At 73.0% G+C, this 56,924-nt stretch carries 51 protein-coding genes (2 of these 51 running past the window's edge); 31 read left to right on the top strand and 20 right to left on the bottom strand.

All coding sequences use genetic code 11. The features are described 5' to 3' along the window. From RF647_RS11730 to RF647_RS11775, 10 genes are all read left to right on the top strand, one after another. On the top strand, window positions 1-626 hold the 3' portion of the coding sequence (locus RF647_RS11730; RefSeq protein ID WP_368811841.1) for an urea amidolyase associated protein UAAP1. Its footprint begins 226 nt before the window's first position; 626 of the gene's 852 nt are visible here — the last part of the coding sequence; its start codon lies off the left edge, out of view; its stop codon occupies window positions 624-626. Between the two features lie 55 nt (window positions 627-681). Beyond that, a complete protein-coding gene (locus tag RF647_RS11735; protein WP_368811842.1) occupies window positions 682-1,389 on the top strand; it encodes an urea amidolyase associated protein UAAP2 in 708 nt (235 codons plus the stop codon). After that, window positions 1,386-5,045: an urea carboxylase gene (uca, locus tag RF647_RS11740; RefSeq protein WP_368811843.1), complete on the top strand. Its 3,660-nt coding sequence runs from the start codon at window positions 1,386-1,388 to the stop codon at window positions 5,043-5,045. Before RF647_RS11735 ends, uca begins: the two co-directional genes overlap by 4 nt. 38 nt (window positions 5,046-5,083) lie before the next feature. Then, on the top strand, window positions 5,084-6,436 hold the full coding sequence (gene atzF / locus RF647_RS11745; RefSeq protein ID WP_368811844.1) for an allophanate hydrolase: 1,353 nt from the start codon (window positions 5,084-5,086) through the stop codon (window positions 6,434-6,436). Further along, the gene (locus RF647_RS11750) at window positions 6,426-6,884 is read left to right on the top strand and encodes a hypothetical protein (RefSeq protein WP_368811845.1); all 459 of its coding nucleotides are present in this window, start codon (window positions 6,426-6,428) and stop codon (window positions 6,882-6,884) included. The genes atzF and RF647_RS11750 overlap by 11 nt, the downstream gene beginning before the upstream one ends. 161 nt (window positions 6,885-7,045) lie before the next feature. Continuing rightward, on the top strand, window positions 7,046-8,299 hold the full coding sequence (locus RF647_RS11755) for a M20 family metallo-hydrolase (RefSeq protein WP_368811846.1): 1,254 nt from the start codon (window positions 7,046-7,048) through the stop codon (window positions 8,297-8,299). Between the two features lie 82 nt (window positions 8,300-8,381). Then, entirely contained in the window at window positions 8,382-9,107 is a 726-nt protein-coding gene (locus RF647_RS11760) for a DUF5058 family protein (RefSeq protein ID WP_133409534.1), read from the top strand. A 27-nt stretch (window positions 9,108-9,134) separates the two neighbouring features. Further along, window positions 9,135-9,866 carry a hypothetical protein gene (locus RF647_RS11765; protein WP_368795674.1) on the top strand — a complete coding sequence of 244 codons (732 nt, stop codon included), beginning with the start codon at window positions 9,135-9,137 and terminating at the stop codon, window positions 9,864-9,866. Between the two features lie 58 nt (window positions 9,867-9,924). Continuing rightward, window positions 9,925-11,151 (top strand): amidohydrolase, encoded by a 1,227-nt coding sequence (locus tag RF647_RS11770; protein WP_368811847.1) that lies wholly within the window; start codon window positions 9,925-9,927, stop codon window positions 11,149-11,151. Beyond that, a complete protein-coding gene (locus RF647_RS11775; protein ID WP_368811848.1) occupies window positions 11,148-12,605 on the top strand; it encodes an amidase in 1,458 nt (485 codons plus the stop codon). The genes RF647_RS11770 and RF647_RS11775 overlap by 4 nt, the downstream gene beginning before the upstream one ends. Window positions 12,606-12,656: 51 nt before the next feature. Here RF647_RS11775 and RF647_RS11780 read toward each other — a convergent pair whose 3' ends face one another. From RF647_RS11780 to RF647_RS11805, 6 genes are all read right to left on the bottom strand, one after another. Continuing rightward, complete coding sequence (locus tag RF647_RS11780; protein ID WP_368811849.1) at window positions 12,657-13,286, bottom strand: methylated-DNA--[protein]-cysteine S-methyltransferase; 630 nt, start codon at window positions 13,284-13,286, stop codon at window positions 12,657-12,659. Next, complete coding sequence (locus tag RF647_RS11785; RefSeq protein ID WP_368811850.1) at window positions 13,283-13,831, bottom strand: RNA polymerase sigma factor; 549 nt, start codon at window positions 13,829-13,831, stop codon at window positions 13,283-13,285. The genes RF647_RS11780 and RF647_RS11785 overlap by 4 nt, the downstream gene beginning before the upstream one ends. Before the next feature lie 130 nt (window positions 13,832-13,961). Further along, window positions 13,962-15,524, bottom strand: a complete 1,563-nt coding sequence (locus RF647_RS11790) for a sodium:solute symporter family protein (RefSeq protein WP_368811851.1) — start codon at window positions 15,522-15,524, stop codon at window positions 13,962-13,964. A 173-nt stretch (window positions 15,525-15,697) separates the two neighbouring features. Continuing rightward, window positions 15,698-17,203 carry a tripartite tricarboxylate transporter permease gene (locus RF647_RS11795; protein WP_368811852.1) on the bottom strand — a complete coding sequence of 502 codons (1,506 nt, stop codon included), beginning with the start codon at window positions 17,201-17,203 and terminating at the stop codon, window positions 15,698-15,700. 2 nt (window positions 17,204-17,205) lie between these two features. Beyond that, a complete protein-coding gene (locus RF647_RS11800; protein ID WP_368811853.1) occupies window positions 17,206-17,781 on the bottom strand; it encodes a tripartite tricarboxylate transporter TctB family protein in 576 nt (191 codons plus the stop codon). Further along, on the bottom strand, window positions 17,778-18,800 hold the full coding sequence (locus RF647_RS11805; protein WP_368811854.1) for a tripartite tricarboxylate transporter substrate binding protein: 1,023 nt from the start codon (window positions 18,798-18,800) through the stop codon (window positions 17,778-17,780). The genes RF647_RS11800 and RF647_RS11805 overlap by 4 nt, the downstream gene beginning before the upstream one ends. A 251-nt stretch (window positions 18,801-19,051) precedes the next feature. Between RF647_RS11805 and RF647_RS11810 the strand changes: the two genes are divergently transcribed. The 3 genes from RF647_RS11810 (at window position 19,052) to RF647_RS11820 (ending at window position 22,078) form a co-directional block, all read left to right on the top strand. Then, a complete protein-coding gene (locus tag RF647_RS11810; RefSeq protein ID WP_017831800.1) occupies window positions 19,052-19,411 on the top strand; it encodes a universal stress protein in 360 nt (119 codons plus the stop codon). A 3-nt stretch (window positions 19,412-19,414) separates the two neighbouring features. Further along, complete coding sequence (locus RF647_RS11815) at window positions 19,415-20,680, top strand: MFS transporter (protein WP_368811855.1); 1,266 nt, start codon at window positions 19,415-19,417, stop codon at window positions 20,678-20,680. A gap of 153 nt (window positions 20,681-20,833) precedes the next feature. Continuing rightward, window positions 20,834-22,078: a heparan-alpha-glucosaminide N-acetyltransferase domain-containing protein gene (locus RF647_RS11820; RefSeq protein WP_368811856.1), complete on the top strand. Its 1,245-nt coding sequence runs from the start codon at window positions 20,834-20,836 to the stop codon at window positions 22,076-22,078. 34 nt (window positions 22,079-22,112) lie between these two features. Here the strand turns inward: RF647_RS11820 and RF647_RS11825 are convergent, their stop codons facing one another. Beyond that, window positions 22,113-23,336 carry a glycosyltransferase 87 family protein gene (locus RF647_RS11825; RefSeq protein ID WP_368811857.1) on the bottom strand — a complete coding sequence of 408 codons (1,224 nt, stop codon included), beginning with the start codon at window positions 23,334-23,336 and terminating at the stop codon, window positions 22,113-22,115. Between the two features lie 64 nt (window positions 23,337-23,400). Further along, window positions 23,401-24,741: a glycosyltransferase 87 family protein gene (locus RF647_RS11830; RefSeq protein ID WP_368811858.1), complete on the bottom strand. Its 1,341-nt coding sequence runs from the start codon at window positions 24,739-24,741 to the stop codon at window positions 23,401-23,403. A 251-nt stretch (window positions 24,742-24,992) separates the two neighbouring features. Between RF647_RS11830 and mptB the strand changes: the two genes are divergently transcribed. Beyond that, window positions 24,993-26,576, top strand: coding sequence for a polyprenol phosphomannose-dependent alpha 1,6 mannosyltransferase MptB (mptB, locus tag RF647_RS11835; protein WP_368811859.1), 1,584 nt, complete (start codon window positions 24,993-24,995; stop codon window positions 26,574-26,576). 18 nt (window positions 26,577-26,594) lie between these two features. Here mptB and RF647_RS11840 read toward each other — a convergent pair whose 3' ends face one another. Beyond that, a complete protein-coding gene (locus RF647_RS11840; protein WP_368811860.1) occupies window positions 26,595-28,136 on the bottom strand; it encodes a sensor histidine kinase in 1,542 nt (513 codons plus the stop codon). After that, on the bottom strand, window positions 28,136-28,885 hold the full coding sequence (locus RF647_RS11845) for a response regulator transcription factor (RefSeq protein ID WP_017831807.1): 750 nt from the start codon (window positions 28,883-28,885) through the stop codon (window positions 28,136-28,138). Before RF647_RS11845 ends, RF647_RS11840 begins: the two co-directional genes overlap by 1 nt. Window positions 28,886-29,089: 204 nt before the next feature. Between RF647_RS11845 and RF647_RS11850 the strand changes: the two genes are divergently transcribed. Both RF647_RS11850 and RF647_RS11855 read left to right on the top strand, forming a co-directional pair. Continuing rightward, window positions 29,090-29,518, top strand: a complete 429-nt coding sequence (locus RF647_RS11850; protein WP_368811861.1) for a hypothetical protein — start codon at window positions 29,090-29,092, stop codon at window positions 29,516-29,518. 182 nt (window positions 29,519-29,700) lie between these two features. Further along, entirely contained in the window at window positions 29,701-31,029 is a 1,329-nt protein-coding gene (locus tag RF647_RS11855; protein ID WP_368811862.1) for a heparan-alpha-glucosaminide N-acetyltransferase domain-containing protein, read from the top strand. Between the two features lie 100 nt (window positions 31,030-31,129). On the opposite strand, the gene RF647_RS11860 is transcribed toward RF647_RS11855, so the two are convergent. After that, window positions 31,130-32,347: an MFS transporter gene (locus tag RF647_RS11860; protein WP_368811863.1), complete on the bottom strand. Its 1,218-nt coding sequence runs from the start codon at window positions 32,345-32,347 to the stop codon at window positions 31,130-31,132. Window positions 32,348-32,502: 155 nt separating this feature from the next. Continuing rightward, a complete protein-coding gene (locus RF647_RS11865) occupies window positions 32,503-33,681 on the bottom strand; it encodes an acyl-CoA dehydrogenase family protein (RefSeq protein ID WP_368811864.1) in 1,179 nt (392 codons plus the stop codon). Between the two features lie 192 nt (window positions 33,682-33,873). Here RF647_RS11865 and RF647_RS11870 point away from each other — a divergent pair, with 192 nt between their 5' ends. The 9 genes from RF647_RS11870 to RF647_RS11910 all read left to right on the top strand — a co-directional run bounded on the left by RF647_RS11870 (window position 33,874) and on the right by RF647_RS11910 (window position 44,097). Continuing rightward, on the top strand, window positions 33,874-34,677 hold the full coding sequence (locus RF647_RS11870; RefSeq protein ID WP_368811865.1) for an enoyl-CoA hydratase/isomerase family protein: 804 nt from the start codon (window positions 33,874-33,876) through the stop codon (window positions 34,675-34,677). Window positions 34,678-34,706: 29 nt separating this feature from the next. Beyond that, window positions 34,707-35,864: a TAXI family TRAP transporter solute-binding subunit gene (locus RF647_RS11875; protein ID WP_368811866.1), complete on the top strand. Its 1,158-nt coding sequence runs from the start codon at window positions 34,707-34,709 to the stop codon at window positions 35,862-35,864. Continuing rightward, window positions 35,854-37,866: a TRAP transporter permease gene (locus RF647_RS11880; protein ID WP_368811867.1), complete on the top strand. Its 2,013-nt coding sequence runs from the start codon at window positions 35,854-35,856 to the stop codon at window positions 37,864-37,866. Before RF647_RS11875 ends, RF647_RS11880 begins: the two co-directional genes overlap by 11 nt. A 15-nt stretch (window positions 37,867-37,881) precedes the next feature. Then, window positions 37,882-38,769, top strand: coding sequence for an enoyl-CoA hydratase/isomerase family protein (locus RF647_RS11885; protein ID WP_368811868.1), 888 nt, complete (start codon window positions 37,882-37,884; stop codon window positions 38,767-38,769). A 68-nt stretch (window positions 38,770-38,837) separates the two neighbouring features. Beyond that, entirely contained in the window at window positions 38,838-39,719 is an 882-nt protein-coding gene (locus tag RF647_RS11890) for a 3-hydroxyacyl-CoA dehydrogenase family protein (protein ID WP_368811869.1), read from the top strand. Between the two features lie 34 nt (window positions 39,720-39,753). Beyond that, window positions 39,754-40,968, top strand: coding sequence for a CaiB/BaiF CoA transferase family protein (locus tag RF647_RS11895; RefSeq protein ID WP_368811870.1), 1,215 nt, complete (start codon window positions 39,754-39,756; stop codon window positions 40,966-40,968). Further along, window positions 40,965-41,411 (top strand): acyl-CoA thioesterase, encoded by a 447-nt coding sequence (locus tag RF647_RS11900; RefSeq protein ID WP_368811871.1) that lies wholly within the window; start codon window positions 40,965-40,967, stop codon window positions 41,409-41,411. The genes RF647_RS11895 and RF647_RS11900 overlap by 4 nt, the downstream gene beginning before the upstream one ends. Continuing rightward, the gene (locus tag RF647_RS11905) at window positions 41,408-42,865 is read left to right on the top strand and encodes an MFS transporter (RefSeq protein WP_368811872.1); all 1,458 of its coding nucleotides are present in this window, start codon (window positions 41,408-41,410) and stop codon (window positions 42,863-42,865) included. Before RF647_RS11900 ends, RF647_RS11905 begins: the two co-directional genes overlap by 4 nt. Further along, window positions 42,862-44,097, top strand: coding sequence for an acyl-CoA dehydrogenase family protein (locus RF647_RS11910; RefSeq protein WP_368811873.1), 1,236 nt, complete (start codon window positions 42,862-42,864; stop codon window positions 44,095-44,097). The genes RF647_RS11905 and RF647_RS11910 overlap by 4 nt, the downstream gene beginning before the upstream one ends. 28 nt (window positions 44,098-44,125) lie before the next feature. Here the strand turns inward: RF647_RS11910 and RF647_RS11915 are convergent, their stop codons facing one another. Beyond that, window positions 44,126-45,055 (bottom strand): LysR family transcriptional regulator, encoded by a 930-nt coding sequence (locus tag RF647_RS11915; protein WP_368811874.1) that lies wholly within the window; start codon window positions 45,053-45,055, stop codon window positions 44,126-44,128. Window positions 45,056-45,260: 205 nt separating this feature from the next. Between RF647_RS11915 and RF647_RS11920 the strand changes: the two genes are divergently transcribed. From RF647_RS11920 to RF647_RS11930, 3 genes are all read left to right on the top strand, one after another. Then, window positions 45,261-46,109 carry a hypothetical protein gene (locus RF647_RS11920; protein WP_368811875.1) on the top strand — a complete coding sequence of 283 codons (849 nt, stop codon included), beginning with the start codon at window positions 45,261-45,263 and terminating at the stop codon, window positions 46,107-46,109. Between the two features lie 331 nt (window positions 46,110-46,440). Next, entirely contained in the window at window positions 46,441-47,811 is a 1,371-nt protein-coding gene (locus RF647_RS11925; RefSeq protein ID WP_368811876.1) for an acetamidase/formamidase family protein, read from the top strand. Between the two features lie 44 nt (window positions 47,812-47,855). Continuing rightward, on the top strand, window positions 47,856-48,314 hold the full coding sequence (locus tag RF647_RS11930) for a hypothetical protein (protein ID WP_368811877.1): 459 nt from the start codon (window positions 47,856-47,858) through the stop codon (window positions 48,312-48,314). On the opposite strand, the gene RF647_RS11935 is transcribed toward RF647_RS11930, so the two are convergent. Beyond that, on the bottom strand, window positions 48,293-48,487 hold the full coding sequence (locus tag RF647_RS11935) for a hypothetical protein (protein ID WP_368811878.1): 195 nt from the start codon (window positions 48,485-48,487) through the stop codon (window positions 48,293-48,295). The genes RF647_RS11930 and RF647_RS11935 overlap by 22 nt on opposite strands. 198 nt (window positions 48,488-48,685) lie before the next feature. Continuing rightward, the gene (locus RF647_RS11940) at window positions 48,686-49,339 is read right to left on the bottom strand and encodes a hypothetical protein (RefSeq protein WP_368811879.1); all 654 of its coding nucleotides are present in this window, start codon (window positions 49,337-49,339) and stop codon (window positions 48,686-48,688) included. A gap of 148 nt (window positions 49,340-49,487) precedes the next feature. Here RF647_RS11940 and RF647_RS11945 point away from each other — a divergent pair, with 148 nt between their 5' ends. Both RF647_RS11945 and RF647_RS11950 read left to right on the top strand, forming a co-directional pair. Next, window positions 49,488-50,039, top strand: coding sequence for a MarR family winged helix-turn-helix transcriptional regulator (locus RF647_RS11945; RefSeq protein WP_368811880.1), 552 nt, complete (start codon window positions 49,488-49,490; stop codon window positions 50,037-50,039). 138 nt (window positions 50,040-50,177) lie between these two features. Next, complete coding sequence (locus tag RF647_RS11950) at window positions 50,178-50,372, top strand: CsbD family protein (RefSeq protein WP_368811881.1); 195 nt, start codon at window positions 50,178-50,180, stop codon at window positions 50,370-50,372. An 82-nt stretch (window positions 50,373-50,454) separates the two neighbouring features. On the opposite strand, the gene RF647_RS11955 is transcribed toward RF647_RS11950, so the two are convergent. From RF647_RS11955 to RF647_RS11965, 3 genes are all read right to left on the bottom strand, one after another. After that, a complete protein-coding gene (locus tag RF647_RS11955) occupies window positions 50,455-52,014 on the bottom strand; it encodes a CoA-acylating methylmalonate-semialdehyde dehydrogenase (RefSeq protein WP_368811882.1) in 1,560 nt (519 codons plus the stop codon). 35 nt (window positions 52,015-52,049) lie between these two features. Then, window positions 52,050-52,970 (bottom strand): 3-hydroxyisobutyrate dehydrogenase, encoded by a 921-nt coding sequence (mmsB, locus tag RF647_RS11960; RefSeq protein ID WP_309056665.1) that lies wholly within the window; start codon window positions 52,968-52,970, stop codon window positions 52,050-52,052. Window positions 52,971-53,091: 121 nt separating this feature from the next. Further along, entirely contained in the window at window positions 53,092-54,489 is a 1,398-nt protein-coding gene (locus tag RF647_RS11965) for an MFS transporter (RefSeq protein ID WP_368811883.1), read from the bottom strand. A gap of 178 nt (window positions 54,490-54,667) precedes the next feature. Here RF647_RS11965 and RF647_RS11970 point away from each other — a divergent pair, with 178 nt between their 5' ends. Continuing rightward, a complete protein-coding gene (locus RF647_RS11970) occupies window positions 54,668-55,582 on the top strand; it encodes a LysR family transcriptional regulator (RefSeq protein ID WP_368811884.1) in 915 nt (304 codons plus the stop codon). A gap of 136 nt (window positions 55,583-55,718) precedes the next feature. Here the strand turns inward: RF647_RS11970 and RF647_RS11975 are convergent, their stop codons facing one another. Then, window positions 55,719-56,600 carry an NAD(P)-dependent oxidoreductase gene (locus tag RF647_RS11975; protein ID WP_368811885.1) on the bottom strand — a complete coding sequence of 294 codons (882 nt, stop codon included), beginning with the start codon at window positions 56,598-56,600 and terminating at the stop codon, window positions 55,719-55,721. Further along, window positions 56,597-56,924 carry the end of a four-carbon acid sugar kinase family protein gene (locus tag RF647_RS11980; RefSeq protein WP_368811886.1) on the bottom strand. Its footprint extends 1,061 nt past the window's final position, so 328 of the gene's 1,389 nt are visible here — the last part of the coding sequence; its start codon lies off the right edge, out of view; it ends in the stop codon at window positions 56,597-56,599. Before RF647_RS11980 ends, RF647_RS11975 begins: the two co-directional genes overlap by 4 nt.

Below are 56,924 nucleotides of genomic sequence, written 5' to 3' on the forward strand. Positions count from 1 at the left end.
CCGACGTGCGGGGCGACGCCTGCGCCTCGGTCCTGCTCTACAACGCCTTCGAGCCCTTCGAGCGGCTCAACGTGGCCGACACCGTGAAGATCCAGTGGCAGGTCTACTCCGGCGCGGGACAGGTCCTGCTCTCCGACCAGGGCCGCGCGATGGCCACGGTGGTCGAGGACAGCTCGGGCCGCCACGACGCCCTCTACGGCACCAGCTCCCGGGCCCGCAACGAGGAGCGCTACGGGGACGGCCAGCCGCACGGCCCCAGCCCCGCCGGCCGCGAGCTGCTGGTCCTCGCGGGCGCCAAGCACGGGCTCGCCCGGCGGGACGTCCCGCCCTGCGTCTCCTTCTTCCAGGGCGTCGAGATCGCCCCCTCCGGGCACCCGGTGTTCACGGGCTCCGCCGGGGCGGGCGCGTCCCTGACCCTCGTCACCGAGATGCCGTGCGTGCTGCTGCTCGCCAACGCCGCCCACCCGCTGGACCCGCGCGAGGAGTACGTGAGCACCTCGCTCGACGTCGTCGCCTGGCGCGCCCGGGCCACCTCGCCCGAGGCCCCCGCCTGGAACTCGGCCCCCGAGCGCCGCCGCGCCTACCAGAACACCGCCGAGTACCTCCGCGCCCGCGGCCTGGCCTGAGCCCCGCGCGCAGAGAACAGCCACGAGACCAGCGACGAGAACGAGGAACCCCGCCATGACTGCTGCCACCACCACCGCCCGCACCACCACCCCGGCCGCCGGAGCCCTCGCGTCCCGGTTCGGCCCGGAGCTCCGCCGCGAGACCGTGGCGCCCCTCGCCCCCTGGTCCGCCGTCCTGACCGCCGGCCAGGTGCTGACCATCGTGGACGTGGACGGCAACCAGGCCGTCGACTTCCTGGTCTACGACGCCGTGGACACCGCCCGGGCCTACAGCGCGCAGGCCACCCTGCAGGGCCAGGACAGCGTCTACCTGACCGCCGGGTCCGTGCTGCGCAGCAACGAGCACGACCCGCTGCTGACCGTCGTCGGCACGGACGTGGAGCGCCACGACACCCTCGGCGGGGCCTGCTCCAAGGAGTCCAACACCCTGCGCTACGGCCACCACACCTGGTCCCAGCACGGGTGCGCCGACAACTTCCTCACCGAGCTCTCGAAGTACGGCCTGGGCAAGCGGGACCAGGTCTCCAACGTCAACTGGTTCATGAACGTCCCGGTGGACCCCGACGGCGCGCTCGGCATCGTGGACGGCATCTCCGCGCCGGGGCTGTCGGTGAGCCTGCGGGCGGAGCGCGACGTGCTCGTCGTCGTCTCCAACTGCCCGCAGATCAACAACCCGTGCAACGGCTTCGACCCGTCCCGCGCCGAGATGATCGTTTCCGCCGGCACCTCCGTCACCACGGCCGGGCAGGAGGCCCGGGCATGAGCGCCTTCGACACCGTCCTCGTGGCCAACCGCGGCGAGATCGCCGTGCGGATCATCCGCTCCGTCCAGGCCCTCGGGCTGCGGGCCGTGGCCGTGTACTCGGACGCCGACCGCGGCGCCCTGCACGTCGGTGCGGCCGACGAGGCCGTGCACCTCGGGGCCTCGCCCGCCGCGGAGAGCTATCTGGACATCGGGAAGATCATCGCCGCGGCCAGGCGCACCGGGGCCGGGGCGATCCACCCCGGCTACGGCTTCCTCTCCGAGAACACCGAGTTCGCCGAGGCCTGCGAGGCGGCCGGGATCGCCTTCGTCGGCCCCACCGGGGACCAGCTGCGGATCTTCGGGTCCAAGCACACGGCCCGGGACGCCGCCGTGGCCGCCGAGGTGCCCCTGCTCGCCGGCACCGGCCTGCTCGACTCGCTCGAGGACGCGCTCGCGCAGGCCGAGGGCATCGGCTGGCCCGTGATGCTCAAGGCCACCGCCGGCGGCGGCGGGATCGGCATGCAGGAGTGCCGCGACGCCGAGGATCTGCGCGGGGCGTGGGAGAGCGTCCGGCGCGTGGCCGGGGCGAACTTCTCCTCCGCCGGGGTCTTCCTGGAGCGGCTCGTGGAGCGGGCCCGGCACGTGGAGGTGCAGGTCTTCGGCGACGGCCGCGGCGACGTCCTCGTGGTCGGGGACCGGGACTGCACCCTCCAGCGCCGCCACCAGAAGGTGGTCGAGGAGGCCCCGGCCCCCGACCTGCCCGAGCACGTGCGCGCCGCGATCCACGACGCCGCCCGGCGGCTGTGCGCCTCCGTCGCCTACCGCTCCGCCGGCACGGTCGAGTTCGTCTACGACCCGGTCCGCCAGGAGGCGGCGTTTCTCGAGGTCAACACCCGCCTGCAGGTGGAGCACCCCGTGACCGAGGCCGTCTACGGCGTGGACCTCGTCGAGTGGATGCTCCGGCTGGCCGGCGGGGACCGCACCATGATGGATGCCGAGCCCACGGCCCGCGGCGCCGCCGTGGAGGCCCGGGTGTACGCGGAGAACACCGACCTGGACAACCTGCCCAGCGCGGGCACCGTCACCGGCCTCGTGGTCCCGGACGGCATCCGGGTGGACTCCTGGATCGAGGTCGGCACCGAGGTCAGCGCCTTCTACGACCCCCTGCTGAGCAAGTTCGTGGCCCACGGCGAGGACCGCGAGCAGGCGTGGGCGCGGCTGGAGGCGGCCCTCGAGCAGGCCCGCGTGCACGGCGTGGCCACCAACCTGGGCGTGCTGCGGGCCATCCCGCGGCTGCCCGCGGTGCGGGACGTGCAGCACTCCACCGCCACGCTGGAGGGCGTGCGCAGCGCCCAGCCGCGCCTCGAGGTGCTGCGGTCCGGGCTGCTGACCACCGTCCAGGACCGGCCCGGGCGGATCGGGTACTGGCCCGTGGGCATCCCGCCCTCGGGCCCCATGGACGAGCTGTCCTTCCGGCTGGGCAACGAGGCGCTGGGCAACCCCGAGCGCGCCGCCGGCCTCGAGGTGACGGCGGCCGGGCCGACCCTGCGCTTCCACACGCCCAGCCGGGTCATGGTGACCGGCGCCCCCGTCGAGGTCCTGGTCAACCGGGAGCCCGTGGCGCAGTGGACCGTGCTCGAGCTGGTCGCCGGGGACGTCCTCGCGATCGGCCGCGCCGAGCAGGGCATGCGCGCCTACCTGCTCCTGGAGGGCGGCCTGGACGTCCCGCTGGTGCTGGGCTCCGCCGCGACCTTCGTGCAGGGCGAGATCGGCGGCGCCGCCGGCCGCGCCCTGGCCCCCGGCGACGTCCTTGGGATCAGCACCCCGGCCGTGCCCCACGAGGTCGCCGACGTCCCGCTGGCCGAGCGCCCCCAGGTGGGCGCCTACTGGGAGGTCGGCGTCCTGGAGGGCCCCCACGCCGCCCCCGAGTTCTTCACCGTGGCCGACATGGAGGAGTTCTACGCCGCCGACTGGGAGGTCCACTTCAACTCCGACCGCACCGGCGTGCGCCTGGTGGGCCCCAAGCCCCAGTGGGCCCGCCGTGACGGCGGCGAGGCCGGCCTGCACCCCTCCAACATCCACGACACCCCGTACGCGGTGGGCGCGGTGGACTACACCGGGGACATGCCCATCCTGCTCGGCCCCGACGGCCCCAGCCTGGGCGGGTTCACGTGCCCGGCCACGGTGGCCGAGGGCCAGAAGTGGAAGCTGGGCCAGCTCCGCGCCGGGGACCGGGTGCGCTTCGTGCCCATCACCCAGGCCCAGGCCGCGGAGCTGCGCCGCGACCCGCGGGCCCGGGTGGCCCCGGGCCGGGACGCCGTGGTCGACGGCGGCGTGGTCACCTCCGTGCCCGCGACCGCGGACCGCCCCTCCCTGACCGTGCGGCGCAGCGGCGACTCCAACGTGTTGGTCGAGTACGGCGAGATGACCCTGGACATCGCCTCCCGGATGCGGATCGAGGCGCTGCGCCGGGCCCTGCAGCAGCAGGTCGACGACGGTGCGCTGACCGGCGTGCTCGAGATGACCCCGGGCATCCGCTCCCTGCAGATCCACCTCGACCCGGACCGGCTCGGCCTGGACGAGGTGCTCGAGCGCGTGCTGGTCCTCGACGCCGGGCTGCCCCCCACGCACGACCTGCGGCTGCCGAGCCGCACCGTGCACCTGCCGATGTCCTGGGACGACCCCGCCACCCGGGAGGCCATCCGGCGGTACGAGAAGGGCGTGCGCGACGACGCCCCGTGGTGCCCCTGGAACATCGAGTTCATCCGCCGGATCAACGGCCTGGACTCGGTCGAGGACGTCCGCTCGGTGCTCTTCGACGCCGAGTACCTGGTCCTGGGCCTGGGCGACGTCTACCTGGGCGCCCCCGTGGCCACCCCGGTGGACCCCCGGCACCGGCTGGTCACCACGAAGTACAACCCGGCCCGGACCTGGACCCCGCAGAACGCCGTGGGCATCGGCGGGGCGTACCTGTGCATCTACGGCATGGAGGGCCCCGGCGGCTACCAGTTCGTGGGCCGGACCACCCAGGTGTGGTCCACCCACCGGCAGCGCGGGCCCTACGAGGAGGGCACCCCGTGGTTGCTCCGGTTCTTCGACCGGATCAAGTGGTTCCCGGTGTCCTCCGAGGAGCTGGCGGAGATGCGCGCGGACATGGCCGTGGGCCGGCTGCCCCTGCGGATCGAGGAGGGCGAGTTCTCCATGGCCGAGTACCAGGCCTTCCTCGCCGAGCACCGGGAGGGCATCGACGCCTTCGAGGCCCGCCGGAAGGCGGCCTTCGACGACGAGCGCCAGGCGTGGGAGGAGGCCGGCGAGTTCGAGCGGGTCGCCGCCCTCGCGGAGGTCGTCCCGGAGGACGAGGTGGCCGTGGAGATCCCCGACGGGTGCGAGGGCGTCGAGGCGCAGTTCGCCGCCAACGTCTTCCGCGTGGACGTCCGGGTGGGCGAGACGGTGCGGGAGGGCCAGACCCTGATGGCGGTCGAGGCCATGAAGATGGAGGCCCCCGTGACGGCCCCCGCGGACGGCGTGGTGCACCGCATCGTCGTCGAGCCCGGGGCGCACGTGGGCCCGGGCGCCGTCCTGGCCGTGGTCCGCACGGCGGCCCCCGTGCCGGCGGGCACGGCACCGGCCGGCGCAGCACCGGCCGACCCCGCACCGGCCACCGAGACGGTCTGAGCAGCGGCCCGGACCCCACCAGCACGAGGAGAGCACCCATGACCACGACAGCAGAGACCGCAGCACCCCCGGCCCCGGCGGGATCCCCGGACCCCGGCGCGGCCGAGCGCACCGCCCACGAGCTCGTGGCACGGCGCTACCGCTTGATCGAGGAGGCGGACCGGCCGGAGGTGTGGATCGGCCTGCGCCCCCAGCGGGACGTGGCCGAGGACGTCGCCCGGGCGCTGGCCGCCCGGGCCGCCGGCGAGCACCTGCCGCTGGCCGGGACCCTGTTCGCGGTGAAGAACAACATCGACGTGGCCGGTCTGCCGACCACCGCGGCGTGCCCCGCGTTCGGCTACGAGCCGGAGCGCGACGCCGTGGTGGTCCGCCGGCTGAAGGAGGCGGGCGCGGTGGTGCTGGGCAGCACCAACCTCGACCAGTTCGCCACCGGGCTGGTCGGCACCCGCAGCCCGTACGGCGCGGTCCGGCACGCGGAGGACCCCGCCCGCATCTCCGGCGGGTCCTCCAGCGGCTCCGGGGTGGCCGTGGCCCTCGGTTTCGCGGACTTCGCCCTGGGCACCGACACCGCCGGATCCGGGCGGGTGCCCGCCGCCCTGCACGGGCTGTACGGGGTCAAGCCCACCAAGGGCGCCGTGCCCTCCACCGGGGTGGTGCCCGCATGCCGGAGCCAGGACGTGGTGACCACCATGGCCCGGGAGCTGCGCCTCGCCCGCCTCGCGGCGGACGTCATGGCCGGGGTCGACGACGGCGACGCCCGCTCCCGTCCACCCGCCGCGCCGCGGCCGGCCCGGCTGGACCGCGTCGTCGGGTTCGCCGAGCCGGAGCAGCTCGGGGAGCTCGCCCCCGGCTGGGCCGAGGCCTACGCCGCCGCCGTCCGGCGGCTCGGGGAGCGGGGCTTCCGGACCGTGCCGGTGGACATCGAGCCGTTCCTCGCGGCCGCGGCCCTGCTCTACGACGGCGCGTTCGTCGCCGAGCGCTGGACGGCCGTCGGCGCGTTCGTGGACGCCCACCCGGAGGACGTGGACCCCACGGTCGGGCGCATCGTCACCGGCGCCCGGGACATCCCCGCCCACCGGGTCTTCGCCGACCAGGAGTTCCTCGACGGCTGCGCCCGCCGGGCCAGGGAGGTGTTCGGCGCGCTCGACGCCCTCGTGCTGCCCACCACCACGTCCCACCCCACCCTCGCGGAGGTCGCGGCCGATCCCGTGGGCGCCAACAGCCGGATGGGCCGCTTCACCAACTTCGTGAACCTGCTCGACCTCTCCGCGCTCGCCGTCCCCGCCGGCCGGGTGGACGGCCTGCCCTTCGGCGTGCAGCTCGTGGGGGACACGTTCCAGGACGACCGGCTCGTGGACGTCGCCCGGGAGGGAGGCTTCGATGGCCGCTGATCCCGCGCCCGCGGTGTCCGCGTCCACCTCCGCCCCGTCCCCGACGGCGGCTCCCGGCGCCCCGGAGCTGCTGCTCGTGGTCGCGGGCGCCCACCTGCGCGGCCAGCCGCTCAACCCACAGCTGCTCGACCTGGCCGCCCGCTTCGTGGAGGCCACGACCACGGCCGCCGCGTACCGGATGTTCGCCCTGGACACCGTGCCCGCCAAACCCGGGGTGGTGCGCGTCCCGGGCCGCGGGGCGGCCCTGGCCGTGGAGGTCTGGGCGCTGGACGCCGCCGCGTTCGGCACGTTCGTCGCCGGGCTGCCCGCGCCGATGGCCATCGGCCGGGTCGAGCTCGCCGACGGCCGGGAGCTGCCCGGCTTCCTGGTGGAGCCCTGGGCGCTCGAGGACGCCGAGGACATCACGGTCCACGGCGGCTGGGCCGCCTACCGGGCGGCCGCCGGCTGAGCGGTCCGGACCGCTCAGCCCTGGTCGGACGGCGCCGGACTGGGTAACGTGCGGCATGACCGACAGGGCCGTCCGTCGCTCCCCGGCGTCGCTCCCCGGCGCCGCTGCCCGGCCGCGCGGGCAGCGCAGGACCCGACCGCTCGGCAGGAAGGACGTGCGCGATGCAGTTCGAGCTGGAGGAGACGACCCAGCGGGTCGAGGAGCAGGTCGCCGAGCTGGCCCGGCTGCGCCGGGACGACCGCCGGGGGTGGACGCGCCAGGTGTTCAGCGACCCCTACCGGGAGTCCCGCGCGTGGGTCGCGGCCCGGATGCGGGACGCCGGCCTGGAGGTCCACCGGGACGCCGCCGGGAACCTCGTCGGCCGGCTCGCCGGCTCCCGGCCCTCCGCGCCCGCACTGATGACCGGATCCCACACGGACACCGTCGACGGCGGCGGGCGCTTCGACGGCGTCGTCGGCGTGCTGGCGGCCGTCGAGGTCGCCCGGAGCATCCGCGCCTCGGGCACCCCGCTGTCCCGGGACCTCCTGGTCGTCGACTTCCTCGGCGAGGAGCCCAACGACTTCGGCCTCAGCTGCCTGGGCAGCCGGTCCATGGCCGGGGAGACGACGGCCGCCGACCTCGGCCGCCGCGACGGGGCCGGGCGGACCCTGGCCGCCGCCTACGAGGACTTCGGCCTCGACCCCTCCGCCGTGCTGCAGCCGTCCCGTCTCGATCCCGGTCCGCTGCACGCCTTCGTGGAGCTCCACATCGAGCAGGGGCCGGCGCTCGAGCAGGGCGGGGAGCAATTCGGCGTGGTGACCTCCGTCTGCGGCATCGAACGCTTCGTGGCCCACTTCGCCGGCCGGGAGGACCACGCCGGCACGAGGCCCGTCGCCGACCGGCAGGACGCCCTGGTGGCCGCCGCCGAGGCCGTCCTGGCCGTGCGCCGCGAGGGCTGCGGGGCGCCTGGCAACGGGGTGGCGACCGCCACGCACGCCGACAACCTCTCGCCGTCCCCCAACGTGGTCCCCAGCGCGGTCGACCTGCGGGGCGAGCTGCGCAGCATCGACCGGTCGTGGCTGTCCGGGGCCCGCCGGAGGCTGGGGGAGACCGTGCTCGCCGCCGCCCGCGGCTACGGTGTCGACGTCGAGTTCGACTGGACGACGGACAACCCCGTCGTCGACGCCCATCCGCGCGCCCACGACGTCGTTGCCGCGACGGCGGACCGGCTCGGGTACTCTTGGCGGCCGATCCCCAGCGGCGCCACGCACGACGCCGTGCACATGGCGGCCCTGGCGCCGATGGCGATGATCTTCGTCCCCTCCCGCGACGGCCGGAGCCACTGCCCCGAGGAGTGGACCGACCCCCTGGAGATCGGCCGGGGCGTCCACGTCCTCGGCGAGACCCTCCGGGCCCTCGACACCGCGCCGCTGTGACCTCCGGGCGCTGTGACCTCCGGCCGCCGGGACCTCCGGACGGCCACGACCCGAGCACGTCATCCCTGAACGGAGGCTCCGCATGAACACGCTGTCCGACTACGTCAACATGCCCTTCCTGTGGTTCTGCGCCCTGGCGGTCTTCGCCGTGATCATCCTGCAGACTGTCATCTACGTGCGCGCGGCCCGGCTCGTGGGCCCCGACGTCGGCTTCACCCGCCAGGACCTGCGCCAGTCCTTCCGCTCGGGCGGTGTCGCCGCGATCGGCCCGTCCCTCGCCGTGGTCGTCGTCGCGGTCGCCCTGCTCCCGCTGTTCGGGGCCCCGGCCGTCCTCGTGCGCATCGGACTGGTCGGCTCGGCCGCGACCGAGACCTCCTCGGCCAACCTCGCCGCCGGGACCCTGGACGCCGAACTGGGCGGGGCGGGCTGGACACCGGACGTCTTCACCGTGGCCTTCCTGGCCATGAGCCTCTCCGGCGGTCTGTGGATGCTGTCCACGCTGATCCTCACGCCCCTGCTGAAGCGGGGGGACGTCAAGCTCCGGTCGGTGAACCCCGCCCTGATGGCGATCGTCCCCTCGGCCGCGCTGCTGGCCGCCTTCGCCTCTCTGGGCATCGCCGAGCTCCCCAAGAGCTCCGTGCACATCCTGACGGTCGTGGTCTCCGCCATCGTGATGGCCGTGTGCCTGCTGCTCGCGCGGGCCCTCAGGGCGCCGTGGCTGCGGGAGTGGGGCCTCGGCTTCTCGATCATCATCGGCCTGGTCGTCGCCTACTTCGCCCACGGCGCCGGCATGGGCGCCACGGCCTGATCGCACCCAGAACCCGAAGGAGTCGTCATGGCCTCACCGACCGGCACGTCAGCCACCGCCTACGCCGTCTACGACCGCACCACGTCCCGCTGGGGACGGCTCACCATGATCCTGGGTCTGCTGTTCTCCTACGCCGGCCCGGTCTACCTGCTGCTCTTCTCCGGTCTGGAGATCCCGCTGTCCGACGTGGTGACCGCCTTCCTGGCGGTGGCGGCGGTCTTCGCGATCCTCGCCGTCGTCGAGCCCATCACCTACTACCCCGTGCTGGGGCCCGCCGCGATGTACCAGGCCTTCATGATCGGGAACATCGCGAACAAGCTGCTGCCCTCCGCGATCGTGGCCCAGGCGGCCATCGGCGCCAAGCCCGGGACCCGGCGCGCGGAGCTCGCGGCCGTCATGGCCATCTGCGGCGCGGCCGTCGTGCACATCGTCTCCCTGCTGCTCTTCGTCGGCATCCTCGGCACCTGGTTGGTCAGCGTGGTGCCCGAACCCGTCGTCGAGGTCGCCCGGCTCTACATCTTCCCGGCCATCATCGGCGCGGTGATCGTCCAGCTCGCCGCCTACGTGAAGCAGCCGCGGATCCTCCTCATCGCCCTCGCGGTGGGAGCGGTCGTCCAGCTGCTGCTCGTGCCGGTCCTGGGCACCACGTTCCGGAACTTCGCCACGGCCGTGGTGGTCCTGGCCACCATGGTCCTGGCGTGGGTGCTCCGCGACCGGAAGGCCGAGCACGCCGCGCCCGGGGACGAGAGCCTGCCGTGACCACACGAGCCGCCTTCCCCGAGACCCCCGCCCCGCACCCCGCCCACGAGAGGACGTCATGACCACGACCCTGCCCGAGATCCCCGCCGAGCTGCGCGAGGACCTGCACACCCTGTACCGCCACCTGCACGGCGCCCCCGAGCTGTCCATGCAGGAGCACACGACCGCCGAGCTGATCCGGGCGCGGATGGACGCCCTCGGCTGCGAGACCTTCGTCTGCGGCGGCACCGGGGTGGTGGCCGTGCTGCGCAACGGCGAGGGGCCGGTGGTCGGCTTCCGCGCGGACACCGACGCCCTTCCCGTGGCGGAGGACACCGGCCTGGACTACGCCTCGACCGCCCGGGGCGTGCTGCCCGACGGGACCGAGGTCCCCGTCATGCACGCGTGCGGGCACGACACCCACATCACGAGCGCCGTCGGCGCGGCCACCCTGCTGGCCGGGAACCGCGACGCCTGGGCCGGGACCGTGGTCTTCCTGTTCCAGCCGGGCGAGGAGACCGCCGAGGGCGCGATGGCCATGCTGCAGGACGGCCTGTGGGACCGCGCCCCCCGCCCCGAGATCGTCTACGGCCAGCACGTCTGGCCCGGGCGCGCCGGCCAGGTGGAGCTCACCAGCGGCCCGGCCATGGCCATGGCCGACGGCTGGAAGGTCACGGTCCACGGCCGGGGCGGCCACGGCTCCCGGCCCGAGGACACGATCGACCCCGTGGTGCTCGCGGCCCACATGGTGGTGCGGATCCAAAGCATCGTCTCCCGCGAGATCCCCGCGCAGCAGGCGGCGGTGATCACCATCGCCAGCTTCCACGCCGGGCTCAAGGAGAACATCATCCCGGCGGTCGCGGAGTTCACCGTCAACGTCCGCAACCTGGACGCCGACGTCCGGGAGCAGGTGCTGGCAGCGCTCCGGCGGGTCATCCGCGGGGAGGCCGTGACCTCCGGGGCGCCGGAGCCCCGGATCGACGAGATCTACACCTTTCCGCTGCTCGTCAACGACCCGGCGGAGACGGACTCCCTCCGCGCCGTGCTCGGTGCGGCCCTCGGCGCGGAGAACGTCCTGGACCGCCCCGCGCAGATGGGCAGCGAGGACTTCGGGCACCTGCCCGACGCTATCGGGGTGCCCGGTGTCTACTGGTTCTTCGGCGGGATGTCCGACGAGGCGGTCGACGGCGACGCGCCGGTGCCGACCAACCACTCGCCGTTCTTCGCCCCCGTCGTGGAGCCCACGCTGAGCACCGGCGTCACGGCCGCGGTCAGCGCGATCCTCTCCCGCGTGGGCACCCGATGAGGGGGGACACCGGGACCGCGGAGCTGCTCCGGCTCTCCGCGCGGGAGCTCGCCGCGGCCGTCCGGGCCCGCACGGTCTCCGCGCGGGAGGTGCTCGACGCCCACTTCGCCCGGATCGACGCCGTGAACCCCGCCGTGAACGCCGTGGTCACGCAGGTCCGCGAGCAGGCGTACGCGGCCGCCGCCCGCGCCGACGAGCTCACCGCCGCCACGCCCGCCGACGAGCTGCCGCCCCTGCACGGGGTGCCGATGACGCACAAGGACACCCACGCCACCGCCGGGATCCGCACCACGTCCGGCTCCCCGGTGTTCGCCGAGCACGTCCCGGAGCACGACGACCTGATCGTCGCCCGGTTCACGGCGGCCGGGGTGATCAGCACCGGGAAGAACAACGTGCCCGAGTTCGCCGCGGGCTCCCACAGCTTCAACGAGGTCTTCGGGACCACGCACAACCCCTGGGCGCTGGACCGCAGCGCGGGCGGGTCCAGCGGCGGGGCGGCCGCGGCGATCGCGTCCCGGATCCAGCCCCTGGGCGACGGCTCCGACATGGGCGGGTCCCTGCGCAACCCGGCCGCGTTCTGCGGCATCGCCGGCTTCCGGCCCTCCGCAGGGGTCGTGCCCTCGGCGCCCACCGGCAACGCCTGGGCGTGGCTGGGCCGCTCCGGTCCGCTGGCCCGCAGCGTGGACGACCTCGCCCTGGCCATGTCCGTGCTGGCCGGCCCCGACCCGCGGATCCCCCTGGACTGCCCGGCGCCGCGGACCGGGTTCCGGGCGCTCGCGGCGGAGGACCCGCCCGACCCGGGGGCCCGCCCCCTGGCCGGCGTGCGGATCGGGCTGAGCACGGACTTCGGCCTCGGCGTCCCGGTGGAGCCGGAGATCGTCGAGGTGCTGGTCGCCCAGGCGCGGGTGTTCGAGGAGCTGGGTGCCGTGGTCGAGGAGGCCGTCCCGGACCTGCGCGACGCCGACGAGGTGTTCGACGTGACCCGGGCCTTCGACATGGCCGTCGCCCTGCGCACCGTGGTCGCGGAGCACCGCGAGCTCGTGAAGCCGGAGATCGTGTGGAACGTCGAGAAGGGACTGGCACTGACCGCCGGGCAGCTCATGGACGCCGCCCTGGCGCGCACGCGCCTGCACGAGGCGGTGCGCGCGTTCTTCGACCGCTGGGACGTGCTGCTGACCCCCACCTCCCAGGTGCTGCCGTTCCCGTCGGCGGAGCGCTGGCCCCGCACGGTCGCGGGTATGCCGATGCAGACATATGTCGAGTGGATGCGCTCGGCGAGCCTGATCTCGGCCACCGGGTGCCCGGCCGTCTCGGTGCCGGGCGGCTTCAGCCCGGGAGGGCTGCCCGTGGGGCTGCAGCTCGTCGCCGCCCACGGGCGCGACGTCGAGCTGCTCCGGACCGCCCGCGCCTACGACCACGCCACCCGGCACGCGGACGCCGCGCCGCGCCTCTGAGGTGCGGCGCGGAGCCGGCACGCCGGGTCGTGCCGGGGCGGCCGGTCCTGCTCAGGCCGCGGTCTCCAGCTCGAGCAGCGCCGCCTTGGCCTCCAGGCCGCCGACGTACCCGCCCAGGCCACCGTCGCCGCGCAGCACGCGGTGGCACGGGACCACCACCGGCAGCGGGTTCGCGGCGCAGGCCGTGCCCACCGCCCGCACGGCCTGCGGGCGCCCGACCGACCGGGCCACCGCGCCGTAGCTCTCCGTGCGGCCGTAGCCGATCTCGGGCAGGTGCTCCTGGACCAGGCGCCGGAACCCGTGCGAGAGCGACCGGTCCAGCGGGAGGTCGAAGCCGGTGCGCGTCCCGGCGAAGTACTCCTCGAGCTGCCGGACGGCCGGTGCCAGGCGGGCCGGGGCGTGCAGCACCCGCGGGCTGATCCGGCGGGCCAGGTCCTGCAGGACCGCCTCATGGTCCTCCCGCGCGTAGGCCACCCGCACCAGCCCCTCCTCCGTGGCGGCCAGCAGCAGCACGCCCACCGGGGTGCTGACGGTCGTGTACGCGACGTCGAGCAGTCCCGCCCGGGCGGCCCCCTCCTCCAGGCGCCGGTGCAGGCCGCGCAGCACGGTCTCCGGCACGGGGTCGGCGCGGAGGCTCCGCAGGGGGGAGTGCGGGGTCGAGCCGAGGGTGTTCGTGGTCATCGGTCCTCTCCTGTCCGGTCGAGCTGGGTGCGGTTCCCGGTGCGGGTTCCGGTGCCGTTCGCGGGGGCGGTCGTGGTGAGGGCCCTGCGGAGGGCGGCCACGCCGTCCGAGGCGGCCCGGCGGGCGGCCTCCGGGGTGCCGCCGAGCAGCTCGGCGATCTGCCGGTAGGGCAGCCCGCCCAGATAGCGGTAGGCCACGGCGTGCCGCTGCTTGGGCGGCAGGGCGGCCACCGCCGCCCACAGCGGGGAGTCGTGCTCGTGCGGCGCGTCCCGGTGGGCCGGTGGCTCCGGGAGCGAGGCCACGGGCACCGCCGCCCGGGACCGGGCCCGGACGACGTCGACCGCCTTGCGGTGGGCGATCGTCACCAACCACGCCTGCACGTTCGCCGTGGCCGGCAGGTCCGGGTACGCCCGCAGTGCGGCCAGGAACGTCTCCGACCACGCGTCCTCGGCGTCCGCGGACGTGCTCAGCACGGCCCGGCAGACCCGCCACACCACGGGGCCGTGCCGGGTCACCTGCGTCTCGAAAGGCTCTTTCGTGTCCATCACCTCGTAGACGTCCGCACCGGACGAAACGTGAGATCGGCGCGGACGGATCTCCTCCATCCTGACGCACCCACCCGCACCCGCACCCGCACCCGCTGCCGCCCTTGGCGGGACCCGCCGGGCCGAGTCCTCAGACCCCGGCCGGGACCGGCGGGTCGGCCTGCTGCGCGGGGACCGGGGCCGTGCGGACCCGGGGCGTGAAGCCGGAGGGGGTCTGCTCGCGGTAGAGCCGGTACAGCTCGAGCCGCTGCGTGTCCGTCTCGACCTGGGCGCGAGCCGCGGTGAGGCCGACCAGGACGTAGGTGAGCCAGCCCAGGGCCCCGGCCACGAGGGTGGCCCAGCCGTCGAAGGCACTGGTGACGAGGGTGTTCTCGAGGTGGAAGAGGTCGTTCGGGGCGCCGTAGATCGTGGGCGTCAGCGCGAGGAACACCAGCCGGCTGGTCAGGCCCACGCACGCCGCGGCCAGGGCGGCCCGGGCGCCGGGGCGCCGCCAGAAGGTGCCCAGGATGAACGAGGCGGACAGGCTCGCGAGCATGAGGTCGAAGGCCAGGGTCAGCAGGATCCCGGTCTGGCTGACCCGCACGGCCAGCAGGATCCCGATGACCACCACCGGCAGCATGGCCAGGCGCGTCCAGCGCAGCAGCGGGTCGTGGGCGCCGGAGATCTCGGTGCGGCGGACGTTGAAGACGTTGCGCACGGTCACGGCGGAGGTGGCCAGGATGGCCCCGGAGGCCGTGGAGAAGGACGCGGCCACGATGCCCGAGAGCACGAGCACGGCCAGCAGCGGGGGAGCGTACTCGCCCAGCAACGTGTAGAGGATGGGGCCGTTCTCCGCGGAGAGCCCCAGCACGGAGGAGGCAGTGAGGGCCACGAGGGCGAAGATCGTGCCGATGACCGCGGTGGTGCCGGCGGCCACGAAGCACGAGCGCTGGGCCACCTTGGGGCTCTTGGCCCCGAAGATCCGCTGCATGAAGTCGATCGCCACGAGGTCGCCGATGCCGAGGGCGATGAGCGTGGCCCAGTTGATCGGGGCGCCGGCCTCCGAGCTCGTGAGCTGCTCGAGGTCGAACGGGCCCATCCCTTCAGGGATCACGATGCCGTAGGTCAGGGCGACCCACACGATCAGCGCCACGGCGGCCACCACGGTGATCACGGTCTGCAGCACCGCCGTGTAGGCGTCGGAGAACAGCCCGCCGGCCAGGGTGTAGCTGAGCACCAGGGCACTGGCCACGACCACGCCGATCGAGTACGGGACGTTCGCGAAGTACTCGAGCAGGAACCCGCACGCCACCAGGTTGCCCGCGAGCAGGAAGGTGAAGGCGAAGATCATGATCACGGAGGCGAGCGTCTCGGTGGTCCGGCCGTACCGGATCCGGAAGAAGTCCCCCAGGGTGAACAGCCGCAGCCGGTTCATGGGCTTGGCCAGGAACAGCCCGGCGAGCAGCAGGCACACCGCCAGGCCGAGGGCCAGGGAGGCGCCGGCCCAGAAGCCGTAGCCGGAGGTGAGGTCCGTGTTGCCCACGGTGGCGTTCGAGTCCACGGCCGCCGCGGTCAGGGACACCGCGACCAGCGGCATCCCCAGCTGCCGGCCGGCCACGAGATAGTTGGTGCTGTCGCCGTCCACCTTGCGCGCCATGAGCACGCCGATGATGAGCACCGCCAGCACGGTGATGCCGACCCCGAGAATGATCATGTGCTTCTCCCCGCCTGGGCTCCGCCGAGCGGAGTTCCTGTCATCTGACAGGTAAAGCATGTCCGGGGGGTGCGGCGCGGTGGTTTCTCCTCCGTAACGTCTGTGTTTAACCGCAGCGCCCCGCCCCGAGGACTTCCGGGGCGGGGCGCTGCGGCATGCGGAGGGGCCAGGGACTACACGTCCTGCCGGGCGCGGTTGACGATCTTGGACCGGACGGTCAGCGCCAGCACGATGAACAGCAGGCCGTAGAGCACCAGCGGGATGGGGCCGGTGACGAAGACCGAGTAGTCGCCGTTGGAGGACAGCAGGGCGTCGCGCATGCTGGTCTCGGCCAGCGGGCCCAGGACCATGCCGATCATCAGCGGGGCCAGAGGCACGCCGTGGCGGCGCATCGTGAAACCGATCAGGGCGATGCCCAGCAGCAGCAGCAGGTCGAAGACCGCCCCCGAGGTGGCGTAGACGCCGAGCCCGCAGAACACGGTGATCCCGGCATAGAGGTAGGGCTTGGGGATCAGCAGCAGCTTCGCCCAGTACTGGGCGAAGGGCAGGTTGATGATCAGCAGCACGATCATCGCGATGAAGAAGCTGGCCAGCAGCGCCCACACCAGATCCGGTGCGCGGTCGAACAGCAGCGGGCCGGGCTGCAGACCGTACTGCTGGAACGCGGCGAGCATGATCGCCGCGGTCGCCGAGACCGGCAGACCCAGGGCCAGCAGCGCGCCCATCGCTGTGCCGGTGGTGGCGTTGCCGGCGGCCTCGGGGGCGGCCAGGCCGCGGATGGCGCCCTTGCCGAACATGGGGTTCGGGCGGCGGCGGTCGATGCGGCGCTCGACGTCGTAGGAGATGAAGGTGGGGATCTCCGCGCCGCCGGCGGGGATGACGCCGAAGGGCAGGCCGATCGCGGTGCCGCGGGCCCAGGCCGGGGCGGCCTCCTTGAGCTCGGCGCGGGAGAGGTACGGGCGTCCCGCGGCGGAGATCTGCATGGCGGCGGGGTCGCGGCGGATCCGGGAGGCCACGAAGAACACCTCGCCCAGGGCGAGGATGGCCACGGTGACGGTGACCAGGGAGATGCCGTCGAACATCTGCGGGACCCCGAAGCTGAAGCGCTCGGTGCCGGAGATGGAGTCGATGCCCACGGTCGCGAAGCCCAGGCCCAGGACCAGGGCGGCCAGGCCCTTGACCGCGGAGTCGGAGACCACCGAGGAGGTGGCGATGAAGGCGAAGATCGCCAGGGCGAAGAACTCGGCCGGGCCGAAGTTGGCGGAGAAGTCCGCCAGCGCCGGGGCGAGGAAAACGACCAGGCAGGCGGCGATCATGCCGCCGATGAAGGCGCCGATCGCCGCGGTGGCCAGCGCCTGCGGGGCGCGGCCGTCCTTGGCCATCTTGTGGCCCTCGAAGGTGGAGGCGATCGCGGAGGCCTGTCCGGGGGTGTTCATCAGGATGGCCATGGTGGAGTCGCCGAACATGCCGCCGAAGTAGACGCCGGCGAACATGATGAAGGCGGCGGTGGGGTCCAGGGCGAAGGTCATGGGCAGCAGCAGGGCCACCGCCATGGAGGAGCCCAGGCCCGGGAGCACGCCCACGGCGGTGCCCAGGAGGCAGCCGATGAGGACCCACAGCAGGTTCATCGGGGTCAGTGCGCCGGCGAAGCCGCCGGCGAGCAGTTCGAGTGCTTCCATGATCAGAAACCGCCTCCCAGGATGCCGGACGGGAGGTTCAGGCCCAGGCCGGCGGAGAATGCCAGATAGATCGCGCTGGACAGGACCAGGGCGAGCGAGATGTCGAACAGGGCCCGGGTGCTGCCGAAGCCGCGGGCCACGGCCCAGAACAGCAGGGCGGCGGCCAGGATCCAGCCCAGGAACTCGATGGTCAGGGCGAAGACCAGGAACCCGGCCACGGACCAGATCACCGCGGACCAGTCCGAGTGCGTCCGATACGTGCTCTCCGAGAGCTCCTGGGGGTGCTCGGGGGAGCGCAGGTAGTGCAGCACCAGCAGGGCGGCCAGGAGGTAGCCCGCCACCATGAGGATGCCGGGGAAGAACTTCGGGCCTGGGAAATCGGTGCCCTCGGGCACCTCCATGGTGAGGATGCCGATCAGCAGGTACGTGCTGAAGCCTGCCAGGAGCAGCGGCACGACCAGCCCGCTGCGCCCGTGCATCCGTCCTCCGCGAGGCGGCACGTCACGGCCGGCGGGGACGCCGCCGTGGCCGTCGTCCGCGACCTCGGCGGACGGGGGCGTGGGAAAAGATGTGCTCACAGGTCCAACTCCTCGATGAGGGCCTCGATCTCGGCCCGGTCTTCCGCGATGAACTGCTCGAACTCCGGCCCGGTCAGGTAGACGTCCTGCCACTGGTTGCGCTCGAGGGCCTCGCGCCACTCCGGGGTCTCCACGGTCTCCGCGATGATCGCCTCCAGTTCGGCGAACTCCTCGTCGGTGATGCCAGGAGGCGCCACCATGCCGCGCCAGTTCGTCAGCTCGACGTCGTAGCCCTGCTCCTTGAAGGTCGGGGCGTCGAAGCCCTCGAGCCGCTCGGGCGCGGCGATCCCGAGGATCTTCAGGCGCCCGGCCTCGACCTGGTCGGCGAACTCGGTGAAGCCCGAGGTGGCCGCCTTGGCGGTGCCGGAGGAGATCGTCTGGATCGCCTCGCCGCCGGAGGTCTTGGGGATGTAGGTGAGGTCCGCGGGGTCGATCCCGGCCTGCAGGGCCAGGTCCGCGATGATGAGGTGGTCGATCGACCCTGCGGAGCCGCCCGTGAACGGGAAGGCCTTCGGGTTCTTCTTCCAGTCGGCGATCAGCTCGTCGAGGGTGTCGTACGGGGAATCGGCCGGCACCACGAGCGCGTCGTACTCTTCCGCCATGCGGGCGATCGGCCGGACGTCGTCGAGACCCACCGGGGAGTCGTTGAGCGCGACGCCGCCCAGCATGACCGTTCCGGTGGACATGATGGTGCTCGCCTGGCCCTCCATGGTGGTGAGCTGGCCCAGACCGATCGTTCCGCCCGCGCCCGGGATGTTGACCACCTGGGCGTTGTTGACGATGTTGTTGGTGCGCATCGCCTGCTGCTGCTCGCGCACGAACGTGTCCCAGCCGCCGCCGGCACCGGCCGGGGCGATCAGGGTCATGTTCGCGCGCAGGTCCGACCCACCGCTCGCGGCCTGGATCGAGGTGAACGAGGCCAAGCCGATCACGGCGGCGGCGACGACGCCGTAGACCGTCATGACGATCGGGTGCCGGCGTCGCGTGCCCTGCTGGGCCTGATCTGGTGGTGAACTCACGGGGATCCACTTTCCTGGGTCGGAGGGTGCGGGTGCATGGCTCGGTCCGAGCCTCTCCTGACGACGATAAGTGACCCGGGTCACGCGACGGCCGTTGATCCACCTTTCGTGCGTACTGATCGTTGTGCTGGTTCTGCGCATTCTGCTCACGCCGGAAGAGACGTCCCTCACACGTTCGGCCGTAGGGTGGACCTCGTTTTGTACGCCCCTTTCCCACCACCCGATTTCCCCACCCCACCGCGGAGGCTCCCATGACCGTCGTCGTTGCCCGAACCAGCACCCCCGAGGGCGAGGCCGCGCTCGCGGCCGCGGTCGAGGAGGCCGGACGCCGCCAGGAGGACCTGCTGGTCTTCAACCTCGAGGGTGCCCAGCTCGACCCCGAGGGGAGCGAGCTGAACGGCGTGCCCGTCACCTTCCGCACCCCCGACACCCGCAACCGGGACGCCGTGGGCGAGCTCCTCGACGCCGCAGAGCAGGTGAACGCCTCCGCCGTGGTGATCGGCGTGAAGCACCGCAGCCCCGTGGGCAAGCTGCTGCTCGGCAGCGCCGCCCAGCAGGTGCTCCTCGAGGCCAACGCCCCGGTGATCGCGGTCAAGCCCCGGCGCTCCTGAGGCATGGCCTCGACCGCTCCGGGGGCCCGGTCCGGGGCGTGGCTGTGGTTCCTTGTGGCCGGGGCCCTGCTCACGCAGACCGCCCTGAACCTGGTGCGCCCGGTCACCACCTACAAGCTGCTGTCCCTGGACGCCGACTCCGTGACGGTCGGCCTGGTCACCGCCGCCTACGCCGTGGTCCCGCTCGTCACGGCCATGTGGCTGGGCCGGATGACCGACCGGGTGCGGGACCTGCGGACCATGGTGGTCGTCGGCGCCCTGGTCCTGGCCCTCGGCGCGGGTGCGCTGGCCCTGGCGCCCAGCGTGGCGCTCGTCGCCGTGGCGAGCGCCCTGCTGGGCATGGGGCACCTGGTGTTCACCATCGCCGGGCAGTCGGCGGTCGCCCGCTTCTCCCCGCCGGACCAGCTGGACAAGGGCTTCGGCTGGTTCACCGCCGCCTTCTCCGCCGGGCAGCTGGTGGGTCCGCTGCTGGTCGGGGTGCTCCTGGGCACGGGCAGCGACGTCGCCTCGCCCGAGCGGGTCGCCGACATCACCCTGTCCCTGTGGATCGGGGCCGGGCTCTCGGTGCTCGTGGTGCCCGTCATGCTCCTGCGCCGGCCGGCGTCCGGGGCCGCCGGGGCGCCCGCCCGGAGCGACGACGACGCTGCCGCGGAACAGGCGGCTCCCGCCACCGGTGAGCTCGAGGTGGTCCCGGCAACGGCGCCGCGGGCGTCGATGCTGCGGATCCTCAAGGTCCCCGGCATCCCGTCCCACATGCTGGCGTCCCTGGCCCTGCTCGCGATGCTCGACATCCTCACGGCCTTCCTGCCGCTGGTGGGGGAGCGGGCCGGGGTCTCCCCGGCGTGGATCGGCGTCCTGCTGGCCGTGCGCGGCGGCGCCTCGATCGTCTCGCGCGTCCTGCTGCCGTGGCTCGCGCACCGGATGTCCCGCCGGGCGCTGCTGCTGGTCAGCCTCTACGGCGCCGGCATCACCCTGGCCGTCCCGCCGGCCGTCATCACGGTGCCGTGGCTCGCCGCGGTGCTCCTGTTCGTGGGCGGCTTCTGCCTGGGCCTGGGCCAGCCGATCACCATGACCCTGGTCTCCACCGCTGTGCCCTCCTCTTGGCGGGGCTCGGCGCTCGCCGTGCGGTTGGTCGGCAACCGGGCGGGGCAGGTCGCCATGCCGCTGCTGGCCGGCCTGGTGGCCGCGCCGCTCGGCCCGGCCGGGGCGATCTGGTCCACGTGCGCGGTGCTGCTGGTCAGCGGGCTGGAGAAGACCGTGCGGCGGTAGCCGGGCGCGGGGGACCACTTCGACAGCCCCGGCACAGGGACGCCACAACGGCGGCACAATCCCGGCTGGTCAGCTGGAGGACGAGAAGGACCGAGAGGTCCGGGCCGGCGGGCGGGAGCTCGTCGGCACGTCCGACAGAAGGAACCCGCCGCCATGGTCAACGTCCACCACCCTGCACCCGGTGCACGGTCAGCAGAGGAGGACCCGGTCCTGCCGCTGGTCCGCAGGCGCCGGCTCGTGGGGGTCGACGCCGCCCGGGGCCTCGCCCTGGTCGGGATGATGTCGATCCACATCCTGCCCGCCTGGAACCCCGAGACCTACGGGCCCACGCTGCAGTGGGAGCTGTTCGCGGGCCGCGCCGCGGCCCTCTTCGCCCTGCTGGCCGGGGTGGGCCTGGCCTTCTCCTCCGGCGGGCGCACCCCGCACCGGGGCCGGACGATGACCGCGGACCGCATGGGGCTGCTCGTCCGGGCCGTGGTGATCACCGGGCTGGGGCTGCTGATCAACCAGGTCATGCCGGCGGACCCGCCCGCCTACGACATCCTCGTCTACTACGGCATGTTCTTCCTGCTGGCGATCCCCTTCCTGCACCTGCCGGCGCGGACGCTGTTCGGTCTCGCCGCCGCGGCCGCCGTGGTGGGGCCGGTGCTGATGCAGGCGCTCCGGGGAGTGCTGCCCGCGCTGGAGGTGTACAACCCGACCTTCGCCGACGTGCTCGCCGAGCCGGGGACCGTCCTGGCCCAGGTGCTGTTCACCGGCACCTATCCCGCGGTCCCGTACCTGGCCTACGTGCTCGCCGGGATGGCCATCGGCCGGCTGAACCTGCGGGCCGTGCGCGTCCAGGGCCGGCTGCTGGGGGCGGGACTCGCCCTGGCCGTGGGAGCGTGGCTGGTGTACTGGGTGCTGGTCCTCCAGTCCGGGGGCTACGACCAGCTCATGAGCTCCACCCCGTGGCTGAGCGAGGACCTGATCGACGAGATCATCGTCTGGGGACCGGACCCGGTCCTGCCCGACACCTCCTGGTGGTGGCTGCTGATCCCCGGTCCGCACACCAACACCCCGGTGGCGATCCTCCAGGACCTCGGCTCCGGCGCCGCCGTGCTGGGTCTCCTCCTCCTCGTGGCCCGGCGGGCCGGTGCCTGGCTGCTGCCGCTGAGCGCCATGGGGTCGATGACCCTGACGCTCTACTCGGCGCACCTGCTGGCCCTCGCCGCCATGCTCCACTACGAGGTGCCGCTCCTGTGGTTCCTCATCCACGTGGCGGTCGCGGCGCTGTTCGCAGTGGCCTGGCAGCGCGCCTTCGGCCGGGGCCCGCTGGAGCGGCTCCTGGCCCGGGCCGCCGGCGCCGCCCGCGGTCTGGCCCTGGGCGCCGGTCCGCGCGCGGCGGTGGGCCGGTGACGTCGTCGTCCCGCCGCGGGGACGGGCCGCGGGCTCAGGTGGTGGCCAGCTCCGCGGGGCGGGCGGGGACCTGCTGCAGCCGGGCAACGCGCTGCACGGACCAGCACAGCAGGACGACGAGCAGCACGTTGCGGGTGGTCAGCACGGCCGCCATCGCCGGGTGCGCGTGGATGAGCGGGGTGTAGAACAGCGGGTAGATCACGAACGTGGTGACCGCGATGCCCATCAGCAGCGCCGCCGGCGTCCGCCACCGCTGCCAGTCGTGCACCAGCCCGGCCACGACGACCGGGGCGAGCCAGATCATGAACTGCGGGGACCCCACCTTGTTGAACACGATGAACACCGCGGTCATCATCAGCGCCCCCTCGTAGAAGAGCTCCTCCCGCTCGGCCCCGCGCCGCAGCGCACGGACCAGCAGGACGGCTCCGGCGAGGACGGCGAGCACGAGCAGCGGCTGCATCAGGAACGCGACGACCTCGGTGCCGGGCCCGTAGACCTCTGTCGAGTTGATGGCCACGTTGTCGGCCATCCGCGATCCGGCCACGTCGAAGACGCTCAACCACACCCACGGGGTGGAAAACGTGGCCTCCAGCTGCATGCCGCGCTCTCCCTGGTTGACCAGGAAGTCCGCGATTTGCGGCAGACCGCCCGTCAGGTAGGTGCCCAGCACCACCGCGGCGGTGACCCCCACCCCGGCGGCCACCACCTGGACGCGCTGCCGGCAGGCGATGAACAGGGCGAGCAGGACGGCGGCCGGCCACACCTTGATCCAGGTGGCGACGCTCAGCAGCACGGAGCCGAGCACGGGCCGCTCGGCGGCGTACAGCAGTCCGATCAGCACGATCGGGGCCGCGATGCCCTCCACCCGGGCGAAGCTCAGGTAGCCCAGGAACACGGTGAAGAACAGCCACCACCAGGCCGGGGCGATGCCCTGCCAGGCCCGCCGGCCCCGCGTGAGGCAGACCAGGGCGACGGCGTTGAGCACGGTGACGATCAGCGTCCAGACCAGCAGGTAGGGGCCGGGGCCGGCGATCCCCGCCAGGAGGATCGGGATCTGCGCCAGCACCGGGTACACCCACGGGCTGATCCCGTCCCCGGCATCGGTCGGGTCGTACCCGGCCATGGCCCACTGGCGGTACTGCTCGGTGTCGCTGAAGGCCTCGCCGTGGATGACGAAGGACATCATCCAGCCCAGGAAGTACAGGTGGACGACGGCGAAGCCCCACCACACGCCGGCCGGGCGGGCGAACCAGGCCACGGCGCGGGCGGGCAGGACGGCGTCGCGGACGCCGGTCAGCCGGTCGAAGAGGGCGGCGGAGATCTCAGGCCTCCTTCGCGGCGGGCGCCGGCGCCGCGGGGGCGGGCGCCGTGGCGGGCGCGGTGGCGGGACGCAGGGTGCCCAGCTGGTACAGGCGGCGCGCAGACCACCACAGGAGCACCACCAGCAGGGCGTTGCGCAGAGTCAGCACGAGAGCCATGGCCGGGTCGTTGTGGCTCAGCTCCCAGTAGAACATCGGGTAGACGAGGAACGTGGCCACGGCGATGGCGATGAGCATGGCCGCCGGCACCCGCCACGCCCTCCAGTGGTGGGTCAGCCCCACGGCCACGGCCGGCGCCAGCCACACCATGAACTGCGGGGAGCCGACCTTGTTGAACACGATGAAGGCGGTGACCATGGTCAGCGATCCGGCCAGCAGCAGCTCGGTCCGGTCGGTGTCGCCGGACCGCTCGCCGTTGCGCAGGCCCCGGGCGATCAGGAGGGCCACCGCGGCGGCGGCCACCAGCAGCAGCGGCTGCATCAGCACCGCCATCGTCGCCGTGCCGGGGCCGTCGACCTGCATGGAGTTGATCTCCGTGTTCATGTACATTCGGGACCCGCCCACACCCAGCACGGACGACCACAGCCACGGGGTGGTGAACGTGGCCTCCAGCTGCATGCCCCGATCCCCCTGCTGGGTGAGGAAGTCGAAGAGCCTCGGCAGCGCGCCCATGGCGGCGGCGACCCCGGCCGCGGCCGCGCTGACCAGCAGACCCGCGACGACGACCGCCACCCGCCGGCGCACCACGGTGACGAGGGCGAGCACGACCGCCGCCGGCCAGACCTTCATCCAGGTGGCGACACTGAGCAGGACCGAGGCGGCCACCGGGTGCGCCACGCCGTAGACCAGGGCGACGAGCACCAGGGGGGCCGTGAGCCCGTCGACGCGGGCGAAGCCCAGCCACCCCATGAGGAAGACGAAGCCCAGCCACCACCACGCGGCGGGAACGGCGTGCCGGGCGCGTCCCCAGTCCGTCAGCTTCCCCACGGCCCAGCCGTTGAGCACGGTGATCATCAGGACCCACAGGAAGAAGAACGGCCCCGGGCCGGCCGTGCCGGCCAGCGCGACGGGCACCAGCGCCAGCACCGGATAGACCCAGGGGGTGGGCTCCCCGTTCAGGTTCTGCTCGTCGAAGCCGGCCTCGGCCCACGCGCGGTAGATGTAGGTGTCGCTGAAGGCGGCGCCGGACAGGGACAGGGACAGGGCGAATCCCAGGAACACGAGGTGCACCAGGACGAAGCCGGCGAGCAGTCCCCGCGGAGATCTCGACCAGGCGTGCCACCGCTGGGTCGCGAGGCGGTTCCGGAACCGGGTGAGCATGCTGAAGGTCGTGTCCGTGGACATGGGTCAATCCTCGTCAAGGGGGTGGGGTCGCAGGACCACAGGGCCGCTGCCCCACCATGCTACGTGGCCGGGCGCGGACCGCCCGGAACCGGGCGTCATGATCCGTGCGCAGCGACCCCGGGCCGAAGGGCGCGGCGACGTCCCGGGACGCCGGGGCCACGAGGTGGCATCATGGCTGGAACACGCTCCTGGAGAGCGCTCAGCACACCTGTCCGCCCGGCAGCGACTCACGTAGGGGATCAGCGCACGTCATGACGGCAGGGGGTTCGCATCCGGAGGGGCAGCGGAGCCGCGGGGGCCGGGCCGTCAGCACCGTCCCCTTCCGCCAGGACACGCCCGGCGTCCAGCCGGACCCGCGAGCGCACATCGCCGTCCTGCAGGGGTTCGTCGGCTCCCTGATGATGCTCGTCGGCTCGGTCGGCACCGGGTGGATCGCCAACGGCTCACCCATGGTCCGCCACCCCCTGGTCATCGCGCTGCGGGTCGAGGGGTGGGGCGTCTACGCCTGCACCGTGCTGCTGACCGTCGGCGCCATGCTGCTGGTGCGCTCCTGGCTCCGGCTCGGGCAGCGGCTCCAAAGCGGGCCGGCGGGCGCCCAGCGCTCCGTGGTGCTGGCCGTGTGCGCCTGGTCGCTGCCGCTGTTCTTCGCCGTGCCCATCTTCTCCCGGGACGTGTACGCCTACGTCGGCCAGGGCCGTCTGATGCTGGCCGGGCAGAACCCGTACACGACCGGGATCTCCGCCCTGGAGAACTGGTTCATGCTGGGCACGGACCCGACCTGGGCCGAGGCCCGGACGCCGTACGGGCCGTACTTCCTGTGGCTGGCGCGCGCGGTCGTGGCCCTCACGGGCGCGCAGCCGGATCTCTCCGTCCTGCTCTTCCGGATCCTGGCCTGCGCCGGTGTCCTGCTCTGCGTCGTGTACGTGCCCAGGCTCGCGCGGCTGCACGGGGTCGACCCGGCCCGTGCGCTGTGGATCGCGGTGGCCAACCCGCTGTTCCTCATCAGCTTCGTGGCCAGCGCGCACAACGACGCGCTGATGCTCGGACTGGCCGTGGCGGGAACGTACTTCGCGGCCACGGGCCGTCCGGTGACCGGGGTCCTCCTGGTGACCGCCTCGATCGGGATCAAGCCGATCACCATCCTCCTGCTGCCGTTCATCGGCCTCCTGTGGGCGGGGCCGAGAGCGTCCTGGCGGCGGAAGTTCGCCCTGTGGGCGGCCACGGCGGCGATCAGCTTCGGGGTGCTGCTGCTGAGCGGGCTCCCCTACCAGCTGGGCACCGGGTGGGTCTGGGCGCTGGTCGACCCCACCCCGGGGTACACCGGGTACTCGCCCTCCGGGTTCCTGGGCCAGCAGGTCCGCGACCTCGCGAACGCGGTGGGCCTGCCGGGCGCGGCCATGGCCTCCGTGCTGCGCGACGTCCTGCAGTACGCCGCCATCGGCCTGGTCCTGCTCCTGATGTTCCGCGGCGACGACCATCAGGTGGTCCGCAGGCTCGGCCTGGCGTTCGCCGCCGTGGTGCTGCTCTCCCCGATCATCCAGCCCTGGTACATCCTGTGGTTCCTCCCCTTCCTCGCCGCGACCGGCATCAGGGACAACTGGCAGATCCGCTCCCTGTACATCGTGATCACCTTCTTCGTGATCTTCGGCGCCCAGGACCAGCTCTCCGTGTGGCCCTTCATCGAGCTGACGGTCGACGCCTCGACGATCGCGTTCGTCACCGCCCTGCTGTTCACCGCCTACCTGATGCTCCTGGACCCCCACACCCGGCACCTGCTCGTCCACGGCGGCCCGGCGGGCTGGCTCGGCCGCCACCGCCGTCGTCGTCGGAGCTGAGGCGCCCGCGGCCGTCGGTCACCGGGGCGCGGCGGGCACCGCTGCGCCGGTGCCCAGGGGGAGCCTGACGGTGAAGAGCGTGCGACCCGGGCGGGACTCCACGTCCACCGTGCCGCCGTGCGCCTGCACCACCGAGCGGACGATGGACAGGCCCAGCCCGGTGCTGCCCTCCCGGGTCTGCCGGGAGGTGTCCAGGCGGCTGAAGCGCTCGAAGAGCCTGGCCTGGAACTCCCGCGGGATGCCCGGGCCGGCGTCGAGCACGGAGGCCTCCGCCCAGCCGTCCCGGGTGGCCCGCACGGCGGCGGTGATCGCGGTGCCGGGCGGGGTGTGCTTGCGGGCGTTGGAGAGCAGGTTGGCCAGCACCTGGTGGAGCTGGGCGACGTCCGCCCGCACGGGCACCGGCTCCTCCGGCACGTCCAGGGCCCAGTCGTGGTCGGGGCCCGCGGCCGAGGCGTCGGTGAGGGCCTCGAGCACGAGCTCGCCGAGGTCGACGTCCCGCAGCTCGGGGGGGCGGCCCTCGTCCAGGCGGGCGAGCAGCAGCAGGTCCTCGACCAGGGCGGTCATCCGCAGCGTCTGCTGCTCCACCCGGGCCAGAGAGGCGCGGCCGGTGCCGGTCAGGGGCTCGGTGAGCTGCAGCATGTCCGTGTAGCCGCGCACGGCCGCCAGGGGGGTGCGCAGCTCGTGGGAGGCGTCGGCCACGAACTCGCGCAGCCGGGTCTCGGAGTGCTGGCGCGCGGCCAGGGCCGAGTCCACGTTCTCGAGCAGGGAGTTCAGGGCGTGGCCCACCTCCCCGACCTCCGTGCCGGGACGGGCCAGCCCGGCGGGCACGTGCTGGTCGGCCAGGGAGACCTCGCCCGAGGCCAGCGGCAGGCGGGCGACGCGCGACGCCGCCGCCGAGACCTGTTCCAGCGGCCGCAGGGCACGGCGCACGACGACGGTCCCGGCCACCGCCGTGGTCACCAGCGCGAGCAGGCTGCCCGCGGTCATGGTGGTGACGAGCTCCGCCACGGTGTCGTCGACCGACGCGGTGGGCAGTCCGGTCACCAGCACCTGGCTGCCGTTGCGGCCGTCCCGGGCGACCGACTCGACCCGGTACTCGCCCACGGACAGGTCCACGTCGGAGAGCCGCCCCTGCTCCGTGCCCGTGGAGCGCCGAGGGTCCCCGAAGCCGCGCTCGTCCGGGGTCTCGGCCGCGAAGGCGCCCGCCTCCCGCAGGGCGGCGACGTCCTCCTCGGGCAGCGGCGCGGGCTCCCCGGACTCGGTGCGGTAGGACGCCGTGACCACCTCGTCCTCCTGCGCCACGGCCACCAGGACGCCCACCGGCTGGCCGGGGGCGTCGAGGGGGTCCCGCTCCAGGGCGGGGTCTCCGCGGGTGAAGGTCAGCGCACGCCCGGTGGCCTGGCGCAGCGATCCGTCGAGCCGCTCGACGAGGTCCTGGCGGGTGAGTTCCACGATCGTGGCGCCCAGCACGAGGAGGACCACCGCCAGGAGGACGAGCACGCCGGCGATGAGCCGGGTGGCCAGGCGCAGGCGGCGCGGGGGGAGCGGGCCGTGCGGCATCAGGACGCGGGCTTGATGACGTACCCGGCGCCGCGCACGGTGTGGATCATGGGGGCGCGGCCGGCGTCGATCCGCTTGCGGAGGTAGGAGATGTAGAGCTCCACGATGTTGGCCTGGCCCGAGAAGTCGTAGTGCCACACGTTGTCCAGGATCTGGGCCTTGGACAGGACCCGGCGCGGGTTCTCCATCAGGTAGCGCAGCAGCTCGAACTGCGTGGTGGTCAGTTCGACCGGCTCCCCGGCGCGGGTGACCTCGCGACTGTCTATGTTGAGCACCAGGTCCCCGACCACCAGGGTGGCGCTGTCCTGCGCGGCGACCCCGGAGCGCTGCACGAGCCGGTGCAGCCGGATGAGCACCTCCTCGATCGAGAACGGCTTGGTCACGTAGTCGTCCCCGCCCGAGGCGAGTCCCTCGATCCGGTCCTGGACCGTGTCCTTGGCCGTGAGGAACAGCACCGGCACCTCGGGATAGGACTGGCGGATCCGGGCCAGGACCTCCAGCCCGTCCAGGCCGGGCAGCATCCGGTCCAGGACCAGCACGTCGGGGGCGAAATCCCGCGCCTGAGCGACGGCGTCGAACCCCTCGTGGGAGATCCGAGCGTCCCACCCGCACATGCCCGTGCCCATGGCCACGAGATCGGCGAGGGCCGGCTCGTCGTCCACCACGAGCACCCGGATCGGCGAGCCGTCAGGGTGGGTCAGGCGAGGCAGGACCTCGGTGAGGACGGAGAAGCTGGAGGAGTAGGACATGGGAGCTCCCGGTGCCGGGCGGACGTGACACTGCCACTGTTGCGCACCAGATTAGGCGCACGTCCTGTGGAAGCTGTGCGCAGCCTGTGCCGTGCCGCCGGGATTCTCAGACAGGCCGGGGCGGTCGGTACAGCTCCGGCACAGACTCCGGACGGACAGTGGAACCACTCGAGCCAGCCACCCACCGGACACCCAGGAGCGGACATGCGCACCATCACCATCACCATCACCGACGCCGTCGAGGCCGCTGCCCGCGCCCAGTACGAGCGGGCCGCCCACCCCGGAGCACCCCGGTGGGAGGACTGCGCCGAGTCCGACCGCGCCGTCTACCGCCACGCGGTGCGGCCCCACATCGAGGCGGCCGCCCCGTTCATCGCCGCGCGGTCCCTGCAGGACGCGGCCACCGCCTTCGCCACCACCCGGCCCAGCGAGTCCGCCCGGCGCAGCCTCGAGTACCCGGTGGTGGAGCTGCAGGCCATGGCCTACCGGCACACGGCGGCCCAGCGCCCCGTCGTGGTGCCGTCGTCGTCGGCCACGGCCACGGCCCCGGTCACCGTTCCCGCTGCGGCGCCGCGCCGGGTGCGCGCCGTCCTCGGCGCCCTCCGTTCGTCAAGGCGCCCCGAGGCCGTGTAGACCTCGGGAGGCCCTGCGGCCGGTCGCCCGCCGGCGGGCGCGTGTCCCGCGTCACAGCGGAAGCACAGCATCCCGAAAAGCCCATCACATGTGCGCCAGCAAAGGTGGGGTGTGCACCGGTCCTCCGACCGGTCCGGCGGGCAGGGGGCCCGCCGTCCTGCCGCGCTGAGGGGGCTGCTGTCATGACCGATTCCCGGGGCCGCCCGCCGAGGACCGTGCCGTGGGCGCCGGTCCCCGCGTGGCCGGCGAGCACTCCGCTCGCGGACCAGACCTCGACCGGCCGCGCGACGGCCGACCCGGCCACGGGCTCGTCCACGAGCTCGTCCGCGGCACCCGCCAAGCGCCGCCTCGTCGGGGTGGACGCCGCCCGCGGCCTGGCCCTGATCGGGATGATCGCGATCCACATCCTGCCCTCGTGGGACCCCGAGACCTTCGAGCCCACCGCCCAGTGGACCGTCTTCGCCGGCCGCTCCGCGGCGCTGTTCGCCCTCCTGGCGGGCGTGGGCCTGGCCTTCAGCACCGGTGGCCGGACACCGCACACCGGCCGGGCGATGACCGCCGACCGGGCGGGGGTGGCCGTCCGTGCGCTGCTGATCGCGGGCCTGGGGCTGGCGATCAACCACGTGCTGCCGGGGAGCACGATCGACGAGGTCCCGGCCGTCAACATCCTCGTCTACTACGGGGCCTTCTTCCTGCTGGCGATCCCGTTCCTGCGCCTGCCCGCCCGTGCCCTGTTCGTCTGGGCAGGGGTCTTCGCCCTGGCCGGTCCCGCGCTCGTGCACCTGCTGCGGGACGTCCTGCCGGTCGTCGAGCGCTACAACCCGGACTACCTCGACCTCGTCGGGGACCCCGGGGCCACCGCTGCCCGGCTGCTGCTGACCGGTACCTTCCCCGCTCTGCCGTACCTGGCCTACCTGCTGACCGGCCTGGCCATCGGCCGGCTCGACCTCGCCGGGATCCGGGTCCAGACCGGACTGGTGCTGGGTGGGGCGCTGCTGGCCGCCGGGGCCTCGCTGGCCTCCTGGCTGCTCTTCGACCGAGCCGGCGGCCTCGACCAGCTCGTGGCCCGCACCCCCGGCTTCGACGAGGAGCTCGTCACCGAGGTCATCGTGTTCGGCCCCGACCCGACGCTGCCGACGACCACGTGGTGGTGGCTGACGGTCGGCGGCCCGTACACGAACACCCCGCCGGCCCTGCTGCTGGGCCTGGGCTCCGCGGTGGCCGCCCTGGGCGTGTTCCTCCTGCTGGCCCGACGCTGGGCCTCCTGGCTGCTGCCGCTGAGCGCGATGGGTGCGATGACCCTCACCGTGTACTCGGCGCACCTGCTCGCGCTGGCCGCCGAGGTGCACTACGACCAGCCGCTGTGGTTCTGCATCCACGTGGCCGTGGCGATGGCCTTCGCCCTCCTCTGGCGCCAGGCCATGGGGCAGGGCCCTCTCGAACGGCTGGTGGCCGCCCTGGTGCGCGCCACCCGCCGGCGTGTGCTCGCCCGCGAGCAGCGCCCGGGCTGAGCATGCGGGCCGGGCAGCGCACGGCCGGGCAGCGCGGCTCGAGCAGCGCCCGGGCCGAGCAGTGCGGACCGAGCCCAGCGCTCCGCCCGGTGGGCGGGTGCTACCGGGTCTCGACCGCGGCGTGCCGGCGCCGCTGCGCCGCGTAGCCCAGGATGAGCAGGCCGGCCACGGCCAGGCCGACGCCCACCCAGGCGGGGGAGCGGTAGCCCCAGCCGGCGGAGATCACGATGCCGCCGAGGAAGGCGCCCATGGCGTTGGCCAGGTTGAACGCCGCGTGGTTCATGGCGGCGGTCAGGGACGGGGCGTCCTTGGCCTCGCGCAGCAGACGCACCTGGAGCGAGGTCGTGAAGATCGAGCCCATGATGCCGATCCACAGCGCGCCGAGCACCGCCGCCACGGGGACGTGGACGAACAGCGCGAAGAACGCCAGGGCCACGCCCGACACCGCACCGGCGCCGAGGGCGGTGCGCTCGATCGAGCGGTCGATGAGCGGACCGGCCAGCAGCGAGCCCACGGTCATGCCCACGCCGAACACGGCCAGCACCCACGGCACGGTGCCGATGTCGAGGCCGGTGAGCTCGGTCAGGGTCGGGGAGATGTAGGTGTAGACGGCGAACATGCCGCCGAAGCCCACGGATCCGGCGAGCAGCGTCAGGGCCACCTGGGGCCGGGCCAGGGCGCGGATCTCCTGGGCGGCCGAGGCCATGCCCTCGTTGCGGGTGCGCGGCACCCACAGGGCCAGGGACCCGAGGGTCAGGACGCCCAGGAGCACCACCAGGAGATAGGCGGAGCGCCAGCCGAGGGCCCCGCCCAGGGCCGCGGCGAAGGGCACGCCCACGATGTTCGCGATGGTGAGCCCCAGCATCACCCGGGCCACGGCCGTGCCGCGCCGCTCGCGGGCGACCAGGGAGGAGGCCACCACCGCGGCGACCCCGAAGTAGGCGCCGTGGGGCAGGCCGGCGAGGAACCGGGCCACGTAGAGCCACTCGAGGGAGGGCGCGGCGGCCGAGAGCCCGTTGCCCACCACGAACGTGAGCATCAGCGCCAGGAGCAGGGTCTTGCGCTCCACCCGGGCGGCGAGTGACGTGATGAGCGGCGCCCCGACCACCACGCCCAGGGCGTAGAGGGAGATGGACTGGCCGACGGCGGGGATCGAAGCGCCGAAGTCCTCGGCGATGAACGGCAGCAGGCCCATCGAGGCGAACTCGGTGGTGCCGACCCCGAAGCCGCCCATCGCCAGGGCGAAGATGGCGAGGCGGGTGCCGGCGGGACCGGGGGCATTGACCACCTGGAGCAGGGCGGTGCGGGGTGCGGACACGGCGGGTCCTTCCGGGGAGGGCGCAGGGACGGGGAACGAGCACGTCGTCGAGCCCGAACGAAAGGGGAGCGGTGGTTTTCGATGCTACGCGCGTTCGCCCCGGTCTCCCATGCCTCCCGGTGTGATCTTCATCAGCCCGCCCGGCAGGCGTGTGGTCAGCGGAAGGCGGAGTGCCCGGTCAGCTGCTGGCCCAGGATGAGGGTGTGCACCTCGTCGGTGCCCTCGTAGGTGCGCACGGACTCCAGGTTGTTGGCGTGGCGCAGCGGCGAGTGCTCGAGGGTGACCCCGTTGCCGCCGAGCATCGTGCGCGCCTCCCGGCACACCTCGATCGCGATCCGGCAGTTGTTGAGCTTGCCCACCGAGATCATGTGGTTCTCCAGGCGGCCCTCGTCCTTGAGCCGCCCGATGCGCAGCGCCAGCAGCTGCCCCTTCTGGATCTCCAGGGCCATGTTCACCAGCTTCGCCTGCGAGAGCTGGTAGGCCGCGAGCGGCTTGTCGAACTGGATGCGCTGCTGCGAGTAGGCCAGTGCGGCGTCGAAGCTGTCGCGGGCCGCGCCCAGGGCGCCCCACACGATCCCGTAGCGCGCCTCGTTGAGGCACGAGAACGGTCCCCGCAGACCCGGGTTGTGCGGCAGGAGGGCGTCGGCGGGCAGTCGGACGTCCTCGAGGACGATGTCGCACTGGATGGAGGCGCGCATGGACAGCTTCGGCTCGATCGGCGTGGCCGTGAACCCGGGGGTGTCCGTGGGCACGAGGAAGCCGCGGACGCGCTCCTGCCCGCTCTCGTCGACGGCCTTGGCCCAGATCACGGCCACCTGGGCGATCGAGGCGAGCCCGATCCAGCGCTTGGCGCCGTTGAGGACCCACTCGTCGCCCTCGCGCACCGCGGTGGTCGCCATGGTCGAGGGGTCCGAACCGGCGGTGGGTTCCGTGAGACCGAAGCAGCCGATGATCTCGCCGGCGGCCATGCCGGGCAGCCAGCGCTGCTTCTGCTCCTCGGAGCCGTGCTTGGCGATCGCCGACATCGCCAGCGAGCCCTGCACGGAGACGAACGTGCGCAGGCCGGAGTCCCCGGCCTCGAGCTCCTGCATCGCGATGCCGTACTGCACCGCGGACTTCCCGGCGCACCCGTAGCCCTGGATGTGCATGCCGAGCAGTCCGAGCTGCGCCATCTCGGGGACGATCTCCTGCGGGAAGACGGCGTCGGCGAACCACCCGGCGATGTTCGGCCGGATCCGCCGGTCCACGAACTCACGGACGGTGTCCCGGGTCTCGAGCTCCTCGGCGCTGAGGTCTGCTTCGACGTCGAGCAGGTCGGTCGCGGCGGCGTTCATGGGTCCTCCTGGGGATCATCGGGGTGCGGGGATGCCTCTGACGAGGATGACGCATGCGTGACCTGGGCAACACACCCCGTCATATATTTGAGCTTTAGGTATCACTGAACTGCGGATTAGGTATTTGAGATTTCACAGTGGGTCGTGGGAATGTGATCTGGACGACACCTACCCACCCCTCGGAGGACTCCTGTGACCCGACCGTCCCCCACCGCCGTCGACGGCCCGCCCCGGGTGCGCCTCGAGCGCACCGGTGCCGTGGCCGTGGTGACGCTCGACGACGAACGGCGCCGCAACGTGCTCGGTCCCGAGCTGCGCACCCGGCTGCGGGCCGCGCTGGCGGAGCTAGCCGCGGACCCCGGAATCGGCGCTCTGGTGCTCACCGGCGCGGGAGGCTGCTTCAGCGGCGGCGGCGACCTCGCCTCCATGCCACCCGCCGGTCCCGCCGAGTCCGCCGCCCGGATGGCCGAGGTGGCCGGGCTCGTACAGGAGCTCGCGCAGCTGGAGAAGCCGGTCGTGGCCGCGGTGACCGGGCCCGCCGCCGGTGTGGCCGTCGGCCTGGTGTGCTGCTGCGACGTGGTGGTGGCCGGCGAGAGCGCCCGGTTCCTGTTCCCGTTCACCCGCCTGGGCCTGGCCCCGGACGGCGGGCTGGTGCACTCCCTGGTCCAGCGCACGGGTGCGGCCCGCGCCCGGCGGATCCTGCTGGAGGCCGCCCCGGTGAACGCCCGCACCGCCCTGGACGCGGGGCTGGCCGACCACGTGGTGCCGGATCCGGACGTGCTCGGTGCCGCGGTCGCCCGCGCCGCAGAGCTCGCCGGCCGGGCGCCGCTCGCCGTCGCCGCCGTCAAGCGGGGGATCCGCGAGGCCTCCGGCTCCCTCGGGGAGGCCCTGGCCTTCGAGCGGGACCACCAGCCCGCGCTCTTCGGCACCGCCGACTTCCTGGAGGGCAAGCAGTCGTTCTTCGAGAAGCGGGTCCCCTCCTTCTCCGGGCGCTGAGCGCCACCACCGCACGTCGAAAGGTCATCATGAGGACAACGAAGTCACGGCTCGCCGCTCTGGGCGCCGTCGCGGTGCTGGGCCTGACCGGCTGCGCGAGCGCCGAGGGGGACGAGCCGGTGGGCCCCAACGGCCTGCCGCAGCAGCTGGTGTGGTCCACCTACAACGTGGGCACCGGCACCTACAACGACCTCGCCGCCATCGCGAACACCCTCACCAACGAGGAGGGGGTGCAGGTGCGGCTGATGACGGCCGACACCGGCATCGGCCGGCTGGCGCCGCTCGTGAACGGCACCGTGGACTACTCACGGGCCGGGGACGAGTACTACTACGCCTTCGAGGGCGACTACGAGTACGCCAGCGAGGAGTGGGGCCCCCAGGACATCCGCATGGTGTGGGCGCCGCTGGGCAACTACGGCCTGCTGGTGCGCGAGGGCAGCGGCATCGACTCCTTCGAGGACCTCGAGGGCAAGCGGTTCCCCGAGCTGACCGCCAACACGTCCATCAACAACAAGATGGAGGGCTTCCTCAACTACGGCGGCCTGACCGGGGACGACGTCCAGAAGGTCCCCATTTCCTACGGCGAGCAGATCGCGGGCCTCGAGGCGGGCCAGATCGACGCCCTGTACCAGAACGTGGTCGGCTCCAACATCGACGAGCTCGCGTCCTCCACGGACGTCAAGTGGCTGGGCTTCGACGACTCGGACCCGGCCCGCTACGAGACCTGGGAGGAGCTCATGCCCATGGTGTCGGTCGGCGAGGTCACGAACGCCGCCGGGATGGACGAGGGCGAGAGCGCCCGCGTCCTCGAGTACACGATCCCGCTGACCACGATGGGCTCCCGCGACGCGGACGAGGTCTACCACCTCGTGAAGTCGATGGTCGAGAACTACGAGCACTACGAGGGCACCACCCCGGACACGAAGCAGTTCGGCTTCGACGCCGTGCTCAAGGAACCGCTGGTGGTCCCCTTCCACGAGGGCACCGTCCGCTACTTCGAGGAGCGCGGCGTGTGGACCGAGGAGCTCGAGCGGAAGAACGACGAGCTGATCGAGCGCGGCGAGCGGATGCGCGAGGCCTGGCCCGGCGTCGTCGAGTCCTCCTCCTCCGCGGAGGAGCTCGAGCAGAACTGGACGGACTGGAAGACCGACGAGCTGGACGACGAGGAGACCGACGATGCGAACTGAGACCCGGGTGACACCGTTCTGGCGGACGGTGGTGATCGTGCTGACCGTCCTGGGCGTGCTGCTGGCCATGAACCAGGTCTTCTTCTGGAACGTGGGCGGGCTGTCCCTGCTGACCAACTCCTACCTGTACCTCGTCCTGGCGGTGTTCCTGCCGGTCGTGTTCATCGTCAACCCCCTGCGCAGGATCCCGCTCGCGCAGCAGGTGGAGGCCCAGCAGGAGCACGGATCCGGCGGCAGCACCGCCCCGGTCCGCGAGCGCCGGGTCCAGTGGTTCGACGTCCTGCTCATGGTCGTCGCGGCGGCCGTGTGCGGCTACTTCGCGGTCAACGGGACGCGGATCAAGGACTTCGGCTGGGAGTACATGGCGCCCACCACCGCCACGGTCGCCGCGTTCGTGCTGTGGCTCGTGGTGCTCGAGGCCCTGCGCCGCACCGGCGGGCTCACGGTGACGATCATCGCGCTGCTCTTCTCCCTGTACCCGCTGGTCGCCGAGAACCTGCCGATCGGCGTCCTGCAGGGCGTCACCTACGACCTGCCGACCCTGGCGCAGGTGCACATCATGGGCGCCGAGGGCGTGCTGGGCCTGCCCATCCAGACCGCGGCGACCATCCTGATCGGCTTCCTGGTCTTCGGGGTGGCCCTGCAGCACACCGGCGGCGCGGACTTCTTCCACAACCTCTCCATGTCGATCTTCGGCCGGTACCGCGGCGGCGCGGCGAAGGTGTCCGTGGCCAGCAGCGCCGCGATGGGCATGATGAGCGGCAGCGCCGTCTCCAACGTCCTGACCACCGGGCCCATGACCATCCCGGCCATGAAGCGCTCCGGGTTCAGCCCCACCTACGCGGGCGGCATCGAGGCCACGGCGTCCTCCGGCGGGTCCATCACCCCGCCGATCATGGGCACCGCGGCGTTCCTGATGGTCTCCTTCGTGGGCGTGCCCTACACGGAGATCCTGGTGGCCGCGACCATCCCCGCGGTCCTCTACTTCCTCGGCATCTACCTGCAGGTGGACGGCTACGCCGCCCGCAAGGGGCTCAAGGGCGTGCCCGTGGCCCAGCTGCCCCGGGCCCTCGCCACGCTCGTCCGGGGCTGGCCCTACGTCCTGGCCCTGGCCCTGCTGACCGGGCTGCTGTTCCTCACGAACTCCGAGACCCAGGTGCCGTACTGGGTGATCCTGGTGCTGCTGGTCGTGGCCGTGCTGCGCCCGGGCCAGAAGTTCGGGCTGCGGGAGTTCGCCGACTTCCTCGTGGAGTCCGGCCGGACGCTGGGCAACATCATCGGCATCATCGCCGGCGTGGGCCTGATCGTCGGCGGTCTCACCGCCACGGGCGTGAGCCTGTCCCTGGCCCGCGAGCTGGTCTCGCTGGTCGGTGACAACGTGGTCCTCATCCTCATCGCCGGCGCCGTCACCTGCTTCATCCTCGGCATGGGCATGACGATCTCCGCGGCCTACGTGTTCCTGGCGATCGTCATGGTCCCGGCGGTCATCGACCTCGGGGTCAACCCGCTCGCGGCGCACCTGTTCGTCATCTACTGGGCGTCCGTCTCCTACATCACCCCGCCGGTGGGCCTCGCCGCCTTCGCCGCGGCGGGCCTGGCCAAGGCCCCCGCCATGGCCACCAGCGTGGCGGCCATGAAGCTCGGCGCGGTGAAGTACATCGTCCCGTTCGGCTTCGCCCTCAACCCCGCGCTGGTCGCCCAGGACTCGCCCGGCCGGATCCTGCTGGCCTTCGCCCTGAGCATCGTGGGCGTCTACGCCCTGGCCTCCGCCATCGAAGGCTGGACGGTCGGCTTCGACCGCCGGATGCCCGCCCTGTTCCGGGTCGCGGCCGCGGTCGGCGGGTTCCTGCTGTTCCTGCCCACCCCGCTCAGCGCCGTCGCCGGCCTGGTCCTCGTGGCCGGGAGCGTGCTGCTGACCTTCCTCACCGTGCGGACCGGGCCCACGGACGACGACGACGCCGCTCCCGCCCCGGCCCCTGCGCCCGCCACCGCCACCGTCTGACCGGAAGGACCCGCCATGACCGACACCACCGGCACCACCACCGCCGCCACGAGCGGCAGCACCACCGGCGCTCCGACCGGCGCCACCACCGCCGCTCCGGCCGGCGCGGGCACCCGCCTCGACACCGGGACCGGCACCGTCACGGCCGAGCTGCGGGGCAGGGTCGCCGTCGTCACCGTGAACCGCCCCGAGGTGCGCAACGCCCTGAACGTCGGGGTGCTGGACGGGATCGAGGCGGCGCTCGACGCGCTGGAGCGGCGCGAGGACGCCGGCGCCGTCGTCTTCACCGGCGCGGGGGAGAAGGCCTTCGTGGCCGGGGCGGACATCTCCCAGCTGGTCGGCTACACGCTGCGGGACGGCCTGCGGGCCCGGATGCAGCGCCTCTGGGACCGGATCCAGGACCTCGAGCTGCCCACGATCGCCGCGGTCAACGGCTTCGCGCTGGGCGGGGGCAACGAGCTGGCGATGTCCTGCGACATCCGCGTGGCGGCCGCCGGCGCCCGGTTCGGACTGCCCGAGACCAACCTGGGCATCCTCCCCGGCGCCGGCGGCACCCAGCGGCTGTCCCGGCTCGTCGGGCTCGGCCGGGCCCAGGAGATGATCCTCACCGGCCGGATCGTCGACGCGGAGGAGGCCCTGCGCATCGGGCTGGTGACCAGCGTGGTCCCGGCGGACGAGCTGATGGACGCGGCGCTCGCCACCGCGGACATGATCCTCGCCAAGGGCCCCCTGGCGGTGCGGCTGGCCAAGCTCGTGGTGCGCAACGGCGCCGAGACGGACCAGCGCACCGGGCTGCTGCTCGAGCGGCTGGCCCAGTCCCTGCTCTACGCCTCTGACGAGAAGGCCGAGGGCGCGAGCGCCTTCCTGGAGAAGCGCCCCGCCCGCTTCCGCGACGACGACTGACCACCGGTCCCAGCCTCGAACCCCGCGGCCCCACCGACGGGCCCCACCACATCCTCCGAGGAGCAGACATGAACCCCCAGCCGAGCATCGACGCCGTCCGAGACGTCCTGGTCGTGGGATCCGGTGCCATGGGCACCCAGATCGGGGCGGTCTTCGCCCTCGCCGGCTACACCGTCACCACGAGCGACCTCGACCCCGCCGCCCTCGAGCGGTCCCGGGACGAGGTGCACCGCCGCCTCGGCCGGCTCGCCGAGAAGGGCAGCCGGAGCCGGGAGGAGGTCGACGCCGCTCTCGCCCGGATGGCGTACACGACCGACTCCCTCGAGGCGGCCCGCACCACCGACTTCGTGCTCGAGGCCGCCGTGGAGCGCCTCGACATCAAGCGGCAGCTGTTCGCGGACCTCGACGAGGCGGCGCCCGAGCACGCGATCCTGGCCACGAACTCCTCGACCATCCCCTCGTCCCTGCTCACGGACGCGACCGGCCGGCCGGACCGGGTGTGCAACATGCACTTCTTCAACCCGGCGCTGGTCATGGCCTGCGTCGAGGTGGTGCGCAACCCGCAGACCTCCGACGCCACCGTGGAGACCACCATGGAGCTCGCCCGCCGGCTCGGCAAGCAGCCCGTCCGGCTCCACCGCGAGGTCCCCGGCTTCGTGGCCAACCGCCTCCTCGGGGCCCTGCGGGACGAGGCGCTGCGCCTCGAGGCCGACGGCGTGGCGAGCTTCGAGGACATCGACGTGGCCGCGCGGACGGCCCTGGGTCACCCCATGGGGCCGTTCGAGCTCATGGACCTGGTCGGCATCGACGTGGCCTACCTGATCCGCCTGGCCCAGCACGAGCAGAGCGGGGACCCCGACGACCTCCCGCACCCCTCCGTGGAGAAGCTCTACGAGCAGGGCCGGTACGGCCGCAAGACCGGCCGCGGCTGGTACGAGTACGCCGGCTGAGCCCGGACGAGACGCGACGACGAAAAGAGAGAACATGAGCCACTTCGAGGACGCCCACGCCCTGCAGGAGATCTTCGGCCGCCCCGGCACGGGCCCGCTCGCCGGGGTGGTGGTGGCGGATCTCAGCCGCGTGCTCGCCGGCCCCTACTGCACCATGCTGCTGGCGGACATGGGCGCGACCGTCATCAAGATCGAGAGCACCGCCGGGGACGACGCCCGCGCGTGGGTCCCGCCCCACCGGGACGGCGAGAGCACGTTCTTCCTCTCGGTCAACCGCAACAAGCACTCCATCGCCCTGGACTTCTCGGACCCGGAGCAGCTCGCGGTCGTGGAGCGGATCATCGCCCGGGCGGACATCCTGGTGGAGAACTTCAAGCCCGGCGGACTGGTGCGCTACGGCCTCGACTACGAGAGCGTCAGCGCCTGGCGCCCGGACCTCGTCTACGCCTCGATCACCGGCTTCGGCACCGCCGGGGGCGCGGACCTGCCCGGCTACGACCTCCTGGCCCAGGCCCTCTCCGGGATGATGAGCCTCACCGGCAGCCAGCACGGCGAGCCGTACCGGGCCGGCGTGGCCCTCTTCGACGTCATCACGGGCCTGCACGCGTCCACCGGCATCCTGGGCGCGTTCCACGAGCGGCAGTCCTCCGGGACGGGCCAGCACGTGGAGCTGAACCTGCTGACCTCGGCACTGTCCGGGCTGGTCAACCAGTCCGCCGCCTACGTGGCCGGCGGCAGCGTCCCCACCCGGATGGGCAACGAGCACCCGAGCCTCTACCCCTACGAGCCCTTCCCCACCCGGGACAAGGACATGGTCATCGCGGTGGGCAACAACGGGCAGTTCGCGCGGCTGTGCCGGTGCCTCGGCGCGCCCGAGCTCGCCGAGGACGAGCGGTTCACCACGGTGTCCGCGCGCAACGCCAACCGGGTGGAGCTGCGCCGGCTGATGATCGAGCGGCTCGCCGCCCGGGACGCCGAGGACTGGTTCGAGCTGCTCAAGGCGGTCAAGGTGCCCTGCGCGCCGATCCTGGGGGTGGACGAGGGCGTCCGGTTCGCGGAGGGCCTCGGCCTGGACCCGGTGGTGCTCGCCGGGACGGGGGGCCGGGAGGTCCCCACGGTCCGCCACCCGGTCGACTTCAGCCGCACCCCGGTCGACTACACGCAGGCCCCGCCGCGGCTCGACGCCGACCGGGACCGTGTCCTGGCGTGGCTCGAGCGTGGCGAGCCCGCGGTCCGGCAGGCGTCGTGAGCGCCGTGCACACCACCGTGCTGCCCGTGCGCTGGTCCGACCAGGACCTGAACCGGCATGTCAACAACGCCCGCGTGGTCACCCTGATCGAGGAGGCGCGGCTCTCGGCGGTCGCCTCCTGGCTGGGGGAGGACGGCGTCCCGGACCCCACCCGGCCGCGCGTGGTGGTCTCCCTGACGCTCGACTACCTGCGCTCCATCGACCACGGCCCCGAGCTCACGGCCCGCGTCTGGGTCTGCCGCCTCGGCCGGTCGTCCTACACGGTGGCCTACGAGCTCGTCCAGCACGGGCAGGTCGCGGTCCGCGCCCGGACGGTGCTCGTGCAGACGGACCCGGCCACGGGCCGCTCCACCCCGCTGCCGGCGTCGGTGCGGGCCGCCCTGGAGGGCGTCGTCGTCCCGGAGCCGGAGCCGGAGCCGGACTCCGTGACCGTGCGTGCATGACCGCGTTCCGGAGGGGCCGTCCCGCCCTGCGGGCGCGGCGGATCGCCTATCCGACGCTGCTGGCCACCACGGCCATGGGCACGATGTCCTCGAACGTGATCAACGCGCCGCTGTACGTCATCCAGACGGACCTCGGTATGACGGCCCAGCAGTCGGTGCTGGCCGTGAGCGCCTTCACGGTGGCCATGGCCACCGCCGTCCCGCTCGCCGGCTGGCTCGGCGACCGGCTCGGGGTCAAGACCTTCCTGATCTCGGCGCTGGGCGTCATGGTCCTCGCGGAGCTCACGGCGGCCGCGGCGGCCGGCATGGAGTCGCTCGTGCTCGCCCGGATGGTGCAGGGCGCGGCGTGCAGCGCGATCCCGCCCTGCGTGCAGGCGGCCCTGGTCACCACCTGGCCGGAGCGGACCGCGCAGATTATGGGCGCGTGGGCCTCCGCCATCGGCGTGGGACAGGCCGTGGGCCCGCCCTTCGGCGGTGTCCTCACCGAGGCGCTGAGCTGGCGCTGGGTCTTCGTGGTGCACGCCGGGCTGGTGCTCGTGCTGATGGTCCTCCTGGTGGCGTTCATGCCCCGGATCGGGCGGCGGCGCCCGCCGATGCACGTGGCCGCGATGGTCTGGCTCGTCCTCGGCGGCGGCTCGACGGCCGCGGCCGTGGTGCTGGCCGGGCAGTCCGGCCCCTGGTCCTGGGCGGCGGCGAGCGCGGTCTGCGCGGTGCTCGGCTGGTGGCTGTTCGCCCACCTCTGCCGGCGCCGGGCCCGGCGGGCCGCGTCCGGGGCGCCGGCCCCGCGGCCCCTGCTGGACCCGGCCCTGCTGCGGGACCCCGCCTACCTCACGGCCGCGGCCGGAGCGGGGCTGGCGATGGGGTCCATGGCGGTGGCCATCGTGGCCGTGCCCCTGTTCCTCGCCTCGGACCTGGACCTCGGCCCGGCCCGGATCGGCGCCGTGGTCTTCACCCTGGCGCTCGCCATGACGGCGGCGGGGCCCGTCGCGGCGCGGGTGGGCCGGCGGCACGGCAGCGGCGTCCAGCTCGGCCGTGGGGTCCTGATCCTCGTGGTCGCCGCCCCGGTGATCACGCTGGCCATGGTCTCGTCCGGTCTGGGCGTGGCCCGCTGGGTGATCGTGTCCCTGGTGGTCCTGGGGCTCGTGCTCGCCGGGACCGGCATCGCCTTCGCCCAGAGCGCGGCGGCCACGGAGCTCCTGCTCTCGCCCGCCGGGGGGTCCGGGACCGCGATCGGCATCCACAACATGGTCCGCTTCCTCGCGATGGCCGTGGGCTACTCCGGGGTCTCCCTGGCGTGGGCCACCGGCGCCTCGCTCCTCGTCTTCCCCGCGGTCGCCCTGACCGCGCTGGGACTGCTCGCGATCCTGCGGGCCACCCGCCGGGAACGCCCGGCGGCACCGACCACTCCGACCACCGCGGGTCCTGGGACCCGCCGACGAAAGGACCGACCATGACCACCATCTCGAGCGCTCCCTCGACCGAGGCCCCGGCCGCCGTTCGCGCGGGCGCCGCGACCTCCGACTACTTCCGGCTCGACGACGACCTGACGCCCGAGGAGATCGCGATCCGGGACCGGGTCCGCGAGTTCGCCCAGCAGCGCGTGCTGCCCGTGATCAACGACTACTGGGAGCGCGCCGAGTTCCCCTGGGAGCTGGTGCCCGGCCTGGCGGAGCTGGGCATCATCGGCACCACGATCCAGGGCTACGGCTGCCCGGGGATGTCCCGCAAGGCCGCCGGGATGGTGGCCCGGGAGATGGCGAGGGCCGACGGCAGCATCAACACGTTCCTGGGCGTGCACGGCAACCTGTGCATGGGGGCGCTGAACATGCTCGGCTCCGAGGAGCAGAAGCAGCGGTGGCTGCCGGCGATGGCGCGGCTGGAGAAGACCGGGGCGTTCGCGCTCACGGAGCCGGAGCACGGCTCGGACTCCGTGGCCCTGGAGACCAGCGCCCGCCGCGAGGGCGAGGAGTGGGTGATCGACGGGCACAAGCGCTGGATCGGCAACGGGGACGCGGCCGACGTCGTCGTCCTGTTCGCGCGCAACACCGAGGACGGGAAGGTCAACGCCTTCGTCGTGGAGAAGGACGCCGACGGGAACCACCCGGCCGGGTACCGGCCCGAGGTGATCACGGGCAAGGTCGGCAAGCGCGCGATCCAGCAGGCCGACATCGTGCTCGAGGGCCTGCGGGTCCCGGCCGCCCATCGCCTCGAGAACTGCCGGTCCTTCAAGGACGTCTCCCGGGTGCTGCAGGCCACCCGCGGCGGCGCCGCGTGGGAGGCGGTCGGCCACGGCATGGCGGCCTTCGAGATCGCCGCCGACTACGCCGCGACACGGCAGCAGTTCGGCCGGGCCATCGGTGGCTACCAGCTGGTCCAGTCGCGGCTGGCCAACATGCTGAGCGAGCTCACCACCATGCAGCTGCTCTGCGACCGCATGGCCGAGCTCGCCGACCGCGGTCAGCTGTCCAACGCGCAGGCCTCGATGGTGAAGATGGCGACGGCGCAGAAGGGCAAGTGGATCTGCAACGAGGCCCGGGACCTCCTGGCCGGCAACGGGCTGCTGCTCGAGAACCACGTCATCCGGCACATGACGGACATGGAGGTCGTCTCCACCTACGAGGGCACCGACTCCATCCAGGCGCTGCTCGTGGGCCGGGACATCACCGGGATCTCGGCCTTCAGCTGAGCACCCCCCTTCGGCGAGAGGGCGGGGGTCACGGAGTGCTGGGCGCCGGGGCGGGCAGCGGGCCCTCGGGCGCGGGGAACACCGTCTCGGAGATCTCGATGACGGACTGCAGCGCCGGGTTGGCGTCCCCGCGGCGCCAGAGGAGGCGGACCTCGACCGGCTTCTGCTCCTGCGTCAGCGGCTTGTAGACCACGCCGCGGGACGGCACGTTGTCCCGGACGCTGGAGAGGATGAGGGAGATGCCCATCCCGGCGCCCACGAGGACCACGAGCGTCCAGGAGTCCGGGGCCACCTGGACGATGCGCGGGACGAACCCCGCGTTCATCGCCAGGGTGTTGAGCCGGTTGGGCAGCGTGGCCCCCGCCCCGCCGGGCAGCACGATCCACGCCTCCCCGGCGAGGTCCTCGACGTCGACCGTCTCGCGGTCGGCCAGCGGGTGGCTCTCCGGGAGGGCGATGAGCAGCTCCTCGAGAGCGACCAGCCGGGAGCTGATCTCCGCGGGCAGGAAGTCCCACCGGCCGATCACGATGTCGAGGGAGTCGTCCAGGACCTTCTCCAGGCCCAGGTAGGAGAACTGCGAGCTGTAGAGCTCCAGGCTGATCCCGGGGCGTCGTCGCCGAACCTGGCGCGCCAGCTCGCCCACCGCCTGGTTCACGGAGGCCCCGGCGAAGCCGAGCCGCACCCGCCCGATCTCGCCCGCCTGGGACTTGCGGACCACGTCCTTGATCCGCCGCGCGAGCATGACCAGCTCCCGGGCCGGCTCGAGCAGGGCCTCGCCCTGCGGCGTCAGGGTCACGTGACGGGTGTTGCGCTCGAACAGGGTGGCGCCCAGCTCGGACTCCAGCTGCCGGATCAGGCGGCTGAGGGGCGGCTGCGCCATGTGCAGGCGCTTTGCCGCGCGGCCGAAGTGGAGCTCCTCCGCGACGGCGAGGAACGCCTGGGCCTTGTGGACTTCCATCCGGCCAGACTAGGTCGTGCGCGAGGGGCAGCACGGGAGCGCCGGCGTCGCAATTGTCATTTGTGGGGCTTGCCCACCCGTCCGTGGCATGCTTCGTCTCGTTATGAGGATCGTCATGCTCCGGAAACACGACGTGCCCGATGCAGTAACACGCACTTCCTACCGTCGGAGCTGAACCGCTCGCCCCGCCCCCAAGGAGCAGCCCATGACCGAGCACGCCGGACCAGGACCCGCGCCCGTGGTGCCGCACGCCCGGCGGCCGGTCCTCCGGGTGGTCGGCGGCACCGCTGTCGCGCCCGCCCGTCCCGAGCCCCTCCGCGCCGAACCGGACCCTGACGCCGCCGCCCGGGCCCGCGCCGCGGCCGCACGGGCCGCCCACCCCTCGTCCGGACTGGGCGTGCCGGGCTTCCAGCGCCCGCAGCCGGCGGGTCCCGCGCAGGACGGACGCCCGGCGGCCGAGACCCCCGCGGCACCCCGGGCGGAGGAGGGGCGCGACGTCCCCGCCCTCGACGGGCTCGGCCCGCACGTGGTCACGGGCCCGGTGCTCCTGCCGGCCGCCCGCTCCGGCGACGCGCTCAAGGTCGAGGTGCTCCAGGTCGCGGACCCCGGCGCGTCCGACGGTCCGCTCGGGACCGGGTGCACCGCCTACCTGCCGGTCCGTGCGGACGGGGCCGCCTTCTGTCCCCGGGAGCTCCACCAGGCGCTCGGAGCGGCCGGGCAGCCCCTGCGCGGCACCTTCCGGGTGACCGTGTGCCGGAGCGGCGCCCAGGACGTGCCCGCCGTGGCGCACCGGCAACCGTTCGCCGAGACCGACGAGCACTGGATCGTCGTCGGGCGCTCGGGGGCGGAGGACGCCGACGAGCAGACGTTCTGCCTGACCGCGGCCATGCAGCAGGCCGTGCGGGCCGGGGTGGACTTCCTGGCCCGGGACCGCGGCATGGACCGGCCCATCGCCCACGCCTATCTCACCAGCGCCGCGGAGTTCGCCGTCACCCGGCTGGAGGACAGCTCCGCGGGCGCCCACGGCCGGATCCGCAAGGCCGACTTCCGCTGAACCAGCACCTCGCCACGGGCTCCTCCGCACCGCCCCGATCGATGTGCATTCGTAACCGTCATATTTCGCATGGGATATGCCGGACCCCCCGGTAACCCCCTACTGTGGGTGATGCAGGTCACGCGGGCGTCCGTGCGCGGTCCCGACAACGAGGTCGGGCTGTCGCCGCCGGTAGCACCACGGCCGGGGCGCCCGGTGACCTGTCCAACTCCCGCTCCCGCCCTCGGCGCTCGCCGTCACGGTGCGGAAACACGGGGACCCCGAACCGGAAACACGCTCTCCCTATGGTCGTAGGCGTTCGAGAAAGCCGCCCTGACCTCAGGAGACACCCATGAGTGAGCACTTCGCCCGCCGCGCCGCCGACGAACTCCAGCGGGGTCTGGGGCGGCGCACCTTCTTCCGGGCGGCCACCGCCGTGGCCGCCGTCGGCGCGGTCACCGGCACCGGGGTGGGCGCGGCCTCCGCGGCAGTCCCGATGGGCGCCCAGCACCCGGGGGGCGGCCGTCCCGGCTTCCGGGGCTCCGTCCTGCAGCCCGGGAAGGGCAGGATCCCCGGGGACCACTACCTGCCCTCGGAGGTGGACAGCGTGCTGTGGGGCTATGTCCCGTCCGTGGACGCCGAGCCCTCGCTGCGCATGCGCTCGGGGCGCACGGTCACCATCGACGCCGTCTCCCACGAGGGGATCCTCGAGGACCAGGGCCGGGACCCGGTGGAGTTCTTCGGCGCGCAGGGGGTCTCCCGCGCCCGGGTCCTGGACGACGCGGTCGAGATCGCCCGCGACTACGACCGCACCGAGCGGGACTTCGACCGGGACGGCCCGCACGTGGTGACCGGCCCGGTGTTCGTCGAGGAGGCGCGCCCCGGGGACGTCCTGAAGATCGAGACCCTGCACGCCGACCTGCGCGTGCCGTACGGGGTGGTCTCGAGCCGCCACGGCAAGGGCGCGCTGCCCCGGGCCGCGGACGGCGGCGCCCCCGCCGGGATCGAGCTCGACGAGGTCATGCCCCCGGTCGCCGCGGACGGCCGCGCCACGGGCGAGCCGGAGGACTACGGCAACGTCTCGGTGTTCACCCCGGTCGAGAAGGGCCAGGGCGTGATGGGCGGCGGTCGGGTCCGCTTCCCGCTGCGGCCGTTCATGGGCATGATGGGCGTCGCCCACCAGCAGGGCTCCGGGCCCACCGACGACCTGCTCAACTCGATCCCGCCGACGCTGGGCGGCGGCAACATCGACATCCGCCACCTCGGCGTGGGCTCCACCTTCTACCTGCCCGTGCAGACGGACGGCGCCCTGTTCTACATGGGGGACCCGCACATGGCCATGGGCGACGGCGAGGTGGCGCTCACCGCGATGGAGGGCTCGCTGCGCGGCACGTTCCGGCTCACGGTCTGCAAGGCCGGGGAGGGGGACGCGCCCTCCGTGGCCCACTCCTACCCGTTCGCGGAGACGGACGAGCACTGGATCCCGATCGGGCTCTCCGACCCGGACGGCGCGGCCGGCGGGGAGCAGAACTCCGACCTGGACGTGGCCATGCGCCGGGCCGTGGTCAACGCCCTGGACTTCCTCGAGCAGGACAAGGGCATGGAGCGCGCCGTGGCCTACGCCTACCTCTCGGCCGCCGCGGACTTCGCCATCTCCCAGGTGGTGGACCGCACCGTGGGGGTGCACGGGCTGATCCGCAAGGCGGACTTCGACCGCTCCTGAGCCCGCCCTGTCGATTCGCGGGCATGACCTCTAGTCATGCGGGCATGACCTCCTCCGCCTGGCCGGCAGCACCGGCCGCCTCCCTGCCGCGCACGATCGCCCGGGTCCTCCTCGGGCTCGTCTTGCTCGGCGCCGGAATCAGCCACCTCACGGTGGCCCGCCAGGAGTTCACGGCCCAGGTGCCCGAGTGGGTGCCCGTGCCCGACGACGCCGTGGTGCTCAGCTCCGGGGTGGTGGAGATTCTCCTCGGCGCCGCGCTGGTGGTCCTGCCCCGGCGGCGGGTGCTGCTCGGGTGGCTCGCCGCGGCGTTCTTCGTGGCCGTGTTCCCGGGCAACGTCTCGCAGTACCTCACGCGCACCGACGCCTTCGGTCTGGACACGGACCGCGCCCGGGCCGTGCGACTGCTGTTCCAGCCGCTGCTCGTGCTGTGGGCGCTGTGGTCCACCGGGGCGTGGCGGGCGTGGCGCCGCTCCCGCCGGGATCAGTCCCGGCGGTCTGCGTAACGGCCGGCGTAGCGGTTCCGCGCGCGCCGGTACAGGGTGAACGTGCCGAGATAGGCGAGGGCTGCGAGCACCACGACGGGCAGCCACTCCTGGGCGTCCACGGAGGTCAGCAACGCCCCGGCCGAGGTCAGCACCAGGGCCAGGACGAGCAGGCTCGCGACGATCGACTTCACGGGCGTCCTTCCGGGGCGCGGGGGTGGATCGGAACCCCTCCAGCGTAGCGGCCCGGCAGGAGCTGCCCGGTGGCAACGGGCCGGAAGGAGCAGCCCGGCGGCGGTGGACCGGGGCATCGGCCCCGCAGGACCAGGTCAGTGACGGTGGCCTGGCGGCAGCGACTCGATGACAGCAGCCCGACGGAGAGGGGCCGGGGCTCAGCAGGCCGCGGCGAGCGCGGGGCCGGGCACACCCGCGCGGGACTGCGCGGGGACGTCGCCCAGGCGCAGCAGGTCCGCCACGCCCGCCTCGTCGAGAGCGGCCTCGCGGGCGAGGAGCGTGGTCGGCACGCCGTGGCGCACGGCCAGGCGGAGCTCGTCGCGCAGAGCCTCGACGGCCTGGTCCAGCCGCCAGCGCTCGGTCTCGAGGCCGGCCTCGAAGGCGCAGAGGCGCTGTGCCGGCTCCTCGGCGTCCCGGGAGGCGAGGGGCCCGGCGTCCGCGAGGGCCTGGTCGAAGGACCACTCGGCGGTCTCGACGCGTCCGGCCGCGGCCAGGACCCGCTGGGTGAAGAACGGGCGGAACAGCCTCGTCTCGCCGTCGGGGACGATCGAGGGCACCGTACCCTCGGGCAGCGCGGTCTCCTGCAGGAAGCCGCAACTGCACGCGTGCACCCGCCGGCCCTCGACCGCGGCCTGGGCCACGGCGTGGTTGACGCGGTCCTGCACCTCGGTGAAGTCGAGGACGCGCACCGGCATGGGCCGCCCGCAGTGCACGGGAAAGGCGGAGACATCCCCGGGATCGTCCTGGACTGTCCGGTGAAGTGAGAGGTCGGCCTTCTCGTCGGTGCTGCCGGACTTCTGCTGCTGGCTCATTCCTCGACCTCTTCCTCACGTGCCCTGCTGTGTTCCGCTGCGACTGCCTGCGGGCTCCGGGGAACCGCACGAGTCCCATCGAACAGCAGGATCGCTAGCTTGTCTAGTTATCAGCGCTACGTATTTGTAGATCGTCTAAACTGTCAGCATGAGTGCACACCCCGAGACCTCCTCCGGCTACTGGTATGCCAGCGAGGGCCAGCGCCCGCCGGCGCTGCAGGTCCTCGAGGCCATGCGCGCGTACCGCGCGGCCGAGACGGCCATGCGCCTCCGGACCCGTGAGTCCATGGGCATGGGGGAGAGGGACGTGCTGGCCCTGCGCTACCTGCTCGCGGCCGACCGCGCCGGGACCCCCCTGAGTCCGCGGGACCTGGCGAGCAAGCTGGGCATCTCCTCTGCCTCCACCACCACGCTGCTGGATCGGCTGACTCGCAGCGGCCACGTGGCGCGCCGCCCGCATCCCACGGACCGGCGGGCGCTGGTGATCGTGGCCACCGACGAGGCCGACTGCGAGGTCCGCTCCACCCTCGGGGCCGTGCACGAGCGCATGATGCGCGCCGCGCGCGAGCTGACCGCCGAGGAGGCGGCCACCGTCATCGCCTTCCTGCACGCGATGGCGGAAGCGGTCGAGGCCGTCGACGAGACCCAGCCCGAGGAGAGGGTCGAGGACCGCCGGCATCAGGGTCCCGGGGCCGCCTGAGCCGGGCGCCCGCCCCGCCGGGCACCGCACCGGAAGGTCGCCTCTCGCGCACGGGCCCTGCCGGCACAAGTTCCCCGGCACCAGATCCCAGGCACCAGACCCCCTGGCAGAGGACACCGGGCACGAAAGGAGATTCCGATGGGACTCGACGACAAGATCCGCAACGCGACCGACAAGGCGGTCGGCTCGGCCAAGGAGGCGGTCGGTGATGCCACCGACAACCGCGACCTGCAGGCCGAGGGCCAGGCGCAGAAGACGGCCGGGAGCACCAGGCAGGCTGGCGAGCACCTGAAGGACGCCGCCCGGAACGTCGGCGACGGCCTCAAGAGCTAGCCGGGGCGCGCACGCCGGTCCCCGCCCTCCGTACGGAGGGCGGGGACCGGCGTCGTCGTGGCCGGGACCCCGGGCGGGCCCGTCAGTGGGTCGGGAAGCCCAGGTTGACCTGGGACTCCGAGGGCTCGGGCCAGCGCGTGGTCACAAGCTTGCGGCGGGTGTAGAAGTTGAACGCCTCCGGCCCGTACATGTGGGTGTCGCCGAACAGGGAGTTCTTCCAGCCGCCGAACGAGAACGCGCCGATCGGCACCGGGATCGGGACGTTGACCCCGACCATGCCGACCTCGATCTCGAACTCGAACTGCCGGGCCGTCTTGCCGTCCCGGGTGAACACCGCCACCCCGTTGGCGAACTGGTTGGTGTTGATCAGCCGCACGGCCTCCTCGTAGGTGTCGACCCGCACCACGGACAGGACCGGGCCGAAGATCTCCTCGTCGTAGGCCTTCATGCCGGGCCTCACGTGGTCCAGCAGCGAGACGCCGGTGAAGAACCCCTCGCCGTCGAACTCCTGCCGCGTGCCGTCGACGACGACGGTCGCCCCCTCGGCCTCCGCCCCCGTCACGTAGCCGTTGACCCGGTCCAGGGCCGCCCTCGTGATGAGCGGGCCCATCTCGGAGGCCGGGTCGGTGCCGTCCCCGATGGTCAGCTTCGCGATCCGCTCCTTCAGCCGCTCGATCAGCGGGTCGGCCACGTCCCCCACGGTGACGAGCACCGAGACCGCCATGCAACGCTCCCCGGCGGAGCCGTAGGCGGCCGAGATCGCGGCGTCGGCGGCCCCGTCCAGGTCGGCGTCCGGCATGACCACCATATGGTTCTTCGCCCCGCCCAGCGCCTGGACGCGCTTGCCGTGCACGGCCGCGGTCTCGTAGATGTACTTGGCGATCGGGGTGGAGCCCACGAAGGACACGGCCTTGACCAGCGGGTTCGTCAGCAGCTCGTCCACGGCCACCTTGTCCCCGTGCACCACGTTGAGCACCCCGGGCGGCAGACCGGCCTCGGCGAAGGCCTCGGCGATCCACACCGCCGCCGAGGGGTCCCGCTCGGAGGGCTTGAGGATCACGGTGTTGCCGGCGGCGATCGCGGTGGTGATCATCCACAGCGGGACCATGGCGGGGAAGTTGAACGGGGTGATGCAGGCGACCACCCCGACCGGCTGGCGGGTCTGGTGCACGTCCACCCCGGTGGCGGCCTGCTCCAGGAACTCGCCCTTCATGTGGTGCATCAGTCCCGCGCAGAACTGCACGTTCTCCAGCCCGCGGGCGACCTCCCCGGCCGCGTCCGAGAGGACCTTGCCGTGCTCGGCGGTGATGATGGCGGCCAGCTCCGGGGTGCGCTCCCGGATGATGTTCTCGACCTTGAACATGATCGCCGAGCGCTTCGACATCCCGGTGGCCCGCCAGCCGGGCAGGGCGAGCTCGGCGGCCTCCACCGCGGTGGCGACCTCCTCGGCGGAGGCCAGCAGCACCTGCTTGGCCACCTGCCCGGTCGCGGGGTTGTAGACGTCCGCGGTGCGCCCGGACCCGCCGTGGCGCTTCCCGTCGATGAAGTGCTCGATGACCGTCCCGGTGGTCCGGGGGTCCTGGCCGCCGCCGCGCGCCGCGTCCTGTCCGGCGCGCTCGGCGTTCTGCTTGGTGTCCTGCATGGTGATCTCCTCGGTCGTGGTGGTCTGGGTGCCGCTCAGGCCCGGTCCGGGTCCCAGCCCTGGATCTTCCCGTCCGGAGCGGCGTACTTGGTGATGAGGGAGCAGTCCTTGTCCCCGAGGCCCTCGTCGATGAGTTGCTGCAGCTTCTCGGCCACGAGGGCGGCCGCGGGCAGGTGCACGCCGGTCTGCTCGCCCGCCATGAGCGCCAGGCCGGCGTCCTTGGCGGCGAGGGCGGCGCTGAAGGTGGCCTCGAAGTTGTTGTTGGACGCGGCGGAGTCCACGATCCCGGGCACCGGGTACCAGGTCTGCAGCGCCCACGAGTTGCCGGAGGACACCGAGGCGATGTCCCAGAACACCTGGGGGTCCAGGCCCAGCCGGTCGGCGAGCACGGAGCCCTCGGCGCAGGCCTCGAGGCAGATGAACAGCATCATGTTGTTGACGATCTTGGCGGCCTGGCCCGTGCCGGCCTCGCCCGTGGCCACGATCTTGCGGGCCATCGGCTCGATGAAGTGCCGGGCGGTCTCCACGACGCCGGGCTGCCCGCCGACCATGAAGGTCAGGGTCCCGGCCGCCGCGCCGCTGATCCCGCCCGAGACCGGTGCGTCCACGAAGCGGAAGTCCGCGTCCGCCGCTGCCCGGTGCAGGTCCATGGCGGTCTCCACGTCGATCGTGGAGCTGTCGATGAGCAGCGCGTCCCGCGGGGCGAGCGCGATGACGCCGCTGTCCCCGAGGTAGACGGCCCGGGCGTGCTCGCCCTTGGGGAGCATCGTGAAGACGACCTCCGCGCCCTGCAACGCCTCCTCCATCGTGTCGAAGGTCTGCACCCCCTTGTCGCGGGCGGCCGCCATGGCGTCGGCGCTGACGTCGTGGCCGCGGACGTCGTAGCCCGCCTTGGCGAGGTTGGCGGACATCGGGTTGCCCATGTGGCCGAGGCCGATCCAGGTGATGGTGGTCATCGGGGAGTCCCTTCTGCAAGGTGTCGGGAGTGTCGGGAGCTGGGGGTCGTGCACAGCGCGCCCAGCGGCGGACCGGGGAGCCGGTCCGCCGCTGGGCGCAAGTGGGTGATGATGGCGGGAATCAGGAAGTCCGGTTCCGGACGGACTTCTCCTCGGAGAGCCGGCGCCGGTCCTCGGCGTCGACGTCCTGGAGGGAGATGCCCTTGGTCTCGCGCAGCGTCCACACCGAGAACAGGGTGATGAGGCAGGCGATGGCGATGTAGATGGCGATCGGCACCCAGGAGTTGAACTCGCGCAGCAGGGCGGTCGCGATGATCGGGGCCAGCGAGCCGGCCACGATCGAGGTCACCTGGTAGCCCAGGGAGACGCCCGAGTAGCGCATCCGGGTGGGGAACATCTCGGCCATGATGGCCGGCTGCCCGGCATACATGAGGGCGTGGATCATCAGGCCGATGGTGATGGCCGCCAGGATGACGAAGCTGTTGTCGGTGTCGAACATCGGGAAGGCGATGAACGCCCAGAAGATGCCGAGGAAGGCGCCCGCGGCGTACATCGGGCGGCGGCCCACCTTGTCGGTGGCCCGGCCGACCAGCGGCACGCAGATCGCGTGGATCACGTGGGCGATCAGGAGCAGGAGCAGGATCCGGCTGGTGTCGACGTCCCGCTGGGTGGACAGGTAGGTGATCGAGAAGGTCACCACCACGTAGTAGAGGATGTTCTCCGCGAAGCGCAGGCCCATGGCGCCGAAGACGCCGCGGGGGTACCGGCGGAAGACCTCGCCCACGCCGTAGGCGGCGGACTTCTCCTCGAGGACCTCCTTCTGGGCCTCCTTGAAGATCGCGGCGTCCGTCACGTGGGTGCGGATGTAGTAGCCGATGGCCACGATGACGATCGAGAGCCAGAAGCCCACGCGCCAGCCCCAGGAGAGGAAGGCCTCCTCGGAGAGGGTGAAGGACAGGGTGAGCAGCACGACGGTGGCCAGCAGGTTGCCCAGCGGCACGGCGGCCTGCGGAAAGCTGGACCAGAAGCCGCGCTCCTTGTTGGGGGAGTGCTCGGCCACGAGCAGGACGGCCCCGCCCCACTCGCCGCCCACCGCGAAGCCCTGCACGAATCGCAGCACCACGAGCATCGCCGCGGCCCAGTATCCGACCTGGTCGTAGCCGGGCAGGCAGCCCATCAGGAACGTGGCGGCGCCGACCATCACGATCGAGATCTGCAGCAAGTGCTTGCGCCCGTACTTGTCGCCGAAGTGGCCGAAGACGATACCGCCGAGCGGGCGGGCGATGAAGCCGACCGCGTAGATCAGGAACGCCTTGAGGATGCCGTCCAGCGGGTTGCCGGTGTCCACGAAGAACAGCTGGCCGAAGACCAGGGTGGACGCGGTGGCGAAGAGGAAGAACTCGTACCACTCCACGACCGTGCCGGCCATCGAGGCCGCCACGACCTTCTTCAGCCCGCCCCGGTTCTCGGGCGAGTCGTTCGGGTCCGCCGAGGCGGCGACCCTGTCCTCAGTGCTCATGGAACTCTCCTCCTGCTGGGGAAACGGTGACGGTAGTCACATTGTTTGCCTACAGTCTGCGGATCTGTGGTGCGCTTCACAATGACCATGCGCTCGCGGTGCCTGTGCAAAAATGCACATACCGCCCGGTCGTGTGCGTTCCCCGGGGGCCGGTCCAGTCCTTCGGAGGAGTTCCCCCTTGTCGCACGGTGCCGACGACCTCCTGCTCCTGCTCGCGGTGGTCCGCCACGGCTCCTACGCCGGCGCCGCCGCGGACCTCGGGCTCAGTCACACGACCGTGTCGCGGCGGATGGCCGCGCTCGAGAAGACCGTGGGCGCCCGGCTGCTCGTGCGCACCGGGGAGATGTGGGAGCCCAGCGAGCTCGGCCGGAAGTTCGTGGCCGCCGGCGAGGAGATCGAGGCCGCCATGGGCTCCCTCCCGCTCGGCGCGGGCGGACGCGGCAACTCGATCAACGGCGTGGTGCGGGCGCTGGCCCCGGACGGCTTCGGCGGCGTGGTGATGGGCGCGGCCATGCGGCGGCTCATCGAGGAGCACCCCGGCGTTCGGCTGGAGATGATCAACGCGGCCCGGCGGGCGCAGACCAATCCGGTGGGCATCGACCTGGAGGTGGTCGTCGGGCGCCCGGAGGTCTCCCGCAAGGAGGCCTTCCACCTGGCCGACTACTCCCTGGGCGTCTACGCCTCCCGGGCCTACCTCGCCGCCCACCCGCCCATCCGCACGCCCGACCAGGTGCAGGAGCACCCGCTCATCTACTTCGTGGACTCCATGCAGGACGTCGCGGAGCTGGACATCCCGCGCCGGCGGTTCCCGCGGATGCGCCAGGGCGTGGGGGCGACGTCCTCGGTGGTGCACGTGGAGCTCACCCGGGCGGGCGCCGGGGTCGGGCTGCTGCCCTGCTATCTCGCCGAGCGGGCCGGGGGCCTGGTGCGGCTCTTCCCCCAGGAGCTGTGGTTCCCCGTGGAGTACTGGGTGGTCTCCCGCGCCGACCTGCTGCGCCGGCCCGCCGTGCAGGCGGTCATGACCGCGATCCGGGCGGCCGTGGCCGACATGAAGGACGAGCTCATCGCCGCCCCGGCGAGCTCCCGCGACTGACCGCGTCCGTCCCGGCTGACCCGCCGGCACCCGGTTGACCACGCGATCCCGTGGTCAACCGGGTGCCGGCGGGTCAGCCGTCGGGGGTGTGGTCAGCCGGCGCCGACGGGACAGCGCGGCGCGTGCGGGGTGCTCCCTACCGGGAGCGGAGGATGTCGAAGACCGAGGAGTCGTCGTGCCGGCCGTGGCCCTCGCGGCGGCCGCGCACGTAGAGCTGCTCGGCCGCCGAGGCCAGCGGCACCGGCTGGGCGACCGCCCGGGCGGCGTCCGTGACCAGGCCCATGTCCTTGACGAAGATGTCCAGGGCGGAGCGGACCTCGGCCTGCTCGCCCTGCAGCATCCGAGGCCCGCGGTCCTCGAACATGAAGGACGTGGCGGCCCCGGTCGAGAGGACCTCCAGGCACTGCGCCGGGTCCAGGCCCATGGAGTTCGCCAGGGCCAGCGCCTCGCCCGCCACGGCGATGTGCACCCCGCACAGCAGCTGGTTGACCACCTTGAACCGCTGCCCGTCGCCCACCCGGGGGCCGACGAGCGGGGCGTTGGCGGCCATCGCGTCCAGCAGCGGCCGGACCGCGGTGACGTCCTCGTCCGCGCCGCCGACCATCACGAGCAGGTCCCCGGTGGCGGCGCGCGCCGTGCCGCCGGACACCGGGGCGTCGACGACCCGCCGGACGCCGCGGCCCTCGAGGCCCTGCACGGCGGACTCCACGGCCTGAGGGCCGACGGTTGCCATCACGAGCAGGACCGTGTCCGGGTCCAGGGCGTCGGAGATGCCGCGCTCGCCGAACAGGACGTCGTGCAGCTGCGCCCCGGTCGCGACCATGACGACGACGACATCGGCCCCGGCCGCCGCCTGCCGGGGATCGGCCAGCAGCTCCAGGGCGTCGCCCACGACCTCCCCGGCGCGGGGGGAGACGTCGAAGCCGCGGACGGGGAAGCCGGCGCGGGCCAGGACGAGGGCCATGGGGGCGCCCATGGCGCCCAGACCCAGGAAGCCGACGGACAGGGGTGTGCTCATGACGGGTTCTCCTGGGAGTCAGAGGTGCGGGTGTGTGCGGCCGCCCGGTCGAGGACCTCCACGACGTCGGCGAGGGCGCTCTCGGCGCCCACGTTGCCGGGGAAGACCACGTAGGGCCCGCCCCGGGTGGTGTCCGGGGCGTCGGTGGGCTGGAACATGGAGATCTGGCCGGGGAAGAACTGGCCGGCCACGGTGGCCCGGCGGATGCCGAGACCGCGGTGGGCCACCTCGTGGGAGGTGATCCCGCCCTTGGCCACGACCCACGCCGGGCGGGCCTGCGCCACCCCGTGCACGACCTCCACGAGCGCGTCGGAGACCGACCGG

The sequence above is a fragment of the Kocuria sp. CPCC 205263 genome, assembly GCF_040981075.1.
GTDB classification, from domain to species: Bacteria; Actinomycetota; Actinomycetes; order Actinomycetales; family Micrococcaceae; genus Kocuria; species Kocuria rosea.

Coding starts and splice junctions, on each gene's coding strand:
- RF647_RS11945 (WP_368811880.1), top strand. CDS start 49,488: ATGAGTGCACACCCCGAGACCTCCTCCGGCTACTGGTATGCCAGCGAG.
- RF647_RS11840 (WP_368811860.1), bottom strand. CDS start 28,136: ATGCCGCACGGCCCGCTCCCCCCGCGCCGCCTGCGCCTGGCCACCCGG.
- RF647_RS11820 (WP_368811856.1), top strand. CDS start 20,834: ATGGTCAACGTCCACCACCCTGCACCCGGTGCACGGTCAGCAGAGGAG.
- RF647_RS11950 (WP_368811881.1), top strand. CDS start 50,178: ATGGGACTCGACGACAAGATCCGCAACGCGACCGACAAGGCGGTCGGC.
- RF647_RS11915 (WP_368811874.1), bottom strand. CDS start 45,055: ATGGAAGTCCACAAGGCCCAGGCGTTCCTCGCCGTCGCGGAGGAGCTC.
- RF647_RS11975 (WP_368811885.1), bottom strand. CDS start 56,600: ATGAGCACACCCCTGTCCGTCGGCTTCCTGGGTCTGGGCGCCATGGGC.
- RF647_RS11735 (WP_368811842.1), top strand. CDS start 682: ATGACTGCTGCCACCACCACCGCCCGCACCACCACCCCGGCCGCCGGA.
- RF647_RS11855 (WP_368811862.1), top strand. CDS start 29,701: ATGACCGATTCCCGGGGCCGCCCGCCGAGGACCGTGCCGTGGGCGCCG.
- RF647_RS11760 (WP_133409534.1), top strand. CDS start 8,382: ATGAACACGCTGTCCGACTACGTCAACATGCCCTTCCTGTGGTTCTGC.
- RF647_RS11830 (WP_368811858.1), bottom strand. CDS start 24,741: ATGTCCACGGACACGACCTTCAGCATGCTCACCCGGTTCCGGAACCGC.
- RF647_RS11940 (WP_368811879.1), bottom strand. CDS start 49,339: ATGAGCCAGCAGCAGAAGTCCGGCAGCACCGACGAGAAGGCCGACCTC.
- RF647_RS11750 (WP_368811845.1), top strand. CDS start 6,426: ATGGCCGCTGATCCCGCGCCCGCGGTGTCCGCGTCCACCTCCGCCCCG.
- RF647_RS11780 (WP_368811849.1), bottom strand. CDS start 13,286: ATGACCACGAACACCCTCGGCTCGACCCCGCACTCCCCCCTGCGGAGC.
- RF647_RS11875 (WP_368811866.1), top strand. CDS start 34,707: ATGAGGACAACGAAGTCACGGCTCGCCGCTCTGGGCGCCGTCGCGGTG.
- RF647_RS11930 (WP_368811877.1), top strand. CDS start 47,856: ATGACCTCCTCCGCCTGGCCGGCAGCACCGGCCGCCTCCCTGCCGCGC.
- RF647_RS11865 (WP_368811864.1), bottom strand. CDS start 33,681: ATGAACGCCGCCGCGACCGACCTGCTCGACGTCGAAGCAGACCTCAGC.
- uca (WP_368811843.1), top strand. CDS start 1,386: ATGAGCGCCTTCGACACCGTCCTCGTGGCCAACCGCGGCGAGATCGCC.
- RF647_RS11845 (WP_017831807.1), bottom strand. CDS start 28,885: ATGTCCTACTCCTCCAGCTTCTCCGTCCTCACCGAGGTCCTGCCTCGC.
- RF647_RS11905 (WP_368811872.1), top strand. CDS start 41,408: ATGACCGCGTTCCGGAGGGGCCGTCCCGCCCTGCGGGCGCGGCGGATC.
- RF647_RS11890 (WP_368811869.1), top strand. CDS start 38,838: ATGAACCCCCAGCCGAGCATCGACGCCGTCCGAGACGTCCTGGTCGTG.
- RF647_RS11965 (WP_368811883.1), bottom strand. CDS start 54,489: ATGAGCACTGAGGACAGGGTCGCCGCCTCGGCGGACCCGAACGACTCG.
- RF647_RS11770 (WP_368811847.1), top strand. CDS start 9,925: ATGACCACGACCCTGCCCGAGATCCCCGCCGAGCTGCGCGAGGACCTG.
- RF647_RS11785 (WP_368811850.1), bottom strand. CDS start 13,831: ATGGACACGAAAGAGCCTTTCGAGACGCAGGTGACCCGGCACGGCCCC.
- RF647_RS11920 (WP_368811875.1), top strand. CDS start 45,261: ATGACCGAGCACGCCGGACCAGGACCCGCGCCCGTGGTGCCGCACGCC.
- RF647_RS11755 (WP_368811846.1), top strand. CDS start 7,046: ATGCAGTTCGAGCTGGAGGAGACGACCCAGCGGGTCGAGGAGCAGGTC.
- RF647_RS11955 (WP_368811882.1), bottom strand. CDS start 52,014: ATGCAGGACACCAAGCAGAACGCCGAGCGCGCCGGACAGGACGCGGCG.
- RF647_RS11925 (WP_368811876.1), top strand. CDS start 46,441: ATGAGTGAGCACTTCGCCCGCCGCGCCGCCGACGAACTCCAGCGGGGT.
- RF647_RS11775 (WP_368811848.1), top strand. CDS start 11,148: ATGAGGGGGGACACCGGGACCGCGGAGCTGCTCCGGCTCTCCGCGCGG.
- RF647_RS11810 (WP_017831800.1), top strand. CDS start 19,052: ATGACCGTCGTCGTTGCCCGAACCAGCACCCCCGAGGGCGAGGCCGCG.
- RF647_RS11795 (WP_368811852.1), bottom strand. CDS start 17,203: ATGGAAGCACTCGAACTGCTCGCCGGCGGCTTCGCCGGCGCACTGACC.
- RF647_RS11815 (WP_368811855.1), top strand. CDS start 19,415: ATGGCCTCGACCGCTCCGGGGGCCCGGTCCGGGGCGTGGCTGTGGTTC.
- RF647_RS11895 (WP_368811870.1), top strand. CDS start 39,754: ATGAGCCACTTCGAGGACGCCCACGCCCTGCAGGAGATCTTCGGCCGC.
- RF647_RS11790 (WP_368811851.1), bottom strand. CDS start 15,524: ATGATCATTCTCGGGGTCGGCATCACCGTGCTGGCGGTGCTCATCATC.
- RF647_RS11850 (WP_368811861.1), top strand. CDS start 29,090: ATGCGCACCATCACCATCACCATCACCGACGCCGTCGAGGCCGCTGCC.
- atzF (WP_368811844.1), top strand. CDS start 5,084: ATGACCACGACAGCAGAGACCGCAGCACCCCCGGCCCCGGCGGGATCC.
- RF647_RS11880 (WP_368811867.1), top strand. CDS start 35,854: ATGCGAACTGAGACCCGGGTGACACCGTTCTGGCGGACGGTGGTGATC.
- mptB (WP_368811859.1), top strand. CDS start 24,993: ATGACGGCAGGGGGTTCGCATCCGGAGGGGCAGCGGAGCCGCGGGGGC.
- RF647_RS11910 (WP_368811873.1), top strand. CDS start 42,862: ATGACCACCATCTCGAGCGCTCCCTCGACCGAGGCCCCGGCCGCCGTT.
- RF647_RS11885 (WP_368811868.1), top strand. CDS start 37,882: ATGACCGACACCACCGGCACCACCACCGCCGCCACGAGCGGCAGCACC.
- RF647_RS11765 (WP_368795674.1), top strand. CDS start 9,135: ATGGCCTCACCGACCGGCACGTCAGCCACCGCCTACGCCGTCTACGAC.
- mmsB (WP_309056665.1), bottom strand. CDS start 52,970: ATGACCACCATCACCTGGATCGGCCTCGGCCACATGGGCAACCCGATG.